We start from the raw sequence: 57,671 nt of genomic DNA, 5'->3' as shown, positions 1-57,671 counted from the left end.
TTTGCGTGAGTGGAACCGCCCGTAGAAAATCTTGCCCAGTCTCCGCCCCATAGACGAGCCGCGAGTGCCTCGGCTTCCAACAGAACTCCATGCGTGAGTTTCACGTCATCTAGTCCACCAAAAAGCGGAACATCCCTGTCGACCACTTGGCCCAGCCCCTCATCCAGGAGGTGTGCCCTTTGTTTATGACCAGGAGTTGTAAAAGGTTGTCGAGCACCTTCCTCGAAGGACTCTAAATAAGAGAGGTATGAATCCAACAGCGGCGCAACGTCGCGTAGTTCTTGTTTTTGCATGGCGCTACGTGGGTTCAAGGTCAAGAGCTTGGGTACTTTTCTAGAATCTGCCTCAGCGAATCAACGAACTTCAGTGACGCGTCATGCTCCCGCTGCCAGACATTGCGTCCAAATATGAGACCGGTTGCGCCTGCTTCCATGGACTCCCGCGCTTTTTCAAACATCGTTTCGTCACCCGATTTTTCGCCACCCGAAACCAGGACAAGTGTTTTATTCGCTGACCTGACCACGGCGTCAATAGCTTGTTGAGAGGTAAATTCTGAGTCATATTCCTTCTTCACGTTTGTCCGAAGATCGGGGTGCGGAAAGTTAACCTTCACAATGTCTGCACCAAGCTCACTGGCAACCCGTGCCGCATAGTCGGTTGCGTAGAAAGAGTTGTTGCCTCCCTTAGCGTCAACTGCTTCACCGCGTGGGTATGACCAGACAATCAGGGGCATACCAAATTTTTCGGCTTGAGATCGCACTTCACGATACTGAGCGAAATCTGCCTCTTGTGATGGTGAGCCGACGTAGAGCGTGTAACCAACCGCATCGGCGCCGAGTCGAACCGCATCCTCAACACTCGCATGCACCGGTGAGAGAGCACGCGCATCGGAAGGGATGTCTGTCTTTCCATTGAGTTTGAGAATGAGGGGCAACTCGCCCGCAAACTCCCAGTAAAATTTTTCGGCAAGACCAATTTGAATGGCAATCCCATTAAAACCACCTTCGAGTGCCAGTCGAATAATGTATTTAGGATCCGATGATTTTGGATTGGCAAAGAAGTCGCGGGGGCCGTGTTCTAAACCCTGGTCATAAGGAAGGAACAGAGCCGTTCCGTTTCGTAAACCAAATTGATGCAGGATTCGGTGAAGTCGTGCTTTCTTTCCAGTGTTTAGTCCTCGTTCAGTGAGAGGTGCTCGCGTGTTCATCGTCAATCTCCACGTCTTTTGCTCTTGATGGAACCTCAAGTGAGTCTACGCTGAAATTAGCATGCTGAATATATCTCACTCCGCCTATGATTTTTCCAGAGAACTGGGCTATTCTCAATGTGAGGAGTTTATAAAATGACTACACAGGACGCAGATCAAAAATCGGCGCTCGAGCAGTATGGCGTTGATTTAACACAGAGAGCTCGGGACGGAAAGTTAGACCCAGTCATTGGTCGCGATAACGAAGTTAGGCGCGTGATCCAAGTTCTTTCCAGACGAACCAAAAATAATCCGGTATTGATTGGCGAGCCGGGGACGGGTAAGACTGCGATCGTAGAAGGGCTAGCCCTTCGTATTGCGGCTAAAGATGTACCAATTGGTTTGAGAGATAAGAGAGTCATCTCTTTGGATTTAGGGGCGCTGATAGCTGGGGCAAAATATCGAGGTGAGTTTGAGGAGAGACTTAAGGCTGTACTTGACGAGATAGTCGAAAGTAGTGGTGAAATCATTACTTTTATTGATGAACTTCACACTGTTGTAGGTGCAGGCGGGATGGCCGGTTCAATGGATGCTGGAAATATGCTTAAGCCGCTTCTTGCTAGAGGTGAATTGCACATGATTGGTGCCACAACTCTCAACGAGTACCGACAATACATCGAGAAAGATGCCGCGCTCGAGAGAAGGTTTCAGCAGGTTTTGGTGGGAGAGCCAAGCGTTGAGGAAGCGATTGCAATTCTTAGAGGACTTCGGGAGAAATACGAAGCGCATCATAAGGTGACAATTAGCGATGGCGCTTTAATTGCGGCAGTAAAACTTTCTAATCGGTACATAACTCATCGGTACTTACCGGATAAGGCGATCGACCTCATGGATGAGGCTGCTTCGCGCCTTCGAATGGAAATTGATTCATCCCCTGAAGAAATTGACCAACTTCAACGCTCAGTGGACCGACTGCGGATGGAGGAGTTTGGACTGTCGAAGGAGAAAGATGCGGTTTCCAAAGAACGTCTTATTGTGTTGCGGGAAGAAATAAAGAATCAGGAGGAGAAACTTGGGGTGCTCTCGTCTCGTTGGGAAAAAGAGAAGAACCTGCTGGACCGAATTGGTGCCCTTACGGAAGAACTTGATTACGTTCGTGGGCAGGCCGAACGCGCACAGCGAGAAGGGGAGTTGGAGAAGGCCGCTCGATTGATGTACGGGAGAATGCGCGAAATCGAAAATGAATTGAATTCAGCGCGCACCGCTGTCAATGGTCACGCTGCCATGGTCAAAGAAGAGGTGACCGAAGATGACATTGCTGAGATCGTGGCGGCTTGGACCAAGATTCCAGTTGGAAGACTCTTGCAGGCCGATAGTGATCGATTACTGTCCCTGGAAGAGGAACTCTCCAATCGAGTCATTGGTCAGAATGACGCCATAGTGGCGGTTGCCAATGCAATTAGAAGATCAAGGGCCGGGATATCAGATCCAGACCGTCCAACGGGGACTTTCTTGTTTCTAGGTCCAACCGGCGTTGGTAAGACCGAACTTGCGAAGGCGCTGGCGAATTTTCTATTTGACGACGAGCACGCCATGGTGCGAATCGATATGAGTGAGTACGGCGAGAAATTTTCAGTCTCTCGACTGGTAGGTGCACCCCCTGGGTACGTCGGCTATGAAGAAGGTGGCCAACTCACTGAGGCAGTCCGGCGACGCCCGTATTCGGTTCTACTACTTGATGAGGTGGAGAAGGCACATGTCGAAGTCTTCGACCTTCTCCTCCAAGTCTTCGATGATGGGCGTCTCACAGATGGACAAGGTCGGACCGTTGATTTCAAGAACACCATCATCATCATGACCTCGAACCTGGGGTCACATTTCCTCATGGATACTTCACTCGATGAGAAGGCGAGGCGGGCGGGGGTGATGGAAGCGGTTCATGGTGCCTTTAAGCCAGAGTTCCTCAATCGAATTGATGACGTCTTGATCTTCAATCCGCTTGGTACCAGTGAAATTACCAAAATTATGACTTTGCTTGTACAGGATATGCAGTCCAGACTCGCTGACAGGCGGATAAAAGTGGAAGTCGATGCTAGTGCCCAGAAATGGCTCTCGCATCACGGGTACGATCCTGCTTTCGGCGCTAGACCGATGCGTAGACTTATCCAGAAAGCGATTGGCGATTCGATGGCAACCAAGTTGCTGAGCGGGGAGATTCCAGATGGTTCACGAGTTTTATTTTCGGCAGGGAGTGTCGAAGCGGCAGAACTGGATCTTGCTGTCGAGAAGTGAAGTATCGCCGTGAGACGGTACACCTACCTACTCTTAGGTCTTCTCAACATGATTATCTTTGTGGAGCTTGGGTACTTTGTAAAAAGTGAGCCGACAGCATTTGATTCCACGGTCGCGGAATGGTTTAAATCGCACCGCACTCCTGGCGAGGTTCATTTTGCGCAGATCTATAGTGCGCTGACGGCACCGGTGGTCATTCTTGTGGTGGTCTGCATCATTCTCCTATTTCGACAATATTGGACCCGTGCTTGGTATTTGATTGACTTCGTTCCCCTTTCTCTCATGCTGGGTGCTGCAGGCGTAGCTACATTGGCGAAACACTTTTTTGACCGCGTACGTCCGGGTCTTGACCTGGCAACTCAAATTGATTTGGAGCCGGGCTTTCCTTCCGGCCATGTGGCCTTTGTGGCCGTGTCGGGTGGCTGTCTTCTTCTCATCTATTCACGTAAAAGGGCGCTTACCGTTTTACTTGTCATGCTCGTTACAGTGTTCACGGCTTTTGATCGTCTGTTGCTAGGAGCACACTGGTTTACAGATGTAATTGGCTCAATGTTCATGGCAACTGGATGCTTCTTTTTGATGAAATTTATGGAAGAAATACTGGCGGAGAGAGAACGAGTTATGTGATGAAGGTACGCGTGGCGACGATTTGCTTGGTTCTTTTTCTCGCGCTTGGATCAAATCAAGCATTCGCTGCTACGCCGAAAGTCAGTGTGCCTTGCACAAAAGCAGGACTGAAGTCTGGATCGTTGATATGCGTCAAAGTTGCTGGAAAATTGAGATGGAAGATCCTCAAGAAATCACAGACTATTTCCTATGTAGCTCCAAACGTGGCGACCATCGCTGATACCTCCATAAAATTCAATTACTCGTCATCGTCAAAATTGAAGGTCGCTGTCAAGAACTTCACCCCGTCTATATGCACCTTGGGCGTTCGGGAACTCAAGCCAACGGGTACTCCGGGATTGTGCACCATATCGCTTAGCCAGAGAGGGAATGCATATTTCCGAGCCGCAAGATTTGCGCAATTCACGGTGACTTTCATGGGAACAAACCTGATTGATTTCACCCTCCCAGGAGCACTCTTGCTCAGTCAGGGAACTTATGCGTTCTCTGCGACAAGCAGTTCAGGTCTAACCGTTTCGCTTGCAAGTTCGACACCCGACACGTGCACAGTTTCGGACTCCGTCCTGATTTTTCTCAAACTCGGTCCATGCACGATTGTTGCGACTCAACTGGGGGAGGGCTTCATCCCCTCTGCCGTAGAAGTGAGCGCCACAACTGAAATCTCTGCGGATCGAGTAGTGGCAGATTTACCTGACACAATCTCTGGATTCCAACTCAAGGCAATTTACGTGGTCCCATCTGATGGAGTTGATAACTTTAAGGATACCAATGGCTACTTGACCAGTGTTCTTGACGGAGGGAGCACATACCTCAAGGGGCAATTGAATTTAACCGTCCCCATCGATCGAAGTCCCATTGGCTATGACATCCAGTATCTCAAGTCGTCATATTCAACTGAGTACCTGGCCACTCACGCTGATGCCAACCCAAAGCAGACGAGCGATGCATATGTGCTTCTCAACGAGATCAAGGCCATGGAAAATCCAGGGGAGAACCGGAAGGATTACATATTCTTTCTGGAGGTTCCAGGACTCGGTGGTAGTTATTGCGGTTTTGCCGACCGCCCGGGGATGGTTGCAGTCGTCGCAATCCAAAACATTGCGCCAGACAAGATCTGCACGGGGAAATCATCTCCATTTTTTGATGATTACGTTTCGAAGACGTGGGTGCATGAGTTGTTCCATAATTTTGGTGTCGGGCACACAGTCGATGATCCTTGCGACTTAATGGCGGGCACGCCGGAGACTCTGGGGACCTGCGCATCGACCATGAAATACACATTGGACAAGGAGCGCACGCGGTATGTGGGGAGTGCGGTCCAAGGCGTAGACATCTTGAAACTTCGCGTGTGGGATGGATATACGGCGAACATGGATCTCGCAGCCGATTGCTTGACCGATCTAGTTCCAAGAGCAGACGGATTCCCTTATGCATACTGCCCCACTGGTACCCGTGCTATTGGGGCGCTTACAATGTGCTGGAATAACGTCTCATCAATCTCCCTTGATGAGTTTGTTGACGGAGTGTGGAGATCGCTAGGCGCAGGTGGGCATTACACAGATTTTTGGGGCGGTGAACTCGCCAAGTGGAAATGCAACAACCCCGGGTACACCAATCCCTGGAAGACGGTCACGGTCGATACTCCTGGAGTTCGACATTACAGATGGCTGATCAATGACCAGGTGGTTCAGGAGATGAATATCATCTGGGTTAAATGAATTTGATGGAGAATTTATAGCCCGCCAGGTTCATCTTCACACGAACTGTGGCATTACCACTAGCAGATGTTCTTCCAGTAAATGTGTAGATCTTGCCCCCAGATTTCAGCGCGGTTATCACGAACTTCGTTTTGGAACCATTTGCCCGGACGGTGAGAAGATACTGCTTAGCGCTCTCCTTCTTGACGCGTACGCTTCCTTTGACAATTTTGACCACGGTGGCTGTTGTGTAGATATATCCGCTAGGGACCGCAATGACCATCTTGGATCCATCACTCGAACTTGCCACACCATAACCATCACGAACCGAATTAGTTGAGGACCAAGTGAGTCCGCCGTCTTGACTCACATATTCGTTACCCATGAAAGTCGAAGCCGCCATTTTGGATCCGTCACTCGACATTGCGATACCTTGCCAATATCTAACTGTGTCGGTTGCGCGCGCGGTCCATGTGACACCGTAATCCTGCGAGATGTAGATACTTCCTGGATAGAGGACGGCGGCCAACTTTGAGCCATCACTGGAAGAGTCGACCCCGTACCAGAGACGATTGGATTCACGAGCAGTCCATGTGACACCGGAATCGCTAGAGGTATAAATCTGTCCATCGCGAACCACGGCTACAAGTTTTGTGCCATCGCTGGAGGAGGCAACTGCGCGCCATTGGCGAGTGTTTTCCCGAGCAGTCCACGTTGCACCGGAATCGGCAGAGGTGTAGATCTGACCGGGATTAACGATTGCCACTAACTGTGTGCCATCTGATGAAGATGCAACACCAAACCATGGACGATCTGATTCGCGGGCCGTCCACGTGATGCCAGAGTCAGTAGAAGTGTAGATACGTCCTGCCTCAGCGGTGGCTACCAATTTTGTGCCATCGCTCGATGATGCGACATCGCTCCAACTTCGTACAGATTCCCTTGCAACCCATGTTGCCCCATAGTCGGTAGAGGTAAAAATTCTTCCGTTGGAGGACGCGGCGACGAGTTTCTGACCGTTGCCCGATGATGCAATAGATTGGCATTGACAACTTGGATCGAGTTTCGTCCACGTGAGCGTGGTGGGACTGGATGACGCTGTTGGAGTTGGAGTGGGCGTCGCGCTCGTGCCAGAGGTGTATATATAACTCTGGCTCGTGGCGACGAACTTTGAGCCATCAGCAGATGAGGCCACGCCGTACGAATTTTGAATTGAGTTGTCGGTTATCCAGGTCACGCCGAAATCTTGAGATGTGTAGACGGTGCCCATGTAGGCGCTGGCAACGAGCCGCGATCCGTCGCTAGACATTGCAATTCCCTGCCAATACTTATTCAGTTCGGGAGAGCGCACCGTCCACGTGGCACCCGAGTCGGATGAGGTATAAATATTTCCGGGGTTGCCATAAACAACTGCTGCCAACCGTGTTCCGTCTGCGGAGGATGCGACCCAGAACCAGAGTCGATTGCTATCGCGCGCGATCCATGTCGCACCGGAATCCGCTGAAGTGTAGATTTGCCCATCGCGAACGCCAGCCACCAACTTCGTTCCGTCCGAGGAGGACGCGATTGATCTCCACGCCCGTGGCGATTCATGAGCCGTCCATGTCGCACCGGAATCCGCTGAAGTGTAGATCTGGCCCGGATTCACGATCGCCGCGAGTTTGGTTCCATCGCTAGATGAGGTGACCCCAAACCAAGGCCGCACTGATTCTCGTGCAACCCATGTCGCACCGGAATCGGTCGATGTGTATATCTGTCCACCTTCAACAGTTGCGACAAGTTTCGTTCCATCACTTGAGGATGCGACTGCGCTCCAATTGCGAGCTGATTCACGAGCGACCCAGGTAGCACCAAAGTCTGAAGAAATCACAAGTCGTCCACCATTGACGGCGCCGAAAAGTTTAGAACCATCAGCAGAGGAGGAAATCGCCTGACATGAACAACTTGGATCTCTCTTGGTCCAATTCGATTCAGTTGCATCCGCATTCGCGCTCATTAGCGGCGTGAGAAGCGAAGTGAGAATTACTCCTGACAGTAAGACCTTAAATGCGTTCAACTTCTTGCTTTGCAACATCTCTTCCTCCTTCAGGAGTGATGGCGATACCCGTCATTCTATAATTAAGTAGCGAGGTGGATGAGTGTCACCACTAGAATTGCTCAATGTCCGCAGACTCGAATGATCGATTGCCTCCTCACGTGCGCCGTATGTTATTGGGGATCACATTAAGCGCACTTGGCAATGGGTTGGTTCTCCCTTTTGCATTTGTGTATTTTCATTCAATAAGAGATATCCCAACTTCGACTGCGGGGTTGATATTTAGTTATGGTGCTTTAATCTCTCTCATCGCCGCGCCAGGAATCGGCACTTTGATTGACAAGTGGGGCCCAAAACCGATTTTGATCATTTCACTTTTGATTTCCGCAGCCGGATATTCATCCCTTTCTCTTATTCGATCTGCGTCAGATGCCTTTCTTGTAATTACTATCTGTTCGATCGGGCAATCTGCGATGTGGCCAAGTCAAGGTGCGCTCAATACCGAACTCACTCCGGACCATTTACGCGAGAGAATATATGGTTCCCAGTTTGCGCTTCTAAATCTGGGTCTTGGAATAGGTGGCATTGTCTCCTCTCTTATTGTGTCCTTGGACAAGCCCATAACTTTTGAGTTGCTCTATATCGGGGACGGACTCTCATACATTGTTTACCTCTTTGTTGTACTCTCTTTGAAGAAGACGGGCAACCGTACAAAAGAGCAACGGGATTATCACGCATCACTTGAAGGCAGTTGGAGCGATGTCTTGCAGGACAAGACCTTCCGAAAAGTATGGGTCGTCGCCCTCTTTGCAATATTCTTGAGTTACAGCCAATTGGAGGTTGGATTCACTTCCTTTGCGACCACAGTGGCTGATGTCAAACCATCGCGTCTGGCATGGGCTTATGCGGTCAATACTGCGATGATCGCGATTTTCCAACTCTGGGTCATCAAGAAACTTGAGAAATTGCCACGGGCCAAGGGTCTGGCGATAGCAATGGCATTTTGGGCTTTGGCTTGGGCAGCGTTGGCAATGGCCGGAATTTCTCATGGATTTGCGGTTCCAGCGATAATTGTTTGTCAGTTTATATTTGCTATCGGCGAGATGGTCTGGTCCCCGATACTTCCGGCGGTCGTCAACCAACTTGCACCCGATCACCTACGCGGTCGTTACAACTCCGCATCCACGAATACGTGGCAGATAGGAATGATCATGGGGCCGGCGGCAGCTGGCGTCCTACTAGGTGCGGGACTCTGGGCACTTTGGATATCACTACTGTTTGGTGGATTGGTAGTGCTCAGTTTCTTCGCACTTCGTCTTAAATTGCCAGATCGACCAGTAACCGAAATCGTCGGTTAGTCAATCTCGACAAGATCGAGATAACTCTCATTCCATAGATCTTCATCGCCGTCTGGAAGTAACAGAACTCGGTCAGGTTTGAGAGCTCTTACTGCGCCTTCATCGTGCGAAACCAGAATCACGGCCCCTTGATAGCCGCCAAGTGCACCAAGGATTTCATGGCGGGAGGCAGGGTCCAGGTTGTTGGTTGGCTCATCGAGAAGAAGGACGTTTGCTGCGCTCACTACTAGCACCGCGAGTGCCAGACGAGTTTTTTCGCCGCCACTTAGTACTTTGACAGGTTTGTGAACATCATCGCCGGTAAACAAGAACGAGCCGAGAACATTTCGGGCCTCAGGCTCACGCAAATCAGAATGCGCGCTTGTCATGTTCTCCAAGATGGTTCGTTCGAAGTCCAACGACTCGTGCTCCTGGGTGTAGTACCCGATTTTCAGCCCATGACCTTTGACGACTTCCCCAGTATCGGGCTCGAGATCGCCCGCCAGCATTCTTAATAGAGTGGTCTTACCGGCGCCGTTAAGACCCAAGATGACCACTCTTGATCCCTTATCAATCGCAAGATCCACGTCAGTGAATACCTCAAGAGACCCATACGACTTACTGAGACCGGTAGCTGAGAGCGGAGTCTTTCCACACGGGGCAGGAGTGGGGAAGCGCAACTTCGCCACGCGGTCGACCTTGCGGACTTCTTCCAGGTCGGAGAGCAATTTCTCTGCCCGGCGAAACATTCCCTGCGCGGCCTTGGCCTTAGTTGCTTTGGCCCGCATTTTCTCAGCTTGTTTCTCCAGTATGGCGGCTTTCTTCTCGGCGTTTGCGCGCTCGATCTTGCGGCGATGCTCATCTTGTTCACGTTGGAGTAAGTACTTCTTCCACCCCATGTTGTAAACGTCGATGACGTTTCGATTGGCATCCAAATAGAAAACCTTATTGACGACAGTATCGATCAGATTGACGTCGTGGCTGATAATTACCAAACCACCCGAATATTTCAGCAGATAATCTCGCAGCCACACGACCGAGTCGGCATCCAGGTGGTTGGTGGGTTCGTCGAGAAGCAGGGTCTCTGCGCCGCTAAAGAGGATTCTCGCTAGTTCGATGCGGCGGCGCTGACCTCCGCTCAGAGAGTCCAAGGGTTGGTCGAAGAGTCGTTCGGGAATTCCCAGACTGGTTGCGATCGCCTCAGCCTCTGCGGTCGCGCTATACCCACCAGCCACATTGAACTCATTGTCGGCCCGGGTATACCTATTCATTACAGTCTCTAACTCTTCCCCGGTCGCGGTCGCCATCGCTTCTTCGGCTTGGCGCATGCGAGCCACGATCAGGTCCAGCCCACGCACCGAGAGGATGCGCTCTACAACCGTGCCCTCTTCATCACCCGTTCGGGGATCTTGGGGAAGATAGCCGATGGCACCACTACGTAAGACCTGCCCGCCCGCCGGCATGGTCTCCCCGGCCAGGGCTCTGGCAAGGGTGCTTTTGCCTGAACCGTTGCGACCGACAAATCCGATTCGGTCGCCGTGATTAATTCTCACGGTAACCCCGCTCACCAAAAGGCGCGCACCAGCACGAAGTTCGAGACTCTGGGTTGCAATCACGTGGGGCAGTTTCTCACAGTTTCAGAGTCGCAAAAACAACAGTTTAAAGGTAGATAAAAAAGGCGTGAGCCCCGATATCGCTATCAGGGCTCACGCCTACTACATATGAGTGTGTTACCTATTGCCGATCAATTTCCTTGATCTCATTCCCAATGCACCCAGGAGAATCATTCCTCCTGAAATAGCCAAGAGATTGAACCAAGGTGAACTGGTTTTAGGCAACTTGCCACCAGCAACTGTGGTTGGTCTGGGAGTTGGAGTGACACTAGCAACTGGTGTAGGCGTTGGGGTCGGCGTGACTGTAGCCGTTGGTGTAGGCGTTGGGGTCGGCGTTGGAGTCGGCGTTGGGGTCGGCGTGACTGTAGCCGTTGGTGTAGGCGTTGGTGTAGGCGTTGGAGTCGGAGTAGCAACAACGCAAGCATCATTGGTAATCACGTTGGCATTGAGATTGACCGCGCCCGTCCGCGCCAATAACTGTCCGCGAATGTTGGCGCCAGATTCTGCCGTAATTGTTGTCAGAGCATAGATCCGTCCAATGAATGTGGAATTAGTTCCGAGGGTTGCCGAACTTCCGACTTTCCAATAAACGTTACAGGCTTGCGCCCCATTGATGAGTGTCATCGTGCTTCCTGCGGATGTAATCAGAGTTGATGCTGCCTGAAAAATAAAGACAGCAGTTGCATCGCCTTGCGCATCAAGTGTGAGTGCGCCGGAGTTGGTAAGGCTCCCCTCTGTCGTTGAGTAGGTACCTGGCGTAATAACTTTGGATGCCAATTCGGGGGAGGCAAGAATTACGGGAGTTGGCGCGCTGATACTGTCATAAGCGGTCACCAAATCCGTTTGCGCAGTATTTGCGATGGTATCTGCAATGTGCTGCACTCCCGACGTTGTGACAGTTGTACTGCCGGTGAATGAAGAACCAGGAAAGAGTCCAATGTCTCCGCCGGCTGAGCCACTTATTGTGGTCGGACCGGTGTTTGTGATCGTTGTTCCACCTAGGACCGCAAAATTCGTAGTGCTACCTGGAGTTATGGTTGGGACGGCAGCCGAGACTGATGCTGGAATTGTGAAAATTGCCAACAGTGGCAGAGCTACAACTGCCGTAAGAATTCTTAATTTATTTACTTTTTTCATGCTATTTCGATTCTGTTATTTTCTCTTGTTCGACATCGAGGCTCGATGTCTCTCAATCTTTAGAGTAGACCTGCGTTATTGGCCCTCACTACTTTAAGAATAGACCTAAGTGGTGCCACTCTCATCTAGCACCTCCCTTTTTAAGGGTTTTGATCCTGTCAAAAGCCTGTCAATTTTTAGTGCGCAGCGCTCTCTGCGAGTGTGCGCAGTGCACCAGCTGTCGCCACTTCATTTTCACCCTCAACTTGCACCACGATTTCATCTCCGCATTTCACTCCGAGAGTCATAACCCGCAGAATGCTAGAGCCATCGACAAATTCAGAGATCACTCCATCTGTAACTTTGGCCAATCGGACGACACATCCGGATTCCTTCGCGCTGCGCGAGAAAAGGGAGGCGGGCCGAGCGTGCAATCCCACAGGGGATGCCACGGTGGTTCGAAATTCTTCCATGATTGACCAATCTTTTTTGAGTGGAGAGATCGTATAACGAGGGGTTGTGGTGTTTAATATACACATCCATCCAGACACTCGCACATATGTGAAAGTAGGAAAATGACTACTTTAGAACTTCTTACCGGCCATCCACTCGAATCAAGTGTGAATGCGCGATATGCACTTCTCACCATGTCGCGCATCAGAAAACTGGAAGAGGCGGTTGAGGATCTTTTCGGTCGTGGGATGATGCACGGCACGATGCATTTATCGATAGGCCAAGAAGCTTCGCCTACCGGCGTGTGTATGGCTCTTGATATTACTGATCAAATTACTTCAACTCACCGCGGTCACGGCCATTGCGTCGCGAAGGGCGCCGATTTGATGCGGATGGTCGCTGAACTTCTGGGAAAAGAAAATGGATATTGTGGTGGTCGCGGCGGGTCAATGCATATCGCCGATGTCGAAACTGGGAATCTTGGGGCAAATGGAATTGTGGGCGGTGGAATTCCCATTGCCATCGGTGCCGCACTTGCATCGAAGATGATGAAGAAAGGAACTATCGCAGTTTCATTCTTCGGAGATGGTGCAATGAATGAAGGAGCATTCCATGAAGCGGCCAATCTAGCCGCCATTTGGAAGTTGCCAGTAGTCCTGGTCTGCGAAAATAATAAATACGGAATGAGTTCGTCAACAGAGTTGGCTTTCGCAATTGATCATCTTTCAGAACGTGGACTTGGGTATGGAATTCCTGGTTACACCGTTGACGGCAATGATGTGGTCGCGGTTTACGAAGCGACTGAAGCGGCAGTTAAACGTGCCAAGGCGGGTGAAGGTCCGACGCTTCTTGAATTTGTTACCTATCGCTGGAAAGGCCACTCTCGCTCCGATAAGAATCTCTACAGAACGAAAGAGGAAATCGATGAGTGGAAAAAGAAGGATCCGATTCTCTTCTTCGAACATGTCGTAAGAGGTAAGGGACTCCTTACTGAGGACGAGATTGCAGAGGTTCACGCGCAAGCCACCTCGCAAGTTATTGCCGCGGTAAATGAAGCAACGAAGGGCAAACCTGCAGATCCTGCGACCTTACTTGATGCAGTGTTTAAGCAGGTGAACTCATGACCGATCGCATGCTGACAATGTCAGAGGCACTTCGTGAAGCGATGTCCATCGCCATGGAAGAGCGTCCTGAAGTCTTTATTCTCGGTGAGGACATTGGAATCTACGGTGGTGCTTTTGGCGTAACTGGCGATTTGTACCACCGTTTTGGCAGTGAGCGGGTCCGCGATACTCCGATTTCTGAACTTGGAATCGTTGGAGCGGCAGTTGGTGCGGCACTCTCCGGGATGCGGCCAATCGTGGAGATTCAATTCTCCGATTTCACGGCACAAGCGATGGATCAGATAGTCAATCAAGCAGCCAAGATTCACTTCATGGTCGGTGGAGGACTGCACGTTCCGCTCGTGCTTCGCGCCGCCGGAGGTTCGGGAACAGGTGCAGCGGCGCAACACTCACAGAGTCTTGAGGGATGGTTCGCAAATGTTCCCGGCTTGAAAGTTGTTATTCCATCTTCTCCATACGAGGCGAAGGGGCTTCTCCTATCTTCAATCGATGATCCAAACCCAGTCATCTTCTTAGAGCACAAGCTGCTCTACAAGATTCCAGGTCGTGAGCCTGTTCCAGAAGAGGCTTACAGAATTCCCCTGGGCGTTTCGCGGGTTCTGCGAGAAGGCAAAGATCTCACAGTTGTGGCAACGGGGATTATGGTTTCGCGCGCGATGGCAGCAGCAGAGGAACTAGATAAAGATGGAGTAACCCTTACCATCATCGACCCACGAACAATCTCTCCGTTGGACATGGATCCTGTTTATGCGTCCCTTGAAAAAACCGGCCGACTCATGGTTGTGCAGGAAGCACCGGAGCATGGAGGATTCTTGAATGAAGTTATCGCAAGAGTCGCGACTGGTCCTTCCCTTGGCCATCTCATTGCTCCAGTCTCGAGGTTGGCAGGAATGAACATTCCAATTCCGTATGCTCCCCAATTGGAAAAGGCCGCAGTACCGCAGATTCCAGACATCGTGAAAGCCGCCCGCGAAGTGGTGGCAAACTGGAGATGAGCAAATTTGAGTACGCAGTGATTATGCCGAAGATGAGCATGACAATGGAGGAGGGCGAACTCTTAGGTATTCGAGTCAATGTGGGTGATGCCGTGAAATCCGGCGACATTCTCTTTGATGTGGCCACTGACAAAATTGATATGGAAGTAGAGTCGCCCGCGGACGGGGTTGTGAAAGAGATTGTTGGTCAGGTCGGATCAACCATGTTGGTTGGGGCTCCGGTGCTCGTACTGCTTACCGATACTCAGGTGATGAGTTTCGATTTCAATACCCCTGCAGTACCTGAGGTGGCAGAAGCAGTGACGCCGCTAGAGGCGGTAGTTGTTCCAGAGCCGGAGGTTATTCCGGTTGTTGAAAAGACTGTGATGGCTGTGCCTAAAGCCCGGGCGGTCGCGGAAAGTCGGGGCATAAACCTCCAGAGCGTCCACCCAACCGGACCTTTTGGCACGATTACTTATGAAGATGTCAACAAGTCATCGGGGAGTGCTCCACATGCAGTGTCCGTGATTGAGACTCGTAAAGTCGCAAACCGCAAGAAGGTAGCCGAAGCCCTCTCAGTAACCCGCGGAGTTCCTCAAATAACTCTCTCGCGATTTAGCTCTCACACCACGTCTTCTTTGGATCAAGGCAGCGCCCATTTAGTTTCCACGTGGGCACGCATTATCAGAAATAATGCGCACGTTAATGTTTCGACACATGATGAATCCACTCACGACTTCATCGGAGTGGGATTGATTATGGAATCGAAGTACGGACTGGCGATTCCGGTTTTTAGGGACCCTGATCTTTCTCCAGGGCTCCACTTGCAAGAGTGGATTCAAACCACACGAGTGCAGGCAGCAGATGGCAAGGTCCCCGTGCAGATGTTGAGTGGTGCGACCACTTCGATTTTCGACATTTCCCACACAAAGATTGCTTCAGCAATTCCTATGCTACTTCCCACGCATACAACTGCCTTGTCTGTTGGAGCACCGCACGCATCTTTTGGTGAATCAGAAATCAATCTCACGGTTGACCTGCGTTACTGTGATGCTTTAGAGGCGGCCAGTTTGCTCGACCAACTCATCGACGCGCTGTAAATCCCCATCCATAACACTCAATATCTAGATATAACTAGACACATATAGAGGAGGGTACGTTGGACGCACTCCAAGGGATTTCCGCGAGTACGGGAGCGGCATTGGGTCCATTTCAGGTGATGGCTGCTGCACTACCAAAGCCCTCTTCAATTAAATCGACGCTGACTCCCGTGCAAGAGCGCGAGAATTTGCACCATGCAGTGAAGACAATTTCTGATGAATTAGCCAGTCGTGCGGCTAGAACGAGTGGCGAAGCGCAGGAAATCTTGGAGGCATCTAGCGAGATCGCCCAGGACAGCGCCCTGCTATCTACAGCTGAATCCTTGATCGACAAAGGGTATGGAGCCGCATATGCAATGTGGGAAGCGAGCGAGGTTTTCACGCAACTTCTTATTGAAGCCGGAGGCTACCTGGCCGAACGCGCAAGCGATGTGGGAAATATAAGGGATCGGATTATCTGCGTCATCTCCGGTGTGGGCTATCCGGAAATTCCTCACCTCGAGTATCCATTTGTACTTATTGCGCGTGATCTTTCGCCCGCCGATACCAGCGATTTGAAGCTCGGTCAGATTTTGGCCATTGTTACCGAAGAAGGCGGCCCGACAAGCCACACCGCGATTATTGCGCGGACGTTAGCGATCCCTGCAGTTGTTGCATGCAAAGGCGTGGTCGAGGCTGCGAAGAAAGATACGAGTGGAAAGGTTGGTGTTGATGCCCAAAGGGGACTGGTCACCTTCGATCCAACCGTCGAACTGGAAACCGAATTGGCAGCGCTGACTGCATCTATAACTGTGCGCCGCTCTAAAAGAGCGGTGCGCGGGCGCAATGGGTACGAAACCACTGACGGAATCTCAATCCCGATTTATGCAAATGTCGGACGTCTCTCCGATATTGAGGTAGCGATCAATGCTGGAGCAGACGGTGTGGGGCTTCTCCGCACTGAACTTCTGTATTTGGATCGACAGACACCGCCGACACTTGATGAGCAGCGTGATATCTATATAAAGGCATTTACGCCTTTTGCGGGTAAGAAGGTGGTCATCAGGACCCTGGATGCGGGCGCCGACAAACCAATGGCATTTATAACTTTTGCGGATGAACCAAATCCTGCGCTAGGAGTGCGGGGATACCGCACGATTGCAATAAACAAGGAATTATTGACGACGCAACTGCAGGCCATTGCCGACGCTATCAAAGTTACGGAAGCGGATGTATGGGTTATGGCTCCTATGATCACATTGCCTGAGGAGGCCGAAAGCTTCGTTGCGCTGGCAAAAAGTATGGGAATCAAAACGGCGGGCGTAATGATCGAGGTTCCATCTGCAGTTCTCTTGGCCGATGAAATAACCTCCGTCTCTAACTTCGTGTCCATTGGCACCAATGATCTTGGACAGTATCTGCATGCTGCAGATAGAGAATCTGCGGCATTGGCCCACTTCAATGACCCGTGGCAACCCGCGCTGCTGAACGCAGTACATCGGGTTGCAACTTCCGGCAGTGCCAACAATTGTCCGGTTGGAGTGTGCGGGGAAGCAGCATCGGATCCAACTCTGGCGGCCGTACTTGTCGGGTTGGGGGTGACTTCTTTGTCGTGCAATGTCAGCACCATTGAAGACGTTGCAATCGCCATGACCAATCTTTCCCATCTCGAAATGCGAGAGGCGGCCAGTGCAGCCTTACGCGCTCGCAATGCAAAAGATGCAAAAGATTTCGCAAGGAGACACCTTCCCACTCTGGTTTCTCTGGGCTTGTAGGTTAAAAATACTCAAAAAAGTTTCCGACATTTCGGCGCTAAATGCTTGCTTAATGCTGTGGCGGGCAGCACACTGACTCTATTGTTCAACTACTGAACGGATGTGACGATAGTGAAACCGCGGGACACGGAGTTAATTCTTCGTGTGGCACGCCTCTATTACGAGAAGGGGCAGTCACAGGATCAAGTTGCACGCGCCATGGGCACGTCTCGTTCCAATATTTCGCGGATGCTTTCCGATGCCAAACGAATGGGTTTTGTGCAGATAAAAATTGTCGCACCTATAACTCGCCATGACTCACTCTCTTACCAGTTGAAGAAAGCTCTAGGCGTTGGTGAAGTTCAGGTAGTAGGTACTGATCGTTCAGAAACCACATTGACATCCGTTGGACGGGCTGCCGCGATGGCACTCACACGTGCGCTACAACCCAATATGACAATTGCGATTTCTTGGGGACGAGGCGTTGAGGCCACCATAGTGGAGACCCAAAATGAGACTGTCCCTGGCTTGCGAGTCACTCAATTGATGGGAGGCCTTGCATCCATTTCTTCCTCGGTCAGTGCTGAAGAGTTGGGACGGACGTTGGCACAAAACTTACACGCGCAATTCGTCCCTCTCCTGTCACCAGCCGTAGTCAGTAACTCAAAGACGCGCAATACACTCCTGAACGAATCGTCTATAGCGCAAGTACTCGAGATTTCTCGTGAATCAAATATTGCATTGGTAGGCATTGGTTCACGCGGTTCACCGTCGAGCGAAGACGTGCTCAGACAATTTAATTTGAACAAGACTCTCTATAATTTGGTTGCCAGGAATTATGCAGGCGATATTTCGGCGCGTTTTTATGACAGCCAGGGCCGTGCGGTTAGCGCTGAGATGGACAATCGAGTCGTCGGTCTTACGCTGGAAGAGATCGCAGATATTCCTTTAGTTATTGGGGTCGCGGCTGGTGGCGAGAAAGCACTGGGAGTTTTGGGTGCAGCTCGCGCTGGTCTCATAGACAGTCTGGTCACTGATGTTGCTTGCGCAACTGAGATCCTCAAACTCATCACCCCAGCAAAGGCGGTCCGAAGCGCATGACCAACTTAACTCGAATTCTCTTGGTCATCGCCGCGATGTGGGCCGCACAGGTGGCTCTGGCCTTTATGCAGGCAAAGCGTTTTCAGGCAGACCTTTCGGCACTTCGGAAATTAGGAACAGTCGCGGTTGGTATGGGGGGCCGGCGATATCGCGGCGGTCGTGCCTTTGTAGCGCTCACGGTTGATGGAAATGAAATTGTGCAAGACGGGTTGGTACTCAAAGGCTTTACAGTTTTTGCTAATTCACGCAAGTTAAATAACTACATAGGTTTCTCACTGGACGACATTCTCTCGGGAAAGCGAGAGGGGGTAGATGATCCTAATAAGGTGCGTGAAGCAGCTGTTATGTCCGCGCAACACATTAAGGATTATTTATCGCGTTCGGACCAAGGGGAAAAAATGGGCCGGGAAAATTAATCCAACCGGACCTTTTCAATCGCCGCTCGTGCGGCCTTTATCCTTGAGGAGGGTGAAGTGGCATTAAGTGGATTGGTTGCATACGCAGCCGCGGTCACGGTTGATAAACCAACGGGCTTTCTGGGCACGTTGGCTACAGCCGCTGAAGACTTTATAAAAGTCTTCAATAAAGGCGGAGAGGTTCTCCTTGGCCTAATGGGGGGAATTCTTCCAACACTGATAGTCCTTCTGACTGCAGTGAATGCTCTCGTACGACTAATTGGTGTAGAGAAGATCGAAAATCTCGGAAGAGCCGCTGCACGTCCTGGATTCCAGTGGTACCCAGTGCGTTACATAATTCTTCCATTTGTTTCGGTCTTTATGCTCACCAACCCGATGGCTTACACGATGGGTCGTTTCTTACCCGAGCGCTTAAAGCCAGCGTTCTACGACTCAGCGGTTTCATTTGTACACCCAATTCTGGGAATCTTTCCGCACGCGAATCCGGGTGAACTCTTCGTTTACCTAGGAATCGCAACCGGTATTCAGCAATTGGGATACGGCCTAGGAGACCTTGCCGTTCGTTACCTACTAGTTGGTTTGGTCGTTATCTTCATCCGCGGAATTGTGACGGAAGCAATTACCGCGCGAATGATGACCAAAGCCGAAAGAGAGGCATAAGCCATGGCAAGTTTCACAAGCCTTATCGTCAAAATCGGCCGTGGAGTCGGTGGCGTAGTCGGCATTCTGTACCAAGCCGGACGTGACTCTGTCGACACAGTCATTAGAAACATCATCCCGTTCATGGCTTTCATTTCGTTCATTATTGGTTTGGTTCTTACCACCGGTATCGGCGACTGGATTGCCAAGGGCATCAAGGGGTCGGCTTCATCTCTTCCTGGCCTATTGCTCATCTCCATCGTTTGTGCGATCCCAATCCTGTCTCCGTTGCTTGGACCAGGCGCAGTTATCGCACAGATCGTGGGAACCCTTCTAGGAGTTGAAATTGGGAAGGGAAATATTCCTGCTCAGTACTCACTTCCAGCTCTCTTCGCCATCAATCCACAGGTTGGTTGCGACTTTATTCCGGTTGGTTTGGCCCTTGGGGAAGCCGAGCCGCAGACAGTAGAAATCGGTGTACCTGCCGTGCTCTTCTCTCGTCTTATCACCGGTCCACTGGCGGTTGTGATTGCGTACTTCGCATCCTTCGGCCTCTACAGCACAAGCAAATAAATCTTGTATACGTGTGCGGGGAGTGATCTCCCCGCACACGTATCAAGTACCTTTAGTTGAAAAATTCATATCATCATCGAATAAGGAGTCGGCGACAATGGCAGAATACAAGAGCGTACGGATCGAAGCAGGCAAAGGCGGCTGGGGTGGACCGCTCACCATTACACCGACTGATGAACGTCCCTACATCTATTCAGTGACTGGCGGTGGAATCCATGCGGTCGCTGCCAGGATCGCCGAACTAACGGGCGGAATACCTTTCGATGGCTTTAAGAGCAGTGTTCCATTCGACAAGATTGCAGTTGCCGTCATTGACTGTGGCGGAACCGCGCGTGTCGGCGTGTACCCAATGAAGAAGGTTCCAACAGTGGATATTCACGGTGCGAGCCCAGCGGGTCCTCTATCCATGTTTATTACTGCCGATCTATTTGTCTCGGGTGTAAAAGCCGACAACATCAAAGAAGTTTGAATTATCTTGTCTGAAGTTGTCTATTCATCCACGGTAACTGCCGTGGGTGCATTGGTTTCTGATTTTCGGGATCAGGGTCTTCTGGTGTGGTTTGGGGAGAACGCACCAGAAGAACTTCATGAATTTTCTATTTTGCACAAAGTTGATAATCACAAACGTGCTCCGATTGTTGGTGACACGATTGCGCTTAATGATGATTTGTTCACAGTGCTCGCAGTCGGATCCGTTGCAAGTGAAAATCTTATGAATCTGGGTCATCTAGATTTGAAAGCGAACGGACTTACGGAAGCCGAGTTGCCAGGTGACGTAAACGTCGAAGCAAGAGAATTGCCGATGGTAAAAGTCGGGGATAGACTTCAAGTCATAGCGCAAAACTAAAAAATGAATCGAGTGTTGGCAGCATGGCATACACAAAGCGACTTCAAGATCACGCAAAAACATTAGGAAGAGATGTCCGAGTTGCCCTTGTCGGCGCCGGGCAAATGGGGCACGGTTTTGGCTGCCAAATAGCGCGCATGCCTGGACTTTCACTCACACTCGTTGTTGATATTGACCCAGCGCGGATCCACGCATTATTTAAAGACATCGGAATTAATGACGTCATCATTAGCACCGACCCGAAGGTCGTTACTGATGCGCTTCTATCTGGCAAGGCTGCCGGAACCACGACTACAGAATTCATTTCCGAACTCCCATATGACATTGTTGTGGAAGCGACTGGAGTTCCAGACATTGGTGCACGGGTTACATACCAGAGTCTTCTCGCCAAGAAGGATGTCGCGGTTCTTAATGTTGAAATGGACGTAACAATTGGTCCACTTCTTCACAAGACCGCACTACTTGGCGGATCTGTTTACACGGTTTGCCATGGTGACGAACCAGTGGAGGCTAAAGTGCTTGTCGACTTTGCGCGTGACCTTCAATTAGAAGTTGTTGCTGCCGGAAAAGGCAAGAACAATCCTTTCGAACCGCTTAGTAACCCAGATACCGTCAAAGATCGTGCTAATGCCAAGCAGATGAATCCGAAGATGCTCTGTTCGTTTACGGACGGAACAAAAACCATGGTTGAAATGGCGGCATTAGCCAATACAACAGGTTTGGAATTATCCAAGCGGGGCATGTATGGACCGGCGGCCACAGTCAAGACTTTGCAGAATGTTTTTGCTCTGCAAACTGACGGCGGAGTACTTGATCGCCCTGGTGTAGTTGACTACTGCACCGGTGATGTTGCACCTGGCGTGTTCGTTATCGTTAGGTCTGACACACCTTATATAAATCACGAACTTACCTACTTAGGAATGGGTTCTGGCCCGTATTTCGCGCTTTATCGCCCGTTCCACCTGGCATCGGTAGAGGCTCCTCTCTCCGTTGCGCGAGCAGTTCTGGATCGGGAATCTTCACTCTTCGCGCCGCACCTGCAGGCGGAGGTCTGCACTATGGCTAAGAAGGATCTCAATCCTGGCGATAAAATTGATGGCATTGGTGGGTATACCGTCCGTGGATATTCTGATATCGCCTCCGATGCCCGTCGTGACAATCTGGTGCCCATCGGACTTGTACAAGGCGCGATTGTTCAAAAGCCGATCAAAGTGGGGGACCTTATTTCATACGATCAGGTCGAGCTCAATGAGTCGAGTTTGATTGTTCAGTTGCGCCGTATGCAGGACAACTTGGGTCTCACCTACGCGTAATACGCACCCTCGTCATAGATCGTGAGGGTTTGATTCGCGTATGACTGGAGAGTTGTTCACCGTGACAATGTTGACACGTCTGGACCGCCTCCGAGGACTTGTCACGGTCATGTAGTTGCAGTTCTCTCCGCAGATTTTGCTGGGCTTGAGTAAACAGGCCCGAATTGCGTCGCTCCTTTGCAGCAGCTGCCATCTTGAGTTGCTCGGCTTTGAGCATCACCTCATCGAAGGATTTTCGGGCAATCCAGCGAGAAAGGGACATATTTGAAGTCTGCCATATACGGCACTCCCGACATAGTGAGGCGACTCAGGTGAGAGGATGTGCGTATGGCCGCACCAATACTTGCACCTATGCGAATCGCGGTGATCGTCCTCGCAGCAGGAAGCGGATCTCGTTTTGGCAGTGCAACTAATAAGGTCTGGCTGCCGCTGGGTGGACGGCGCATAATTTCGCGCTCGCTGCTCAATGCCGTGAAGAGTTTCCCAGGTTGCCGAACAGTGCTCGTAATAAGCCCGCAGGACGCGGCACTAGCAAACCAAGTTCTCGAACGCGAAGCTCCTGACTTGGTGATCGAACTTGTTGAAGGCGGCCAGACTCGTCATGATTCCGAGTACAACGCACTGATGCACTTGGCTCCGTCAATTCTAGATGGCAGCATCAATGTCGTTCTGATTCACGATGGAGCGCGTCCACTTGCTACCGCTCTACTCTTTGATGAGGTCGCACGGATGGCGCATCATCACGGAGGCGCACTTCCTGCGATCACCGTGGACCCTTTTGAAATCGATTTTATGAGTGAAAACAAAATTGTCCGCGTTCAGACCCCACAGGGGTTTAGAGCGATGGAGCTTCTGTCTGCCTACCAGCAAGCACACCGCGATAATTTTGTGGGCACCGATACTGCAGCTTGCATGGAGGAATATTTCCCAGATATTGAAAATATTGCTGTGCTAGGAGAGACGCAGAATGTTAAAATTACCTATCCGCAAGATCTCGTGATCGCCGAACATGTGCTTGAAATGCGGGGGTATGCCGAATGAGCGATGAAGTGATGTATGCAGAATTGCATTGCGCGCATTGTGACCAAGAAACTCTGCACGCGCTTATTTATGCCGGTCGGCTGATTGTTTCCAGTACTTGTCAGACTTGCCACACCCAAGTCAAACACGAGCCAGGGGACCTTCGCCTTCATTACATCAAAGATCTCGAAAACAGGATTGCCACAAAACCGGCTCGACTTTGGAGAAGATTTTGGAAGTCACCGGCGGGAGTCATGTGGAGTACGCCGAAAAAAGTGTTGCAGCAACCAAAAAAGTTCTGGCGAGAGATCAAGTCGCTTTTCCGCTAACTCATAAAATTGGTTTTTAGACGCTGGTCTGGCGCCAATGTAGGAATGACTCAAGTAGATCCCGCTCTCCGACGGAGTTAATTCGCAGTGCCTCAGGAGTTCCTTCGACATGTGCAGTTCGAGCATCTTTTTTGAGGGGTAGGAACCATCCGCTGTCCCGACTGTTTGAATCAATGGCTGAAGTACGGATGAGTTCTGGAGTCGATATTCGTCTGACCGAAGTTCGATCCAAGGTTTCTTTAATTATGGAATCAGATTCAATAATTTTCAAAGTTTCGGTAAATGCAATTGCGGGTCTGACTGCATCGACTAAATCACTGAAACCCTCAACAATTCGTGAGAATTGGTCGGGACTTGTAAGTGGTCGAGAGGCATCATGGATTATGAAGGCTTCGCAGATTTTGCTCTCCGGCGCAAGTGCTGCTGCGAGTGCATGTGGATCGCATGGATTGCAGATAAGTAATTCGTGGGAAATCCGATTTTTCTCAAGTAGGTCCGTGATTAAAGGGGAGTGCTCCATATCCACGGCAATTGTGAGGGGGAGGGTGGGCCAGAATTCTTGGAGCCCATGGATGGCTCTGATCGCACTAGGAGTTTTGTTTACTTCCAGAAACGCGGTAGCCGAGGTAACAGCCAGAACAAGTCGAAATGAGGGCCTCATAAGAGCAAAACCATATCGCCTGGGCATCACAAATTCGAAACATCGTGGCTGGTCGGTTGGCTATCGTGGGGGTCGTGAACCATTGGACGCTTGAGCAATATGCCATTGAAACGCCTCGCCTCCTCCTTCACCACATTTGTGCCTACGATTTAATTACGCTTTTTGAAGAGCCAGAGAACTTGGTGATCTATGAAGGAAAGCCGTATACAAATCCTCATCGCCACTTGATGGACGAAAGTGGCCCTCTCGCATGGAGAGTTCCACAGGTGAGAGTGGATCCATCACTCAATAAGTGGTTTGTTCGTTGGATTGTTCTGAAAGAGAGTAAGGAAATAATCGGCAGTACGAGCTTTCACGGGGCGCCTGATTCAAGCGGAATGATCGAAGTTGGTCTTGGGATTCAAGAGAATTTTCGAAATCAAGGATTTGCGCGAGAAGCATTGCGAGGATTTTGGCTCTGGGCTCTTCAATTTCCGGAGGTCAAGATTCTGCGCTATACGGTTTCGCCGACAAATCTTCCATCAATTCGGGTAATAAATTCTTTTGGATTTGGATACAAAGGCGAGCAGATGGACGAGATTGATGGCCCCGAGAGCATTTACGAAATACCTCGCGATGAGTTTCTTGCGAATTTCTCGGACCCAGGTGTCAAGAAAATCGATAAGGAATGAACGGGAATCGAGAGATGAAGATTTCCTCGTCTGTAGACGAGTTGATCTCTTCAGTAAGTGATTTAGTTATAGCCCGGATTCTGGAAGCGCTTGCCGTAAAGGGTAAATTTCACTTGGCGCTCACCGGAGGTATCGCTGGCGGATTGGTGACCGAACAGTTGATAGATCGCTGGAATGCAGAACCCCAAAAGTTTCTTGGGCTACATATTTGGTGGTCGGATGAACGGTTTGTGGAAGTTGGGAATGGCGAAAGAAATGCACATGCGCTACTCACGCATTTACGATCGGATTCGGGAATTCATATACACCATGTTCTAGCCTCTGATTCTGGCGTAAGTCTAGAAGTGGCTGCGTCGAGATATGCATTCGACCTCGCTGGCATCGCCATGGATTTGACGTTGCTTGGAGTGGGAGCCGATGGTCATGTTGCTTCAATTTTTCCAGGTGCTTCATCTTTGAAAGAGGGCGGCGATGCTATTGCCGTGAGGAACGCTCCTAAATCGCCGCCTATGAGAGTTTCGTTCTCGATGGAGAAGATCAATGAATCTGCTTCGGTCTGGCTCCTTGCCTCCGGTTTTAACAAGCGGGATACGGTAGCCAAGATACTTCTCGACGATACCTCGATCCCTGCCACACTTGTTCACGGCCAAGAAGAGACACTTCTTTTTGTAGATCGTGATTCTTTTGCAAGTGAGTAAGATTCAAGAAAGCGAAATGGAGAATCACGGATGTCAGAGTCTCTAGAAATGAATTTTGGAATGGTGGGCCTCGGGAAGATGGGGGCCAATATTGTTCGTAGACTCGCCGGGCAGGGCATCTCATCGGTTGTCTATGATCTAAATCCGGCTTTCATTGCGGAGTTAGTTGAAGAAGGTTCAATCGGGGCCACCGATTATCATGATTTAGCCAATAAACTTTCGACCCCGCGCATTATCTGGGTGATGGTGCCTGCGAGCGTCACAGGTTCAACGATTAAATCTATCGCGGAGTATTTATCTCCTGGGGACACAATCATCGATGGGGGTAATAGTTTTTACAGGAACGATCTCGTAATCGCTGACCACCTTGCGCTTCAAGGGGTCAAATTCGTCGATGTTGGAACGAGTGGCGGTGTTTATGGTCTTGAGCGCGGATATAGCCTGATGATTGGTGGCGAAGACGCCGTTGTGCAGATGCTTGAACCGATTTTTAAAGCGCTTGCTCCTGGCGTTGAGACGGCGGCGCGGACTGCAGGGCGCTCCGGTCAGCCGAGTTCCAGCGAAATGGGGTATCTACATTGTGGTCCAGTAGGAGCGGGCCATTACGTGAAAATGATTCATAACGGAATCGAGTACGGGATGATGGCGGCCCTTGCTGAGGGTCTGGCGATTTTTGATGCGTCCAAGAGCGGGACACCTTCTTACGACCTGGATGTGGCAGAAATAGCGGAAGTTTGGCGTCGAGGTAGCGTGGTTGCTTCTTGGCTACTGGACTTAACCGCGCAGGCGCTGCACCAGGACCCTGCACTCACTGAGTATTCGACAAATGTAAGTGATAGTGGCGAAGGGCGGTGGACAGTAAACGCTGCAATTGAATTGGGCGTACCTGCGCCAGTTCTAGCAACGTCACTCTTCTCTAGGTTTGCCTCACGCGGTAATGACGACTTTTCTAACCGAGTATTGAGCGCGATGAGATATCAATTTGGCGGACACAATGAGTCACCACAAAAGGATTCATGAAATGCGTTCAGACGCACTCGTATTATTTGGCGGGACTGGTGATTTAGCTAGAAAAAAGATTTTCCCTGCTCTGTATGAGATGGAAGAAGCAAAAGAACTGGAAATGCCAGTCATTGGAGTGGCGTCTTCAAAGTGGACTCAAATTGAATTTCGGGCAAATGCAGAGCGTGCGATCCGCGATCGAATTAAAAATGTGGATGAAGAAATACTGAAAAGATTATTGGATGAGCTTTACCTAGTAGCGGGCGACTATAGAAGTCCAGAGACCTTTGAATTACTTCGAAAGCAACTGACAGATTTCAAGCTTCCGGTCATCTTATTAGCGATTGCGCCGGACATGTTCGAGACGGTATCCCAGGGCCTGGCAAAAGCAGGAATAACAAATTCAGCGAGGGTTGTCGTCGAAAAACCTTTTGGACGCGATTTACAAAGCGCCATAAATCTAGATGATTGCCTTAAGAAGATATTGCCGGAGGATCAAATTTATCGGATTGATCACTATTTGGGGAAAGAGGCGGTGGAAGATCTTCTCGTATTTCGGTTTGCAAATACTCTTTTCGAGCCGGTTTGGAACAGAAATTACATATCAAGTGTTCAGATAACTCTCTCTGAGAATTTTGGGGTAGAAGGGCGGGGTTCTTTCTACGATGGAGTTGGCGCAACGAGGGATGTGCTTCAAAACCATCTCCTCCAAGTGCTTTCCATGCTTGCCATGGAGCCGCCGATCGACCTCACCTCGAAATCGATGCAGGATGAAAAGATGAAAGTTCTTTCATCAGTGCGAGAACTGCTGCCTGAGGATGTCATACGCGGCCAGTACGTTGGATATCTCAATGAACAGGGCGTGGCAGATCATTCTGATACCGAGACCTTTGTCGCAATGCGCCTATTTATAGATAACTGGCGCTGGGCGGGAGTACCTTTCTATTTACGAACCGGCAAGAAAATGGCAGAGACGACGATGGAAGCCGTCATCGAATTTAATCAACCGCCCCGGCTCCTTTTTATGTCCCCGAATGCGCCGCATCCACTTCCGAATATTGTTCGTTTTCGACTTGGTGCAGGAGACGGAGTTGATATCTCTCTCCAAGCAAAGGCGCCCGGCTCACGGTTAATTACATACCCCGTCGAACTCACTGTTGAATTTTCAGCCGCACTTGGTGAGCGCAAAGAGGCGTACGAGCGACTCCTAGATGCGGCGTTGGATGGAGATCACTTTAGATTTACACGAATTGATTCGGTTCTTCAAGCATGGAAAATCCTGGATAAAGTTTTGAAGTCCCCGACAAAATTGCATCCATACTTCGCCAACACCTGGGGGCCCGAAGAATCTTTAGATCTGGCGGTTGGAGGCTGGAATCTCATAGGGAAAAAGTCGCACCCACCTCAATTCTTAATGTGAGGACTGGTTCCTTATTGCATATCGACCGAGGAATTCTTCCTTTAGGTCTGAGAAGGTCCCATCAATGAGCGCTAGCCTCATTTTCTCTACCAATCGGATGATGAAGCGTTCATTGTGAATGGTGGCGAGTGTTGCCGCGAGAATCTCTTTGCTACGGAATAGGTGATGTAAATACGCGCGTGTGTAATTTGCACAGGTGTAGCAGTCGCACTCTTCATCGATGGGAACAAACTGTTGGCGATAGGGGGCGTTGGAAACATTGAAACGCCCAGTCATTGTGTAGACCGCACTTGTTCGTGCGATTCGAGAAGGTAAGACACAGTCGAACATGTCGACTCCATTTTCAACGCCGACGAAAAGATCTTCCGGCGCACCGATCCCTAAGAGATGTTTTGGCTTATCTTCAGGAAGTTCTTGATTGACCCAGGAGACAATCGTTCCGAGCTCGTGTTTATCCAAGGCTCCGCCGATGCCAAAACCATCGAAGGAGATTCCCGAAGAGGTCATGGAACCTAAATCTTTAGCTGCCGATCGTCGCAGGTCCTCGTACTGAGCACCTTGAATGACACCGAATAGGGCCTGGTAAGGATGATCCTCGCGTAGGTCGGTGAGACGCTTGTGCTCATCGAGGCACCGAATTGCCCAAGCGGAGGTTCGCTCAACCGCTGCTTCTTGATACTTTCGTGTGTTGTGCAGGGTCGTGCATTCATCAAAAGCAAAGATGATGTCTGCCCCAATTTGATGTTGCACCTGCATCGAAACTTCAGGAGTAAACCGGTGCATTGAGCCGTCAATATGGGACTTAAAGGTCACCCCATCTTGGTCCACGTGGGCTAGGCGATCTTTCTTATGAGCGATCACGTCATCTGATCGAAAAGTCTTGGCGTCCATTGCCAGAATCTTTTTAAATCCAACACCAAGAGAGAGGACCTGAAACCCTCCGCTATCCGTAATCGTGGGGCCGGACCAGTTCATGAATTTCCCCAGTCCTCCGGCTTCGTCCAGGATCTCTGCGCCGGGTTGTAGATAGAGGTGGTAGGCATTGGCGAGAAGAACTTGTGCACCCAGATCCTTCATGGATTCAGGTAAAACAGATTTCACGGTTGCTTTGGTACCTACTGGGGTAAAGCAGGGAGTCTGAATAGGTCCATGGGGCGTCGCGATGGTTCCGGCACGCGCCAACCCCTGCGCGGAAGTCGTTATCTCGAAGGAGTATCCCGAACTGTTCACGTGGGTATTGAACCATCTATCGCAAAAGTAATTCCGCCGAGTTAGGGTTTGGTATGAGTCAATTTCTCTTGAAGGATGGCCGCACCCTCGATCTGTTAGATAACCACCACGATTCCACATTTGCGATTCTCTTTCATCACGGCACCCCTGGTGATGCCACGATGTGGCGCGACTGGCATGATGAATTGGCTTCGACATCTATCCGCACAATTTCCGTAAGCCGTCCAGGCTACTCACTTAGCGATCGAAACAGAGGGCGTCGAGTTGTAGACGCATACAAAGATCACAAGGAAATCCTGGATCAATTCGAAATCGAGAACTTCGTATCCATTGGATGGTCAGGGGGAGGCCCGCATGCACTTGCAACTTCTCTGGATCCGAGATGTCGTGGCGTGATTTCTCTGGCTGGGGTTGGGCAATTCGGGCAGAGTGATCTGGATTTTCTCGAGGGGATGGGACCTGAAAACCATGATGAGTTTGGAGTTGCACTCAAGGGAGAGGTAGCACTTGGCGAGTGGATGCAGGCAAATGCTGCCGCGATGCAACATGTTGATGGAGATGGTTTGCGGGAGGCTTTTGGAGGGCTCATAAGGGAGGCGGATAAGGAGGTATTGAACGGGAGTTTTGCTGACGATATGGCCGCTGCGATGCGTCGCGGTTTGAGCCATGGTTTCGATGGATGGATTGACGATGATTTAGCATTTGTGCAACCGTGGGGGTTTGATTTACATCACATATCTGTCCCTGTGCAACTCTGGCAAGGCGATGACGATTTCATGGTTCCACATTCACATTCGCGCTGGCTAGCCTCGAAAATTCCTGGTGCAGAAGTGAAATTCATGAAGAGAGAGGGCCATATTTCATTAGGTGTCAAGCATCGTTATGACATCGTTACGCAATTGAAAGTTTTTTTAGGCGTATAGAAAGGCCATGTTGGTGAAAAGGCTTAAAAGGTACGAATGGGGTTTTCATTTGGCTCTATCTTGGCTACCGTTCGGTACTAATCCAGGCTCTTCATTTTTTGATGGGCCTCATACGCGTGTGGAACGGAGGTAACGGCGATGTCAGAAGAAGCCCTCCTAGATGAAGCCATCATTGATGATCTGTTGATTGATGCGCCCATTATCCAACGCACGCCCCGCCAGATCGCATGGATGAGATTTAAGAAGAACAAAGTCGGCGTGGTCGCTGCAAGCGTCGCTTTATTTTTCATTCTCATCGCCTACCTTGCGCCTGTCATTACCCGCATTCTTAGTCTAAGTAACACAAAAACTTATCCAGAAACTCTTAACGAGTTTGCCATGCCAATCGGTGCTTCAGGTGGCATCTCACTGGCACACCCACTTGGTGTCGAGCCGGGAGCAGGACGCGACCTTCTTTCACTCATGCTCTATGGCTCTCGCATTTCATTTACCGTTGCGATTATCACGAGTGTGGCTTCCATCGGCTTGGGAATGTTGATTGGAATATCGACTGGATATTTCCGTGGCAAGGTCGATGCAATTGTTGGTCGCATTTCAGACTTCATGCTCTCTTTCCCTGCCACCTTCATGATTCTTGCGCTGATTCTTCCCATGACTCAACGGATTGAGGCACTAGGAATTGCTAAAGATAACGGCGCTCGAATCGTGGTTCTGATTCTCTTCTTTCTATTTTTTGGCTGGATGGGCTTTGCTCGCTTGATCCGGTCGCAAGCATTTAGCATGCGTGAGCGCGACTTCGTGATGGCGGCACAGGCACTAGGGGCTTCCAGTTTCCGAATTATCACCAAGGAATTACTTCCAAATTTATGGCCCACGGCCATTGTTTTCTTGTCGATCTCGTTGCCCGGATATCTAGCAGCCGAAGCGGTCTACTCATTTCTAGGGGTAGGCGTGCAGGCGCCGGCTTCGACCTTCGGTCTAGTTCTGGCTGATGCAGTGACTTACTGGCGCAGCGATCCTGCCTATCTCATCATTCCCTCGCTTTATCTCGTAACTATTGTGCTCTCGCTTAACTTATTTGGTGATGCGCTGCGTGATGCGCTTGACCCGAAAGCGGGTCCGTCATGATAAGAAAACCAGGTTTCCGTAGCGATACGGGAAGTAATGACCCATATCTACCTCTGCGCAGTAGTTCACCAACTTCGCAGTTATTGGGCAAAAGTCCAGTCCGCGGCCGCGAACTGGAATGAACTATCCACAAGGAGGACACATGTCCGGTTCAAAAATGGCAAAGCGCCATTTAAACCGTCGCCTCATAGCTACGACCGCAGCCACTGCATTAATCGCTGCCGTCGCGCTAGTAGGAACGACGACTAGTGCGAGCGCTGCTACATCCAAAAAAGGTGGCACTCTGTACTTCATTACCCACGCAGAACAGTTTGATCACGTAGATCCAGCCCGTATTTATACTGGTCGCGACATCGCGTTCTTCAACTCATACCTATATCGCAACCTGGTTTCATATAAGCCAGTTCCGGGTGCGGCAGGCTCATCACTTGTAGCCGACCTAGCGACCAATACTGGTGTGCCTAGCAATAACGCAAAGACCTGGAAGTTCACTTTGCGTGAGGGCAGCACCTGGGAAGATGGCTCTGCAGTTACTTGTGCCGATGTGAAATACGGCGTTTCGCGAGCCTTTGCTTCTGACGTCATCACAGATGGCCCGCAGTACTTGGTAGGCGCCTTGCGGATTCCTAAGGCAGCCGATGGAAGTTCTGTATACAAGGGTCCATACAAGAAGACCGGACAGGCTCTGTACAACAAGGCAGTTACCTGTAAGGGAAAGACTGTCACATTCAATTTGAACCGCTCATTTGCTGACTTCAACTACGCACTTACTTATCCAGCAGGTGCGCCAGTGAAGGCTTCAAAGGACACCGGTGACAAGTACGACCTGCGTCCATATTCAGACGGACCATACAAGATTGCCCGTTACAAGATCGGCGACACTATGGAATTGGTCCGTAACGCAAAGTGGAAGCAATCCAGCGACAAGGTACGTACTCCTTATCCAGATAATATTGTCGTCCGCTTTGGACTTTCACAGGACGTTGCTGACCAGATCATGTTGGACGACAGCATTCCAAACACTGTCGATCTAGATGCTCTACAGCCAACCAACTTGCGGGCATTCTTTGCTGACTCATCAAAGGCAAAACAGCGCTACAACGTATTTGATCCATATGTTCGCTATGCAGCGGCCAACGTCTCTGCTGGCAAGTTGGATTGCCTTGACATACGTAAAGCTGTCTTCTTTGCCTTCGACTCGCAGGCACTCATTGACCTCTCCGGTGGCACCGTTTTCTACGGCGTTCCAGGAGATAGTCCAGTCAAGCCAGTACTTGGTCTTGACTATGCCAAGACCAAGGGAAATATCCATGACCCAGCCTGGAACATCAACGGAGCTCCAGCCAAGGCAAAAGCACTTCTGGCCACAGCCAAGAGTTCTTGCCCGGCCGCTTATGACAGAGCAACAAATCCGGCCAAGGGACTAGTTTATGACCTTCCCAAAACAGCAACCAACGAGAAAGCTTCCGTTCTAATCAAGACTGCTATGGACGCGGCCGGAATTGTGATGAAGTTCAACTTCATCCCATCTGGTCAGTACTACTCCACAGTCATGGACATCACCAAGCAGAATGACCTTTCCTATGGTGGCTGGGGTGCTGACTGGGCAAATGCGTCAACGGTTATTCCTCCGCTCTTCGTCAAGGATGCAGGATTTAACTTGTCGCAGAACTGGGATGATCCTGCCTACGCAGCATTTAAGGCCAAGTCAGATAAGGCTTTGAATGAGACCAACCGCGCTAAGCAAGCTGCGATGTGGAAAGAGCTCGCGCAGTACGCAATGGACCAGTATTGGATTATCCGTCCAGTATTCGGTAAGGGCCAGGGTGTATGGGGCTCTGAAGTTGGCGGCGTCTTCTACTGGGAGCCACAGGGAACCTTCGGGTTCGGCTCTCTCTTCGTAAAGGCCTAAGTCGGATCGTTAGGAAAAGTTAGGTAACGTTGGTTGAGGGTGGCTCCATTAAGAGCCACCCTCAACTACGCCAAAGTATTATTGAGAAGTTCTACGGTTAAGCGAGAGGGTGAGAATGTTTAAATTCGTACTTAAGCGATTGACGGCAACCGTCGTCGTCATCACTCTCGTGAGTATGTCGGTATTCTTAATTTTCGCTTTTCTCCCGATGGACCCCGCCCGTTTAACCTGCGGAAAGGGTTGCTCCGTTCCCGTCGTTGAGGCCAATCGCCATCGCCTGGGCTTAGATGTTCCGGTGCAAGTTCAGTACGGTCGATTTGTCAAGGGCCTTTTTGTGGGGCGGGAATATGGAGATGGTGCGGCCAAGATTGAATGTTCGGCGCCAGCTTTTGGATATTCGTTTAACAAGCATGAGTGCGTCACGACATTAATTAGGTCGGCATTCCCAGTCACTTTCAGTCTTGCTATTGGGGCATTTGTTCTCTGGCTTTTACTTGGAATCTCGCTTGGTGTTCTGGCGGCGCGGCGGCAGGGAAAATGGCAGGACAAGGCAAGCACTGTTTTTGTTCTCGTCGGCATTTCACTGCCAACCTTTATCTCAGGTCTTTTGATTTACCTGCTAGCGCTACGACTGGGCATGATTAATCCAATTGAGTCTGGGCGTTGGGTATCGCCCTTCACCAACCCGATCGGCTGGGTCAAGAATTTCTATCTCCCGTGGATCGTTCTGGCTCTCGCATTTGCCGCCACTTATACGCGGTTTACTCGTTCTAATGTCATTGAAACCTCAAGTGAAGATTACATCCGCACCGCACGTGCCAAAGGATTGAGCGAGAAGGTGATCCTTCGTAAGCACACACTCCGTGCCGCACTGGCACCAATTGTGACAATCGCTGGGCTGGACTTCGCTGGACTTCTTGGCGGTGCGATCATTACCGAGCAGATCTTCAACCTTCCTGGCCTTGGTCGGCTCTCACTTCGTGCCGTGCTCATTGATTATGACCTGCCGGTGATCGTCTCGACCACAATTTTGGCGGCGACTTTCGTCGTCGTTATGAACTTAGTAGTTGATATTTTATACGCATACATCGACCCCAGGGTGCGTGTTGGATGAAGCCCTTTCTAGAGGTAAAGAATCTCTCCGTCTCCTTTCCGACCCAGGATGGCTTGGTCAAAGCCTCCAACGACATCTCGTTCACCGTGGCCCGCGGTGAGACACTGGCAGTTGTCGGTGAATCCGGATCCGGTAAGTCGGTGACTAGTTTGGCGGTCATGGGACTGCACAACCGCAATGCAACCAACATTTCAGGGCAGGCGATTTTGAATTTAGAGACCGGACCCATCGACACGATTTCTGCCAATCCGGAAGTTGTTCGTAAACTTCGTGGCAAGTCGATGGCAATGATTTTCCAAGATCCCATGTCGGCGCTTCACCCTTACTACTCCATTGGCGATCAGATTGCCGAGGCCTGGGGTCTTTATAATGAAGGCTCGAAAGCCGATGGAATCAAGCGAGCAGTAGAGATGCTTGATTTGGTCGGAATCCCGGGAGCCGCAAAGCGAGTCAAAGAATTCCCGCATCAATTCTCGGGAGGTATGCGTCAGAGGGTCATGATCGCAATGGCTCTGGTTAATAATCCGTCTTTGCTCATTGCGGATGAGCCAACAACCGCCCTTGATGTGACCGTTCAATCGCAGATCCTCAAACTTCTCAAGGATATGCAAGCAGAGTTCAATATGGCGGTCATTCTGATTACGCACGACTTAGGAGTGGTGGCAGAAGTCGCCGATCGCGCCTGTGTTATGTATGCAGGAAAGATTGTCGAGCAATCCGCCATTGACGATATTTATTACCTGCCTGATCACCCGTACACAATCGGACTGCTCAATTCGATTCCTCGTGTCGATCAGTTGGAGGGCAAGCGCTTACAAGCGATTCCCGGTCAACCGCCATCATTGATTTCCCTTCCACGCGGTTGTGCTTTCCGCACGCGCTGTACCTATTCAGAACTTGTCCCCAACAATAAGTGTGCGACGCAGGTGCCAGACCTAGATGAGAAGCTTTCGGGACATTTCTCCCGTTGCCACTTAACCGAAGCGCAATTAGTGAAGGCGCGTACTTCCGCGGGAGGCCAAGGGTGACCGAGCCAATTCTCAAACTAGAAGGTTTGAAAAAGCACTTCGACTCTACCTCTGGTGGATTTTTTAATAAGAAGAAAGGCACTGTCAAGGCGGTTGACGGCATTGATCTGGAGATTCTCCCCGGTGAGACTGTGGGCCTGGTTGGCGAGTCCGGCTGCGGCAAAACGACGGCAGGACGAACTGTTCTTAAATTGTACGAACCAACCGAAGGAAAGATCATTTTCCAGGGTCAGGACATCACCAATCTGAGCCGACGGCAGATGAAACCGCTGCGCGCGCAGATGCAGATGATTTTCCAGGACCCCTTTGCCTCCCTCAACCCGCGTCAAACAGTGGGCACTCTGATCGGTGCCACTTTTGATATTCAAGGAATTAAACCTGCAGGGGGTGTCAAAAAAGAAGTCGAGCGCCTCATGGAGCGAGTGGGTCTCAACCCAGAACACGTCAACCGCTATCCGCATGAGTTTTCGGGTGGACAACGCCAGCGCATTGGAGTCGCGCGCGCCATCGCCCTCAAGCCGAAATTAATCGTGGCTGACGAACCCGTTTCGGCCTTGGATGTTTCGATTCAGGCGCAAGTGGTAAATCTCCTTGATGACCTGCAGGAAGAATTTGGGTTGGCGTACCTCTTCGTTGCCCATGATCTATCGGTTGTGCAGCACATTTCAGATCGAGTAGTCGTTATGTATTTAGGCAAGGTGATGGAGCAAGCGGATAAGAAAGATCTCTTCTTAAGTCCGCGTCACCCGTATACAAAGGCATTGCTCTCTGCCGTTCCGGTGCCGGATCCGATTAAGGGTCGCTCGCGAGAGCGGATTATTCTTTCTGGCGATTTGCCCAGCCCGATGAATCCGCCCTCCGGGTGCGTCTTTAACACCCGCTGCTGGAAAGTTCAGGACAAGTGCCGCACAGAAGTCCCCGCCCTCATTCAGATCGCACCAAATCATCGCCTGGCCTGTCACTTTCCTGAACCCGCATAATAATTTCTAATTCAATATAAAAGCCGGCCCTGGATTTTCCAGGGCCGGCTTTTTACTACTTAGATTTAGGCGACTGTCCCATCTAGAGCAGCGGTGTTGGAGCCGATGGTGACATCAATATGCAGAGGTTGACCACTTTTTGCATCACAGCCGATGGCAAACTTGAAGCTAACCTCACTGGCAGTGGCGATCGGCTCAGTAGGCGCACCGCTAATGCCGTTATCTCCGTCGAGTACGTCAGTACAGGTATTTGCTCCTGAACTGGCAACGAGTGAGAAGGTTGATGGATCAATTTCTGACCCACTCTCGTTTTTCAAGGTCGCAGTGAAGACATTCGCGGCTTGGCCGGGGAGGTAATTTGAGGCGAACGTGCCCGGAACAAAAGTTGTTGGCTTAGAAATGGTTACCGTTATTCCCTCGCCTACTGTGATTGGGGACCCAAAGGCGTTGCTTACTGTGGGAGTAGCAGAGGGAGTGGCGCTCTCGGTCGGGGTGGCGACTGGTTCAGATGTATTGCCGCAACCGGTCAGGGCGAGGCCGGCGATCACAGTGACCGCGATCAGGGTCTTATTCATACAAACTCCTTTAGTTCTTCCGACCGTTTTTCGGTCTCGTCTGGCTTCTATTGTGGAATGGGTCGGGCATTGCGAATGTATAAATCTTAACAGCGAATAGCGGCAACTCCCTTTACCAGATTTGCACTCTTTCGTGTGGAGCTAAATAGAGAGCATCGCCTTCAACAACCCCAAATGCGGTGTAGAACTCGGCCATATTTCGCACGATCTGATTGGTCCGGAATTCATGGGGAGAGTGGGGATCTGTAGCGATCTCCCGCCGAACTGCCTCAGGTCGAGTTTTACCTCTCCATGCTTGTGCCCAGGCAAGAAAAAAGCGTTGATCACCTGTGAATCCGTCTAACACTGGGGCTGGTTCACCCTTTAAAGCCAATTTGTAGGCTTTATAGGCGATGCTGAGCCCTCCGAGGTCACCGATGTTCTCTCCTACCGTGAGAGCCCCATTTACGGTTATATCAGGGGCCTCTGCGGGCGCTAATGCGTTGTATTGAGCAATTAATACGTTTGCCCGCTTTTCGAATTCATCTCGATCAGCCTGCGTCCACCAGTCATTGAGATTCCCATCGCCGTCGTATTTAGAGCCCTGGTCATCGAAGCCATGTCCGATTTCGTGGCCAATCACTGCACCTATTCCGCCGTAATTGACTGCATCATCCGCATCCATATCGAAAAATGGCGGCTGCAAAATGGCGGCAGGGAAGACAATCTCATTCATTCCTGGGTTGTAATAGGCGTTGACCGTTTGAGGGGTCATGTACCACTCGGTCCGATCTACTGGTGCCCCGATTTTTGCCAACTCGTAATCGCGCGCGAACCTAGCAATCCGTGCCATATTCCCCATGAGATCAACGGGGGAGATAACCAACTTCGCGTAATCGCGCCATTTCTCCGGGTATCCGATTTTGGGAGTGAACTTGGCCAGCTTTTCCAGCGCCTTTTTCTTGGTGGGTTCACTCATCCAGGAAAGGTTGGTGATGCTTTCGCTATATGCGATCACTAAGTTGGCGACCAGGGCCTCCATTTCGGTTTTTGCTTGCGGTGGGAAGTGGCGTTCCACATAGATCCGACCAACGCCATCACCTAAAGCACTTTCGACGACAGAGACTGCCCGCTTCCATCGAGCACGGATCTGAACTGTTCCAGAGAGGGTGGTTCCGTAGAACGAGAAATTTTGTTGAACGAGGCAATCGTGCAAATAGGGAGCAGCTCCGCTGATCACTTGCCACTTGAGCCAGGAGCACCAGGATTCGCGGTCGAAAACGGAGAGCAGCTGACCGATTCCGGTAAAGAAATCTGGCTCTCGGACAATCGTGGTTTCAAATCCGGAGGTTGGCATTTCACAGCCATCCATCCAAACTTTCCAGTCGAACCCAGGGGAGAGGGAGTCCAGTTCGGAGCGAGTGAATTTGTTATAGGTAAGGGTGGCATCACGATCTCGCACCTGGTCCCAGTGGTGACGTGCGATTTCGGTTTCCAGGGCAAGGATTCGGTTCGCGTGCTCCTGTCCGTTCTCTATTCCGATCAGTCCAAACATCTTCGTTACGTGATCGAGGAAGGCGACTCGGATTGGTTCGTATTGATCCTCTCGGTAGTAGGCCTCATCCGGCAGACTGAGACCGCCTTGACTTAGATAGATAATGTTTGAAAGAGAGTCCATATGGTCAGTCGAAATTTCGGCGGCGAAGATACCCCCGAAACCATCCAGTTCTAACTCACCCAGAGTCCGTAGAAAATCCGAGCACGATTCGATTTGATCGACCTTTGCTAGGTAGGAAGCGATGGGGGATGCGCCTAGTGATTCGATACGTTCGGCATTTATGAAACTGGAATAAAGGTCGCTAATTTTCTGGCTATCAGTTCCGCTGGCAGGACCTTCAATAATTGCTCGAACGTGCGCTTCAGCCTCTTCGTAGAGTTTGTACCCGACTCCATCTGATGCACGATCATCTGGTATCTCATGCGTTTTGAGCCAGGTGCCGTTGAGATGACGGAAAAGATCATCTTGAACCCGGACGGTTGAATCTACAAAGGCGGTATCAATTCCACTTTTCATGAACACATCTCTTTCGTCAAACTTAAGTCACTAATAGGTCAGCAGGGCTCGCGCATATCTTGAAGAAAACTAGTTGAAATTTCAACTTATTTGCTACACTTGCCACATGGTACGTCAAAACGCTACGTCAACGCCTCCTCGCTGGCTCAATCCAGTCGAAATGAGAGCGTGGCGGAGTTACATCGTCGCTAGTCGACGACTTCTGGAAGCCCTAGATATCGATCTTGCCGGCCACGACCTATCTTTGCCCGACTATGAAATCCTCGCCCAACTCAGCGATGCGCCGGGGCGAAAAATGCGGATGAGTGAATTGGCCGATATCGCCATGCTCTCTCGCTCTCGCCTTTCTCATCGCATGAAGGTGATGGAGCAGGCCGGGTGGATAAGGCGCGAAGCTTGTCCCGCCGATAGACGAGGATATTTCGCAGTCATGACCCCGAAAGGATGGAAAGCCATAGTTGCGGCGGCTCCAGATCATGTCGAAAGTGTCCGTACTCGGTTCGTTGACCACCTAACCAAAGCCGATCAAATTGCCCTGGCCCAAATATTTGAAAAGGTTGGGATTGCCCTGCGGGCAAATCCAGAAGAGTAAAAATATTACGAGATAGACCGACAAAAAAGTAGACAAAAAAAGACCCGCCACAAGTGGCGGGTCTTTTTTAATGTCGTTACTTGGCAGCAACTGCCTTCTTGCGACGACGCTTCTTTGGTGCAGCTGCAGGAGCAGCAACAGCCTTCTTAGCGGCCTTCTTGCGCTTTGGTGCTGCCTTCTTGGCAACAGCCTTCTTGCGCTTTGGTGCTGCCTTCTTGGCAACAGCCTTCTTAGCGGCCTTCTTGCGCTTTGGTGCTGCCTTCTTGGCAACAACCTTCTTAGCGGCCTTCTTGCGCTTTGGTGCTGCCTTCTTGGCAACAACCTTCTTAGCAGCGGCCTTCTTGCGCTTTGGTGCTGCCTTCTTAACGGCGGCCTTCTTGCGCTTTGGTGCTGCTACTTTCTTAGCAGCGGCCTTCTTGCGACGCTTTGGCGCTGCTACTTTCACAGCGGCCTTCTTGCGCTTTGGAGCAGATTTCTTAGCTGCAGCCACGTACTTCTCCAATCGGAATGGTCCGATCCGTCACCGGACCTGTTCAGGGATAAGCGTGTCAGTAGTTGGTGCATATTGCCAGCATTGTGTGAGAAATATTTAAGTGCGTGTCGCGAATTACTTTTTTACTTTTTTGTGCTTTCACGGAAAATATTCGATTTCATTTTTGTAGATCCTACGGAAATCTTTTGTCGGATTAGTGCATTTATTTCTCGAATTTTCACTTCTCTATTTCTTGGATGGCATGCACAGCACAGCCAGGTAGGAGTGAGTCATCTCCTTTAAAGGAATGTCTGCTCGGGACCCGGGAAAGTTCCATGAATGACGTCATTAGCCCACTCCCGAGTTGCCGCCAGCATTTCTTCCCGCAAATTGAGGTATGCCTTTGCAAGGCGAGGTGGTTTCTTTGTGAGTCCCATCAGATCCGTCCACACGAGTACTTGCGCATCACAAGTATTTCCTGCTCCGATCCCAATCGTTGGAATCGAGAGAGCTTTTGTGATTCTGGTTGCAAGATCCGCCGGGATCAGTTCTAGGACGATGGCAAATGCACCCGCATTTTGGAGCGCAAGAGCTGCTTCAAGAATGGTTTCTCCATCATCGCGTCCCTGGACTCGGTATCCGCCAAGTTGATGGAGAGACTGTGGCGTTAGTCCCAAGTGGCCCATTACTGGAATCCCAGATTGGGTGAGTTTGGCAATTTGTTCTATTTGAGCGCCTTCCAATTTCACCGCATGTGCGCCGCCCTCTTTAAAAAATCGCACCGATGTTGCAAGCGCCTGCTCGGGAGATGCCTCATAGGATCCAAAGGGGAGATCGGCAATAACGAGGGCTCGACGTGAGGCTCGGACCACCGCCCGTACGAGGGGAATCATTTCATCAACGGTAACCGGGATGGTGTTCTCTTCACCCAGAAAGTTATTGCCTGCGCTATCTCCGACAAGGAGTACCGGAATTCCCGCCTCATCAAAGATATCGGCGCTCATCTGTTCGTAGGCGGTGAGCATTGGCCATTTTTTGCCGCATTTTTTTGCCTCTGCCAGATCTCGGATGGTGATGCGACGGGATCCATCTCCGAATACGCGGTTCTGATTAGACATATGAGACCTCCTACCTCAAGGCCTGCGAATCAGGTCCCTGGGAATTCAGGTTTACTCTATCGCCACCGTTACTCTTAAGTCATGTCCCAACTCAGATTGGCACTTGCGCAGATTAATCCCACTGTGGGGGACTTGAGTGGCAATTCCGATCTGGTACTGAATTACGTCGGCCGAGCCCACCAATCCGGAGCCGACGTTGTCGTTTTCCCTGAGATGACCGTGACTGGATACCCAGTGGAAGATCTAGCGTTGCGGCCAGCATTCCGAGCAGCGAGCAAGAGAGTTATTGATGAGATCGCTCAGAAATGCGCAGATGAGGGGTTCGAGGATTTAACTCTCATTCTTGGCTACCTAGATGAGGCGACGAATGCGGCGAATCGATTGGGGCAACCTGAGGGTGCGCCACAAAATGCGGTGGCAATCATTCAGGGTGGAAAAGTCCGCGCTCGATATGTAAAACACCATCTCCCTAACTACGGCGTTTTTGATGAGTTTCGGAATTTTGTTCCTGGCGATTCATCTCTTGTGGTTCGCGTGCACGGAATTGACGTTGGTATTGCGATCTGCGAGGACATCTGGCAAGAGGGTGGCCCAGTCGCGGAATTAGCTTCACGAACTCCTGGACTTCTAGTAGTTCCAAACGGAAGCCCATTCGAGCGGAATAAGGATGACGTCCGACTCGCTCTTGTGAAGCAGCGGGCGATTGAGGTCGGGGCTCCTCTGGCGTATGTGAATATGACTGGCGGCCAGGATGATCTGGTCTTTGATGGCGACAGTATTGTTGTAGACCACCACGGGAAGGTTCTGGCACGAGCACCACGTTTTGTAGATCATCTGCTCATCGTTGATCTGGGATTGGAGCCCCATACCTCAAAGCCTGATCTGGTTATTCACAATGAAGTTATCCAAGGTCGCAGTACATCTTTGAATGAGATCGCCCCTCGATTGGATGATCTCGCCGAAGTCTGGCAAGCACTGGTAGTTGGAGTTCGCGATTACGTGCATAAGAATAATTTCAAGACAGTGATCATCGCCCTCTCGGGCGGGATAGATTCAGCCCTGGTTGCAGCTATCGCAGTTGATGCGATTGGCGCGGAGAATGTTTATGGCGTCGGGCTCCCCAGTAAGTACTCTTCCGATCACTCCCTGAATGATGCTCATGCCATAGCCCAGAACACTGGGCTCCACTTTCGAGTTATTGAAATCGAACCTATGGTTAGTGCTTTTCTCGAGTCAGTCAAACTTGAGGGCATCGCGCAAGAGAATCTGCAGGCAAGAGTCCGCGGCGTTGTATTGATGGGTCTTTCCAACCAGGAAGGTCACCTCGTTCTTGCTACGGGAAATAAGAGCGAGCTAGCGGTTGGATATTCCACGCTCTATGGCGATGCAGTTGGTGCCTTCGCACCCATTAAGGATATTTACAAGACGGATGTATGGGCACTTTCAAAGTGGCGAAATGAGCAGGCTCTCGTGCGTGGAGAGATTGCTCCGATTCCCAGCAACTCCATCGCGAAGGAGCCGAGTGCGGAATTGCGACCCGGACAGAAGGACTCTGATTCGCTACCCGAATACCACCTACTTGATTCCATTTTGCTTCGCTATGTCGAGGGCGATGAAAGCGGATCCTCGTTGATTGCTGCTGGCTTTGATCCTGCACTAGTTTCGCGCGTTATTTCGCTGGTGGATCGTGCGGAGTACAAGCGCCGCCAGTATCCACCGGGCACAAAGGTCTCTACCAGGGCATTTGGTAAGGATCGTCGCTTGCCAATTACATCAAGATGGTTCGAGCAAGGTTATTAATCGGCCCTTGATGCGAGCCGTTCGCAAGTGGCGTATTCGTATTACATTGCTAACATTGTCCCATGCAAGAAATAAGCAATTGGCTCTTTACGCGTAGACGCGTAATTGATTTTGGGCGCGCAAGTACCTGCGCCTGCCGTTCTTAATTGCTTTCTTCGCCTTTTTAAATTTTAACTTTTAGCACAATCCTCTAACAAAAAATATTTAACTTGAATATGACATATCTATGGCATTGGAGAAATCATGAAGGTTTACAAGAACATCACTGAGGTCGTCGGTAACACACCTCTTGTCCGTCTCAACCGTATTACAGATGGCGCGGCGGCAGACGTCTACGCCAAACTTGAGTTCTATAACCCGACTGCTTCGGTCAAGGATCGTATTGGAATTTCGATGGTTGATGCGGCTGAGCAAAAAGGCGCACTAAAGCCTGGTGGAACGATTGTGGAAGCGACATCCGGAAATACTGGAATCGCACTTGCTATGGTCGGCGCCGCTCGCGGTTACAAAGTCATTTTGACTATGCCCGATTCAATGTCAAAGGAGCGACGCATGCTCCTGCGCGCTTTTGGGGCCGAACTCGTATTGACTCCTGCTGCCGAAGGCATGCGTGGTGCGATTGCGAAGGCTGAAGAATTGGGAGTTGGAGAAGATGCTGTCATCATGCGTCAATTCGACAACGACGCAAACCCAGAAATTCACCGTAAGACAACGGCTGAGGAAATTTGGCGTGATACCGATGGCACCGTGGCGGCGGTTGTTGCGGGAGTTGGCACTGGTGGAACGATTACGGGTATCGGCCAAGTTCTCAAAGAGAGAAATCCTGACATCAAAATTTTTGCGGTAGAGCCAGCGGCTTCGCCACTGCTTACCGGTGGAAGCGCGAGCGGCCACCCTATTCAAGGAATCGGTGCGAACTTCATCCCCAACAATCTGGACCGATCTATCTACGACGAAGTCTTCGATGTTTCTGCCGAAGACGCATTTGCCTATGCGCGCCGCGCAGGTGCCGAAGAGGGGATTCTCGCTGGAATATCTTCAGGTGCAGCACTGTGGGCGGCAGCGCAAGTTGCCAAACGTCCTGAGTTTGCCGGCAAGATCATTGTCGTCATTTTGCCCTCATTCGGCGAGCGATACCTTTCAACCCCTCTCTACCAAGATCTGGCAGAGTAATTCATGGGTCTAAACATTCGAGAAGATATTGCGACTGCTATGGCGCGCGATCCTGCTGCTCGCAATAAGTTTGAGGTTTTTGTTGCCTATCCGGGTCTGCATGCGATCTGGGGACACCGTATGGCTCACTGGCTCTGGACTCATGACCTCAAAACAATCGCGCGAATCTGGTCAAACCTGACCCGAAGTGCGACGGGAATTGAAATCCATCCTGGCGCAACAATCGGGCGTCGCTTCTTCATAGACCACGGCATGGGCGTTGTCATCGGCGAGACGACGATTATTGGCAATGATGTCATGCTTTATCACGATGTCACCCTGGGAGCGCGCTCCTATAGGAAAGGTAAGCGCCATCCCACACTCGGAGATAGCGTCACTATTGGGGCTGGCGCCCGTGTCCTAGGCGATGTGAGCATTGGTAGCGGGGCTGTGATTGGGGCAAATATGGTCATTACCAAGGATGTGCGGGATCGGACCAACATGGACACCTCGGAGTTTTTTGTTATTTAACACAGCCGTAACGCAGTATTGAAACTATGTGCTTATGAGTAGTGATGCCCAAGTCACCAAGCAAGAGGAATTTGTTCTTCGTACCCTTGAAGAACGTAATACCCGTTTCGTCCGTCTCTGGTTTACCGACGTGCTGGGATTTCTAAAATCTGTGGCCATCGCTCCAGCCGAAATTGAGAACGCATTTGAAGAGGGGATTGGATTCGACGGCTCTGCAATCGAAGGCTTTGCACGGGTAAGCGAGTCCGACATGCTCGCAAAGCCGGATCCGAGCACTTTTGCAATTCTTCCGTGGCGAACTGAAGTGCCCGGTGCCGCCCGAATGTTCTGTGACATTGTGATGCCGGATGGTTCTCCATCTCTTGCCGATCCGCGCCACGTCCTTCGTCGGACTCTCAACAAAGCAGCGTCGATGGGGTACACGTGTTACACCCACCCAGAAATTGAATTCTTCTTGTTCAAAGAACTCCCCGAACCTGGCAAGCGTCCAGTTCCAATTGATTCGGGGGGATATTTCGATCAGACCCCGGCAGTTATTGGCCATGATTTTCGACGGCAAGCGATCACGATGCTGGAGTCGATGGGAATCAGCGTCGAATTCAGCCATCATGAAGGGGCACCTGGCCAACAGGAAATTGATTTGCGCTATGCAGATGCCTTGAGCACCGCAGACAACATCATGACATTTCGTCACGTTGTTAAGGAAGTTGCGTTGGATCACGGATTCCATGCGTCTTTTATGCCAAAACCATTTACTGACCACCCAGGCTCTGGAATGCATACTCACGTTTCACTTTTCGAGGGAGAGAACAACGCATTTTATGATCCGCAGGACGAATACAATTTGTCCAAAGTCGGCCGATCATTTATAGCCGGCCTTCTCAAGCATGCATCTGAAATAACCGCGATCACTAATCAGTGGGTTAACTCTTATAAACGTCTGCATGGAGGTGGAGAAGCCCCGGCGCTCGCAAACTGGGGACGTAGTAGTCGAGGTGCTCTAGTCCGAGTTCCCATGTACAAACCCAAGAAAGAAAACTCGACAAGAATTGAATTTCGTTCCCCTGACTCTGCCTGTAATCCATATTTGGCCTACGCCGTCATGCTCTCGGCGGGGTTGAAAGGAGTTGCTGAAGGCTACGAGCTCTCTGAGTCTGATAATTCTCCGGCCCTTCCCAGCGATCTAAATGAGGCGATTATTGCCATGGAGCGGAGTGAATTAGTCCGTGAAACTCTGGGCGAGCATGTATTTGAATATGTGCTGCGAAATAAGCGGGCGGAGTGGGATGACTACCGACACCAGGTAAGCGCATACGAGTTAGACAGGTACCTTCCGATACTTTAAGGCATGGCCTCAGGCATTGGTCGAGCAGATTGGCACTTACGTGCGAACGCTTCCGTTGTTCTCTATCTTGTGGCAGCTCTAATTTCGGGAGCTGTCCAGCGCGGTGAACATAACGGTCAGCCTCCGTGGCTGACCGTGCACTTACTTTTGTTGGGTGCCGTGACAAACGCGATCATAACCTGGAGCGATCACTTCATTCGCGCGCTTCTTTGGACGCGATCGCAAAATCACAATCGCCAGATGGCAATCATTCTCTTACTCAACATTTCAATTGTGGGAGTTTTGATTTCAGTATCGGCTCATGCGAAGTGGCTCATTCTATTTTTTGCCTCACTAATGGTCTGCACAGTAATCTATTTCCTGCAGGGGATTTCGATCGCGATAAAGAGATCCCTCAATAAGCGATTCATTGACTTGCTTAGGTATTATCAATTTGCTGCCCTATTCCTTTTGGTTGGTATTACCCTGGGAGTCATCGACTCTTTCAAGTCTGATGAAGATTTGATGCAACCGAGATTGGCACTGGCTCACCTTCATGCCAATCTTCTTGGTTGGGTGGGAATCACTGTTATCGGAACTCTCGTCACACTCTGGCCAACCGTCTTGCGGACTCCGATGCATGAGCGGGCGATTCGAGCCGCAGTCATCGGTTTGAGATTTATTCTGATGGGCACCAGTCTGTCGATACTCGCAGCAATTGAAAATTGGCAGATCCTCTTTGGAATTTCGCTAGCGATTTACTTGATCGGTGCATCCATCACGCTTACGCCAGCAATTCTCACGATGCAGAAGAAGCAGCCTGATCGTCCTGGGTCATGGATGCTTTTGACGGGCGCAGTTGGATTAGGAGTTTTGCTACTTGTCGATATTGCGCTCCAATTCTCGTATAAATCTCCCGAGAAGGTACTCGTCGCGCTTGAAGGACACATACTCTTACTTTTCACCTTATTCCTATTCCCAACACTATTAGGCGCGCTTACCTACTTATTGCCCGTCGTGCTCGGACGCGGTCCAGCGCTCAACCGAGAGTTAGAAACGATTTTGAGCAGAGGATGGAAATGGAGGCTTTTACTTCTTCCTCCGGCATCCCTCCTCATGTTTTTCAATGATCTCTTCGTAAATATAGGTCGGGCGATGGTTGCGATCTCTCTAGGCGCCTTCCTGTTTCTTGTACTCACGGCCATGCTGAAATCTGTGCGTAATCGCGTTCCTTCTCAATAGCTGGGTTAGCCCTTAGGATTTGCTCCTCTCACGGGATGCACATAGAACAGAGGAACCTTGCGTGAAAAATATTTTGGATGCTATTGGTGATACACCGCTCATTCAGATTGAGGGCATATGGGTGAAGATGGAATACCTCAATCCTTCTGGCTCTATCAAGGCGCGTATAGCCAAGTACATTATTGAGCGAGCCGAAACCGAAGGTTTGCTTAAGCCAGGGGACACAATCATTGAGGCATCAAGTGGCAATACGGGAAACGCGATGAGCATGGTTGCTGCTGTAAAGGGTTACAAAATGATTGTCGTCATGCCTGATGGAATGAGTCCAGAGAGAACCGCCATCTCGCGTGCCTTCGGCGCGGAAGTTCACATGATGGGAGATTTCCACGTCAACGATGCACTCGCTGAGGCAAGACGCGTAGGTCAGCTCCCTGGTTTTTTTGCTCCACAGCAATTTGATAACGAGTGGAACGTTGACGAGAACCGTGAGTGGTTGGGCCAAGAGATACTCCGCCAGATGCCCGTAAAGCCTGACTTGGTCATTGGAGGCATTGGCACTGGCGGAACTATCATCGGAGTGGGGCAGGCACTCAAAGCAGCAAACCCCGCATGTAAAGTCATTGCGCTGGAACCTGCAGAGTCATGCACGATTCTTTGTGGAGAGATTGCCAAACATCTTATTGAAGGAATTGCAGATGGATTCGTGCCAGGAATCATCGAGCGCCATCGAGATGTGATCGATGGGTTTGTGGACGTTCATTCTGAAGAATCAATCGTTGAGATGCGTCGACTGGCCAACGAGCATGGAATCTTTGTCGGGCCATCCTCAGGTGCTCACCTCATCGCTGCGAAGCGACTTCAAGAGAAGTACGGAGTTGAGAACGTCGTTACTTTCTTCTGTGATGAAGGCGAGAAGTACATCACGGATTACTGGCTCTAGTTCTCTTCCGCATTACCTATCGCTCACGTAATATGAAGGTATGCCAGTATCGGCAATTTCTCTCAAGGGTTTAACCAAGTATTACGGTCGTGATCTTGGTGTCATGGACGTTACCTTTGAGGTATTTCCTGGTGAAGTTATGGGCTTCTTGGGACCCAATGGGGCAGGAAAAACGACAACGATGCGGGCGCTTGTCGGGCTCTTGAAGTTGTCATCCGGGCAAGCTCATATACGGGGTGAGGAAGTCAGCATCTACTCACACCAGATGCGAAAAGAGATTGGCTACCTTCCTGGTTCGCCGACTCTGTATGAGAATTTATCGGGTTGGGATCATTTGGATTTTCTGGCAAAAATGCGAGGACAAGATTGCACGCAAGAGATTAGGTCAATGGCGCAAAGGTTTGATCTTGACCTTGATCGGAAGATAAGGGAACTTTCGAAGGGGAATCAACAGAAGGTGGGCGTAATTCAAGCTTTCATGCACAAGCCATCGGTCTTGATTCTGGATGAGCCGACTGCTGGCCTTGACCCGATTGTGCAGAGGGAGTTCGGCACTCTCGTTGACGAAACTCAGTCTCGAGGCGCGGCCATCCTTCTGTCCTCGCACGTTTTGAGCGAAGTAGAACATCTGGCAGATCGTGTTGTGATTATCAATTCTGGTAAGCAGCTGCTGGTGGATGAGATTTCGAATTTGAAGAGACGGACCCTCAGAACAATAGATCTTTTCTTCAGTTCTCCGATTGCTGCCAATGTCTTTAGCGAAGTGCACGGGATTAAAGATGTACAGGCATCTGGCAATCGAGTCACATGCACGGTTATCGGCGCGGAGGCAGAACTCTTAAGAGTCGCTGTGGAGAACGGGTTGGATAGCGTTCAAACTCACGAATCCAACCTAGACGAAATCTTCTTCTCAATTGTCGAAGGAGGTGAAAATGATGGCAATGCCACTCTTTCTTAAGACGTTGAAGGATCAGCGCCGTGGATTCATCGGGTGGTGCATCGGTGCAATGGCAATTATTAGTATCCAGCTGTCCGTCTTTCCAACTGTCAGATCTTCAGCAGCAGGGCTAAACACCTTTATTGAGAATTATCCCGAAGCTCTTCAGAAGATATTCCGAATGGAAGATTACACATCCGGCACGGGTTATCTTTCGGCAGAACTATTTAGTTTCATGCTTCCTCTGGTGTTTATCGCTGTAGGTGCGGCTTGGGGCGCGAATGCCATCGCACAAGAGGAGGAGCGTCGCACTGCAGATGTTCTTCTCACTCTTCCAATATCGCGCACAGGAGTGCTATTCACGAAAATTCTCTCTGCGATTACCGCACAGACCACACTTGTATTCATTATCTTCCTCAATCTTTTCATTGGGATTCGTTTTGTTGACATCTCCATCGCCCCCGCAAAGATTCTGGCGGCTTCTTTCTCGTGTTCGTTACTTGGCATAATCTTTAATGCTGTTGCGACTCTCTTCGGTTCGATCTTCGGAAAAAAATCCATCGCTCTCGGAGGTGCGATCGCCCTAGCATTTGCTAGTTTTCTCTTTTACTCGCTGGCACCACTCGTGCACACTTTTGACAGAGTTCTGGGCTTGAATCCGTTTCAGTGGGCACTGGGCAAAAATGCACTACTTACTGGGCTCGATTTTGTTTATACAACCCGCTCGATTCTTGTCACGCTCGCTATATATGCTGCAAGCATCTTTGTTTTTCGCAGACGCGATATCTCTTTTTAGACCCTGCAAGTTGGGTTATCGAATCGATTCACCCGCAAGTCTACTTAATGGTTCACCTGTGATTCTGAAAATGGTCCATTCGTCCATAGCCACTGCCCCTATTGATTCATAGAATTTAATGGAAGGCGCATTCCAATCCAACACCCACCATTGAAAACGTTCATAATCATTTTCAACACAGATTTTTACTAACGTTTTAAGTAGAGCAATCCCATGGCCCTGTCCGCGTGCCTCCGGAATGACGAATAGGTCCTCCAAGTAGATACCATGCTTACCAAGCCAGGTTGAATAATTTAGGAACCAGATAGCAATTCCCACAACTTGCTCGTTGTGGGTGGCAACATGGCAGAAGACTTGCGGATTTTCACCAAAGAAGGATCTTTTGATGTCTTCCTCGGTGGCAACTACCTGTTCAGGTGCTTTTTCATACTCTGCCAATTGATGGATAAGTGCCAGGATCTCTGGTACATCGCTCATGACCGCTTTTCTAATACTCACGTCTATCCTCTGGTTTCGGGGGGGCAGAATCCAACGCATAATTTGCCGATTCTCTCACCTCACGGCTACCCTGTAGCCATGAAATTACGCAGCCTCCTCCTTCGCTGCCGTGGCGGGGCCCTTTAACCGGTCTCCTCGTTGCGGGGTTTTGTTGCACCGGTAAAAAACCAAATCCCGCGAATTATTAAGGAGTCAGACCAAATGAATTTCCCTCAGCAAAACCCAAGTTCGATGGCGTATATGCGGTATTCCTCATTTGTCCCGATTGACCTTCCGGATCGCACTTGGCCAACCAAGCAAATGACCAAGGCGCCGCAGTGGTGTTCTGTTGATTTGCGAGACGGTAACCAGGCGTTGATTGACCCTATGGACACTGCTCGCAAATTGGCCATGTTCAAATTGCTCGTCTCCATGGGTTACAAAGAAATTGAAGTGGGCTTTCCGAGCGCGAGCCAGACCGACTTTGACTTTGTGCGAAAGATTATTGAAGAAGACCTCATCCCTGACGACGTGGTTATCCAAGTGCTTACTCAGGCCCGCGAACAACTCATCGAGCGGACGTATGAGTCATTGAAGGGTGCTAAGAGAGCAATTGTCCATCTGTATAACTCAACGTCGACTCTGCAGCGCCGCGTCGTCTTCGGACAGGACAAAGAGGGAATTAAAAGGATCGCGACCGACGCTGCCGAATTTTGCCTTTCGATGATGGACACAGTTCCTGGTACTGAGATTTCCTTTGAGTACTCTCCAGAGTCGTACACAGGTACCGAACTTGAATATGCGCTGGAAGTCTGCGATGCGGTCAATGACATCTGGCGCCCAACTCCCAGTTGGAAGACGATTTTGAACTTGCCGGCAACTGTTGAAATGGCAACTCCAAATGTCTATGCGGACTCAATCGAGTGGATGCACCGAAATCTTGCCTATCGCGACAGTGTTGTACTGAGTTTGCACCCACATAACGATCGCGGAACTGGTGTTGCCGCTGCCGAGTTGGGTTATTTAGCGGGCGCCGACCGTATTGAGGGTACGTTATTCGGTAACGGCGAACGCACGGGCAACGTCTGTCTTGTGACTCTTGGGATCAATCTATTTAGCCACGGTATTGATCCAATGATCGACTTTTCAAACATAGATGAGATTCGCAGGACAGTCGAGTATTCAAATCAGTTGCGAGTTCCTGAACGCCATCCTTATGGCGGCGATCTAGTTTTTACTGCATTTTCTGGGTCGCACCAAGACGCAATCAAGAAGGGTTTGGATCATCTTGAGAAAGATGCCGCTGACGCTGGCGTGCCTATGAATGATTTCACTTGGGAGGTTCCATATTTGCCTATCGATCCCAAGGACATCGGCCGATCCTACGAGGCGGTTATTCGCGTGAATAGCCAGTCGGGCAAGGGTGGCGTTGCCTACATCATGAAGAATGAGCACCATCTTGATCTGCCACGTCGACTGCAGATTGAATTTAGCAAAGTAGTACAGGCCAAGACGGATAATGAAGGTGGCGAAATTCTACCAACACAGATGTGGCAAATCTTTGAAGACGAGTACTTGCCAACGGACTCGGCGCCGTGGGGTCGGTTCAGGCTCAAGGGTCTTTCTCAAACCTCTGTGCTCGATGAAGACGTGCAACTGAGTGTTTCAATTCTTGATCGTGGCGAGATGCACGAAATCAAGGGTCAAGGAAACGGACCAATCGCAGCGTTCTGTGCGATCTTGCAGGAGTATGGCGTGGACGTACGCGTTTTGGATTACTACGAGCACGCGCTTTCTGCCGGCGGAGATGCTAGCGCTGCCGCATATCTGGAGTGCGCAATCGATGGCAATGTCTTCTGGGGTGTAGGCATCGACCCAAATACGACCACGGCATCTTTGAAGGCAGTGGTGTCCGCTATTAATCGTGCCATCCGATAGGGGAATGCCATTACGGTAAGTCTATGAGTCTGTACCGAGATCAAGCGGTCGTGCTCCGCACCCAGAAATTAGGGGAAGCTGATCGGATCATCACGATGCTCACCCGTGAACACGGAAGAATTCGGGGCGTGGCAAAGGGCGTGCGCCGCACCAAGTCAAAATTTGGTGCACGCCTTGAGCCTGGTAGCCATGTCGATATCCAACTTTTTGTAGGAAAGACCTTCGACACCGTAACTCAAGTAGAGGCGATTGAAAATTATGGAGACTTTGTTTCGCGAGATTACCAACGCTGGACAATCGCATCTGCGATATTGGAGACGGCAGAAAGGTTCACTTCGCAGGAGCACGAGCCTGCGCTTCAAGAGTATCTACTCGTAGTTGGGGGATTGAAGGCGCTTACTGATAATGGCCATGACCCCTCTCTTGTCCTCGACGCTTTTCTCCTTCGATCATTGGCGATCGGAGGATATGCACCTTCAATGACCATTTGCTCGCGTTGCGAAAAACCTGGACCACACCGCTATTTCTCGCTGGTAGGAGGCGGTAGCGTTTGTGCGGATTGCCGTCCTTCTGCGTGTGCCACTCCCGCAGTTGAGACTTTAGAATTGATGTCAGCCCTGTTAGCAGGAAATTGGGAAATGGCTGATTCGAGCGAAGGAAGAAACCGAAGGGAGGCAAGCGGATTGATAGCTGCTTATCTCCAATGGCACCTAGAGCGGGGACTGCGCAGTTTGCCAATGGTCGAACGCGCATGACAAAGAGACCAAAGGCTCACAGATCAGGTGTGAGTGCGCCTACATTTTCGCCAGGAATGATTCCCGCGCATGTTGCTATTGTGATGGACGGGAATGGGAGGTGGGCAACTGATCGTGGCCTTCCGCGCACTGCAGGGCATGAGGCAGGTGAAGCCGCACTCTTTGATGTGATTGAAGGTGCGATAGAAATTGGAATAAAAGAAATAAGTGCCTTTGCATTCTCAACGGAGAATTGGCGACGATCTCCAGAGGAAGTGAAATTTCTGATGGGGTTCAACAGAGATGTCATCCGTCGACGACGAGATGAGATGAACGAACTCGGAGTCCGGGTTCGTTGGGTAGGGCGACCGAAGAAGCTCTGGAAGAGTGTCATTAAGGAACTAGAAATAGCAGAACAACTCACGGCTGACAATAAAGTCCTTACGCTAAATATGTGCGTGAACTATGGCGGTCGTGCCGAAATTGTGGATGCAGCGATTGCGATCGTTCGTGACGTTGCGGGCGGAAATATAGACCTCGATTCAATTAATGAGAAAGTTTTTAAGAGTTATTTGGATGAACCAGAAATGCGCGATGTCGATCTCTTCCTCCGTTTTTCCGGTGAAATGCGGACTAGCAATTTTCTCCCGTGGCAGTCCGTCTATGCCGAGATGATTTTCATGGACACTCTCTGGCCCGATGTGGATAGGCGAGCACTCTGGAGGGCGGTCGAGGAGTATGGCCGCCGAAATCGACGTTTTGGAAGCGCCTAGTGGCCTCGTCCACTTCAAATGAGGTTATCCTAAGCGCGGATCCAATTTCGAAAGGGCATGGATGAAAGTCGAAAAAACCGCACATAAGGTCGAGGCCGATGTCTTTTACGTCGAACAATCCGACAGTGACGCGCCGCGAATTTCACCTAACTTGAGAAGATATCGTCGGTTCGTGCCATATGTAATTACTGTGGTGCTGTCTTCCGCGCTCACCTTTGGACTTTTTAGTTATCTCGAGCCTCCGCGTTTAGATTTGAAATTTGCGCTACTGGCAACAAATGGAAAAGTTGCGTTAAGTGAAGCCCAACTTCGAGATGTTGTCGCAGGTGAAGGACTTGTTGTCTATTGGTTGGGCCCGCGGGAAGGCGCACTCTACGCACTCGATTCGGTGAGCACTGCGCAAAACTACGTGCGCTATCTTCCAAATGGCAACGGTCTAGATGACACCGCTGCCAATTATCGCGTCATCGGCACGTACCAGACAAAGGATGCATACTCGGTCACTTTGAGTAATGCCAAGAAAGCTAATTCTGTGGCCTTCACCAATGAGGATGGAAACGCTGTGTATTACGGCACGCTCAACCCAAATAGCGTTTATGTAGGCGTAAGCGGAACAGACTCTCAAGTTGAGATTTTTGATCCCAACTCCGGACTTGCCCTGATTGCAGCGCGAACGCCCAGACTCCTCCAAAGGATTTCTTAATATGTCATCTTAAACTTTACCATTTGTAAAGTTTCTATAACGCTTAGTCCTTGATCGGTCCCGAATGTGGTTTACTATCTAGTAATGATTTCATTCGCTTTGGTATGCTATGAGCACTATATGTGTTGGATCTGATAAGTCCATCACACGTTGGGGAGATGGCTTCTTCCGCTTGTCCACGAGCAAGGTGACGGAATCGGATTTCTCGCCAATCGCGTACGTCCCTTATCTTGGGTAGATGAGTATGCATGTTCGATTGCAGTGGAGAAACCGTGAGTTCCTACTAACTAAACCCGTCCGCGAAAAAGGGAAGGAGGGGGCGAAACATCAAGTTTAAGGTGGGGGAGGACCCAATGCTCGACAGCGGCATACGGGAAGTCACGGGTATTTACGAACCCGTGAAGAAGGCGAGATTTCGTCGCGTTGTACCTTACGTTGTTACTGCCCTGCTCTTTTCCACGGTTAGTTTTGGCGCGGAATATTATTTTAATTCCAAACGTAGTGCCTCTGAGGAGGTGCTCCTTATTCTGCATGGCGGCAAAGCAGTAGATGCGCAACAACTCCGGGAGGTTGTTCGCACCAACCATCTCAATGTCTATTGGGTTGGTCCAGAAAGTGGTGCTAAGTACGTTCTCAACGCAGCCGTTTTAACCAGTATTTCACTCCGATATGTGCCTGCAGGAGTATCTGCAAGCGATCTACAACTTTCCTACCGAGAGGTAGGGACATTTGTTTCAGCGAATGCATTCGCTGTGACACAGAAAGCGGGCTCGCTTCCAAATGGAGTTGGGTTCGTAAACGTGGATGGCAACGCGGTCTATTACGATGCGCGGGATCCAAAGAACGTCTATCTAGGAATTAAAGGTCAAGATATTCAAGTAGAAATTTTTGACCCTCGACCAGATCAGGCTCTCGCTGCAGCAATCATGCGAGGACAAGTTCAGAAGATTAAATAGTTATCCAAAATACTTAATTCCAGAAATTGACTATTCTGGATAGTCGGGAATTAACACGTTGAACAGATTCCAAAAAGTTCAGCGGTATGAGCCACGTCGCGAAACCCATGTTCGTCTGCAACTTTTGTTGCCCATTTTTCGATTGAGCTATCGGCTATTTCTACAGTGCGACCACAATTCTTACAGACCAAGTGGTGATGGTGCTCTTCACCGCAGAGTCGATAGATCGCTTCACCGCCTTCTCTGTGAAGGAGATCCACAGTCTTCTCATCGAGCAAATGCTGCAGTGCTCTATAAATTGTGGTCAGGCCGATCCGTTCACCTTCTCGGGTCATCAGTTGATGGACCTCCTGAGCGCTTGCAAAACCACCTGCACGTTTCAAGGTGGTGAGTACTCGGCCTGATGATTTGCTCATACTCGGCCTACAAGCCCAACAACCGCCCACATAATGAGGACTCCCAACACTGTGGCCAGCATGGTCAATCGAGAGGGATGTCGAGAGTGAGCCTCGGGCAGGATGTGGGATGTCGCCAGATAGATCACGAACCCTGCGAAAAGTGCCAGGTAGATACCGAGAAAGGGAAGGCTGATCGTGATGTAACTACCGAGGGCGGCACCGGCTATTCGCATGATCGCATCCACGCTCAGCAGATAGGTTGCTTTTCGACTCCAGCGACCACCTTTGATGAGAAATGAGACGGTATTTAATCCGTCGCTAAATGCATGTGCCAGGATCGCCACAAAGACTGCGAAACCCAACGGATTTCCAATGTGAAAGGCGAAGCCAAGGGCGATGCCGTCCAGGAAGACATGACCGCCCATCGCAAATGCGCCTAAGGTTCCGGCGACATTGGCGCTGTGCTGGTGCTCATGGCCGTACTCAGACTCAAGTGGTTCGTGAGAGCCAAAGAGTTGCTCAGTAAAGTGGAGTGCTAAGAATCCCGCTACAAAGGCAATGGAGACCACTGGAACATTGCCAAAAGTGTCGGTATTGATGGCAAAAACCTCGGGCATTAGGTCGAAGGCAACAAGGCCAAGGAGGAGGCCGGCAGCTAAGCCCAGCGTGAGATGAAGGCGATCCCGCGATCGAAGTGCAAGGGAGCCACCGAGGGCAGTTGCAAGGGCAGTCACAGCTGCCAGAGCAATCGAAAGATTCATGAGGTAAGGGTATCAGAAATGAAAATGATTGTCATTTCCAAAGAAGGGCGGGCCGAGCGGGTGCATTGTGAGAGCGCCGTGAGCAAGTAAAGTTTGGCTACAGGATGCAACTAAATCGGTTGCTTACCGCCGACAGCCAGCCGGAATGGAGATCGCCATGGCCGATCGCTTAGAAACAATAGTGAGCCTGGCCAAGCGCCGGGGTTTTGTCTACCCCTCCAGTGAGATCTATGGAGGCCTACGAGCGGCCTGGGATTATGGCCCTCTCGGAGTAGAGCTCAAGAACAACGTGAAACGACAATGGTGGAAGTCCATGGTGACTGGACGCGACGATGTCGTCGGTCTGGACTCATCCGTGATCTTGGCGAAAGAAGTCTGGGAAGCATCGGGACACGTCGCGACCTTCTCTGATCCGCTCACTGAATGTACTGCCTGTCATAAACGCTATCGAGCTGATCACCTTGAAGAGGCATTCGAAGCCAAGAACAAACGCGCCCCGCAATCCCTAGCCGAAATCAATTGCCCGGCGTGTGGCAACAAAGGCCAATTCACCGCGCCCAAACAATTCTCCGGACTTTTGAAAACTTACCTAGGTCCAGTTGAAGACGAGTCCGGGCTCGCGTACTTGCGACCAGAAACTGCGCAGGGCATTTTTATCAACTTTGACAATGTCGCAACGACTTCACGGAAGAAGCCGCCATTTGGTATCGGCCAGATTGGTAAATCTTTCCGCAACGAGATTACTCCAGGCAATTTCATTTTCCGTACCCGTGAGTTTGAGCAGATGGAAATGGAATTCTTTGTTGTACCAGGCACTGACGAGGATTGGTACCAATACTGGTTGGACACGCGTTATGCATGGCACACAGACCTTGGAATAAATCCTGATCGACTCAGGCTCTACGAACACCCGAAAGAAAAATTGTCACACTATTCCAAACGGACCGTTGACATCGAATACAAATTTGAATTTGCCGGTACCGAATGGGGCGAACTCGAGGGTATTGCCAACCGCACAGATTTTGACTTGAAAGCTCATTCTGCTAGTTCGGGGAAAGATCTCTCGTGGTTTGATCAAGAGAAGAATGAGCGATGGACTCCATTCGT

Annotated in this window: 57 protein-coding genes (2 of these 57 running past the window's edge); 42 read left to right on the top strand and 15 right to left on the bottom strand. The window is 50.4% G+C overall.

Translation table 11 applies throughout. The features are described 5' to 3' along the window. Positions 1-293: the beginning of an aminotransferase class V-fold PLP-dependent enzyme gene (locus tag VMW30_08265; GenBank protein HUW88350.1), read on the bottom strand. Its footprint begins 1,180 nt before the window's first position; only the first 293 of its 1,473 coding nucleotides appear in the window; its start codon is at positions 291-293; its stop codon lies off the left edge, out of view. Between the two features lie 20 nt (positions 294-313). Next, the gene (locus VMW30_08260; protein ID HUW88349.1) at positions 314-1,207 is read right to left on the bottom strand and encodes a fructose-bisphosphate aldolase; all 894 of its coding nucleotides are present in this window, start codon (positions 1,205-1,207) and stop codon (positions 314-316) included. 135 nt (positions 1,208-1,342) lie between these two features. On the opposite strand from VMW30_08260, the gene VMW30_08255 reads away from it, so the two are divergent. From VMW30_08255 to VMW30_08245, 3 genes are read left to right on the top strand one after another with little or no spacing between them, the layout of a single operon-like run. Further along, positions 1,343-3,478: an AAA family ATPase gene (locus tag VMW30_08255; GenBank protein ID HUW88348.1), complete on the top strand. Its 2,136-nt coding sequence runs from the start codon at positions 1,343-1,345 to the stop codon at positions 3,476-3,478. Between the two features lie 9 nt (positions 3,479-3,487). After that, positions 3,488-4,105, top strand: coding sequence for a phosphatase PAP2 family protein (locus tag VMW30_08250; protein HUW88347.1), 618 nt, complete (start codon positions 3,488-3,490; stop codon positions 4,103-4,105). Continuing rightward, a complete protein-coding gene (locus tag VMW30_08245; GenBank protein ID HUW88346.1) occupies positions 4,045-5,823 on the top strand; it encodes a hypothetical protein in 1,779 nt (592 codons plus the stop codon). The genes VMW30_08250 and VMW30_08245 overlap by 61 nt, the downstream gene beginning before the upstream one ends. Here VMW30_08245 and VMW30_08240 read toward each other — a convergent pair. Continuing rightward, positions 5,816-7,876 carry a hypothetical protein gene (locus tag VMW30_08240; protein HUW88345.1) on the bottom strand — a complete coding sequence of 687 codons (2,061 nt, stop codon included), beginning with the start codon at positions 7,874-7,876 and terminating at the stop codon, positions 5,816-5,818. The genes VMW30_08245 and VMW30_08240 overlap by 8 nt on opposite strands. 86 nt (positions 7,877-7,962) lie before the next feature. Here VMW30_08240 and VMW30_08235 point away from each other — a divergent pair, with 86 nt between their 5' ends. After that, positions 7,963-9,195, top strand: coding sequence for an MFS transporter (locus VMW30_08235; GenBank protein HUW88344.1), 1,233 nt, complete (start codon positions 7,963-7,965; stop codon positions 9,193-9,195). Here VMW30_08235 and VMW30_08230 read toward each other — a convergent pair. The 3 genes from VMW30_08230 to VMW30_08220 all read right to left on the bottom strand — a co-directional run bounded on the left by VMW30_08230 (position 9,192) and on the right by VMW30_08220 (position 12,376). Beyond that, entirely contained in the window at positions 9,192-10,790 is a 1,599-nt protein-coding gene (locus VMW30_08230) for an ABC-F family ATP-binding cassette domain-containing protein (protein ID HUW88343.1), read from the bottom strand. The genes VMW30_08235 and VMW30_08230 overlap by 4 nt on opposite strands. 114 nt (positions 10,791-10,904) lie before the next feature. Beyond that, positions 10,905-11,924 (bottom strand): ice-binding family protein, encoded by a 1,020-nt coding sequence (locus VMW30_08225; GenBank protein ID HUW88342.1) that lies wholly within the window; start codon positions 11,922-11,924, stop codon positions 10,905-10,907. Positions 11,925-12,100: 176 nt separating this feature from the next. Continuing rightward, positions 12,101-12,376, bottom strand: a complete 276-nt coding sequence (locus VMW30_08220; protein HUW88341.1) for an HPr family phosphocarrier protein — start codon at positions 12,374-12,376, stop codon at positions 12,101-12,103. A 174-nt stretch (positions 12,377-12,550) separates the two neighbouring features. On the opposite strand from VMW30_08220, the gene VMW30_08215 reads away from it, so the two are divergent. The 13 genes from VMW30_08215 (at position 12,551) to VMW30_08155 (ending at position 23,525) form a co-directional block, all read left to right on the top strand. Beyond that, positions 12,551-13,480 (top strand): thiamine pyrophosphate-dependent dehydrogenase E1 component subunit alpha, encoded by a 930-nt coding sequence (locus tag VMW30_08215; protein HUW88340.1) that lies wholly within the window; start codon positions 12,551-12,553, stop codon positions 13,478-13,480. Continuing rightward, positions 13,477-14,475: an alpha-ketoacid dehydrogenase subunit beta gene (locus VMW30_08210; protein HUW88339.1), complete on the top strand. Its 999-nt coding sequence runs from the start codon at positions 13,477-13,479 to the stop codon at positions 14,473-14,475. The genes VMW30_08215 and VMW30_08210 overlap by 4 nt, the downstream gene beginning before the upstream one ends. Further along, a complete protein-coding gene (locus tag VMW30_08205; protein ID HUW88338.1) occupies positions 14,472-15,554 on the top strand; it encodes a biotin/lipoyl-containing protein in 1,083 nt (360 codons plus the stop codon). Before VMW30_08210 ends, VMW30_08205 begins: the two co-directional genes overlap by 4 nt. A 59-nt stretch (positions 15,555-15,613) precedes the next feature. Further along, positions 15,614-17,308: a phosphoenolpyruvate--protein phosphotransferase gene (ptsP, locus tag VMW30_08200; protein ID HUW88337.1), complete on the top strand. Its 1,695-nt coding sequence runs from the start codon at positions 15,614-15,616 to the stop codon at positions 17,306-17,308. 102 nt (positions 17,309-17,410) lie between these two features. Next, positions 17,411-18,388, top strand: a complete 978-nt coding sequence (locus VMW30_08195) for a sugar-binding domain-containing protein (protein HUW88336.1) — start codon at positions 17,411-17,413, stop codon at positions 18,386-18,388. Beyond that, positions 18,385-18,804: a transcriptional regulator GutM gene (locus tag VMW30_08190; GenBank protein HUW88335.1), complete on the top strand. Its 420-nt coding sequence runs from the start codon at positions 18,385-18,387 to the stop codon at positions 18,802-18,804. Before VMW30_08195 ends, VMW30_08190 begins: the two co-directional genes overlap by 4 nt. 120 nt (positions 18,805-18,924) lie before the next feature. Continuing rightward, positions 18,925-19,464 (top strand): PTS glucitol/sorbitol transporter subunit IIC, encoded by a 540-nt coding sequence (locus tag VMW30_08185; protein HUW88334.1) that lies wholly within the window; start codon positions 18,925-18,927, stop codon positions 19,462-19,464. Between the two features lie 3 nt (positions 19,465-19,467). Next, positions 19,468-20,016 (top strand): hypothetical protein, encoded by a 549-nt coding sequence (locus tag VMW30_08180; GenBank protein HUW88333.1) that lies wholly within the window; start codon positions 19,468-19,470, stop codon positions 20,014-20,016. A gap of 97 nt (positions 20,017-20,113) precedes the next feature. Further along, positions 20,114-20,485, top strand: coding sequence for a PTS sorbitol transporter (locus VMW30_08175; GenBank protein ID HUW88332.1), 372 nt, complete (start codon positions 20,114-20,116; stop codon positions 20,483-20,485). Positions 20,486-20,491: 6 nt separating this feature from the next. Further along, positions 20,492-20,863 (top strand): PTS glucitol/sorbitol transporter subunit IIA, encoded by a 372-nt coding sequence (locus tag VMW30_08170; GenBank protein HUW88331.1) that lies wholly within the window; start codon positions 20,492-20,494, stop codon positions 20,861-20,863. A 23-nt stretch (positions 20,864-20,886) separates the two neighbouring features. Continuing rightward, positions 20,887-22,176 (top strand): SAF domain-containing protein, encoded by a 1,290-nt coding sequence (locus VMW30_08165; protein ID HUW88330.1) that lies wholly within the window; start codon positions 20,887-20,889, stop codon positions 22,174-22,176. 327 nt (positions 22,177-22,503) lie between these two features. Beyond that, positions 22,504-23,217 carry an IspD/TarI family cytidylyltransferase gene (locus tag VMW30_08160; protein ID HUW88329.1) on the top strand — a complete coding sequence of 238 codons (714 nt, stop codon included), beginning with the start codon at positions 22,504-22,506 and terminating at the stop codon, positions 23,215-23,217. Then, the gene (locus VMW30_08155) at positions 23,214-23,525 is read left to right on the top strand and encodes a hypothetical protein (protein HUW88328.1); all 312 of its coding nucleotides are present in this window, start codon (positions 23,214-23,216) and stop codon (positions 23,523-23,525) included. Before VMW30_08160 ends, VMW30_08155 begins: the two co-directional genes overlap by 4 nt. 16 nt (positions 23,526-23,541) lie before the next feature. Here the strand turns inward: VMW30_08155 and VMW30_08150 are convergent, their stop codons facing one another. Further along, on the bottom strand, positions 23,542-24,186 hold the full coding sequence (locus tag VMW30_08150; protein ID HUW88327.1) for a 2-C-methyl-D-erythritol 4-phosphate cytidylyltransferase: 645 nt from the start codon (positions 24,184-24,186) through the stop codon (positions 23,542-23,544). 74 nt (positions 24,187-24,260) lie between these two features. Between VMW30_08150 and VMW30_08145 the strand changes: the two genes are divergently transcribed. The 4 genes from VMW30_08145 to zwf are packed head-to-tail and all read left to right on the top strand — an operon-like array spanning position 24,261 to position 27,977. Further along, positions 24,261-24,857, top strand: coding sequence for a GNAT family N-acetyltransferase (locus VMW30_08145; GenBank protein HUW88326.1), 597 nt, complete (start codon positions 24,261-24,263; stop codon positions 24,855-24,857). Between the two features lie 14 nt (positions 24,858-24,871). Continuing rightward, a complete protein-coding gene (gene pgl / locus VMW30_08140) occupies positions 24,872-25,555 on the top strand; it encodes a 6-phosphogluconolactonase (GenBank protein ID HUW88325.1) in 684 nt (227 codons plus the stop codon). 48 nt (positions 25,556-25,603) lie between these two features. Beyond that, a complete protein-coding gene (gene gnd / locus VMW30_08135) occupies positions 25,604-26,575 on the top strand; it encodes a decarboxylating 6-phosphogluconate dehydrogenase (GenBank protein HUW88324.1) in 972 nt (323 codons plus the stop codon). Between the two features lies 1 nt (position 26,576). Continuing rightward, complete coding sequence (zwf, locus tag VMW30_08130; protein HUW88323.1) at positions 26,577-27,977, top strand: glucose-6-phosphate dehydrogenase; 1,401 nt, start codon at positions 26,577-26,579, stop codon at positions 27,975-27,977. On the opposite strand, the gene tgt is transcribed toward zwf, so the two are convergent. Further along, positions 27,969-29,207: a tRNA guanosine(34) transglycosylase Tgt gene (tgt, locus tag VMW30_08125; protein HUW88322.1), complete on the bottom strand. Its 1,239-nt coding sequence runs from the start codon at positions 29,205-29,207 to the stop codon at positions 27,969-27,971. The genes zwf and tgt overlap by 9 nt on opposite strands. A gap of 53 nt (positions 29,208-29,260) precedes the next feature. Here tgt and VMW30_08120 point away from each other — a divergent pair, with 53 nt between their 5' ends. The 6 genes from VMW30_08120 to VMW30_08095 all read left to right on the top strand — a co-directional run bounded on the left by VMW30_08120 (position 29,261) and on the right by VMW30_08095 (position 36,292). Beyond that, complete coding sequence (locus VMW30_08120; protein HUW88321.1) at positions 29,261-30,130, top strand: alpha/beta hydrolase; 870 nt, start codon at positions 29,261-29,263, stop codon at positions 30,128-30,130. 138 nt (positions 30,131-30,268) lie between these two features. Then, positions 30,269-31,258, top strand: coding sequence for an ABC transporter permease (locus tag VMW30_08115; GenBank protein HUW88320.1), 990 nt, complete (start codon positions 30,269-30,271; stop codon positions 31,256-31,258). Positions 31,259-31,400: 142 nt separating this feature from the next. After that, positions 31,401-33,170: an ABC transporter substrate-binding protein gene (locus VMW30_08110; protein HUW88319.1), complete on the top strand. Its 1,770-nt coding sequence runs from the start codon at positions 31,401-31,403 to the stop codon at positions 33,168-33,170. Between the two features lie 115 nt (positions 33,171-33,285). Continuing rightward, positions 33,286-34,284, top strand: coding sequence for an ABC transporter permease (locus tag VMW30_08105; protein HUW88318.1), 999 nt, complete (start codon positions 33,286-33,288; stop codon positions 34,282-34,284). After that, positions 34,281-35,312 carry an ABC transporter ATP-binding protein gene (locus VMW30_08100; protein HUW88317.1) on the top strand — a complete coding sequence of 344 codons (1,032 nt, stop codon included), beginning with the start codon at positions 34,281-34,283 and terminating at the stop codon, positions 35,310-35,312. The genes VMW30_08105 and VMW30_08100 overlap by 4 nt, the downstream gene beginning before the upstream one ends. After that, the gene (locus VMW30_08095; protein HUW88316.1) at positions 35,309-36,292 is read left to right on the top strand and encodes a dipeptide ABC transporter ATP-binding protein; all 984 of its coding nucleotides are present in this window, start codon (positions 35,309-35,311) and stop codon (positions 36,290-36,292) included. The genes VMW30_08100 and VMW30_08095 overlap by 4 nt, the downstream gene beginning before the upstream one ends. Before the next feature lie 65 nt (positions 36,293-36,357). On the opposite strand, the gene VMW30_08090 is transcribed toward VMW30_08095, so the two are convergent. Further along, positions 36,358-36,867 carry a hypothetical protein gene (locus tag VMW30_08090; protein HUW88315.1) on the bottom strand — a complete coding sequence of 170 codons (510 nt, stop codon included), beginning with the start codon at positions 36,865-36,867 and terminating at the stop codon, positions 36,358-36,360. A gap of 112 nt (positions 36,868-36,979) precedes the next feature. After that, entirely contained in the window at positions 36,980-38,920 is a 1,941-nt protein-coding gene (locus tag VMW30_08085) for a M13-type metalloendopeptidase (protein ID HUW88314.1), read from the bottom strand. A 106-nt stretch (positions 38,921-39,026) separates the two neighbouring features. On the opposite strand from VMW30_08085, the gene VMW30_08080 reads away from it, so the two are divergent. Further along, positions 39,027-39,512 carry a MarR family transcriptional regulator gene (locus VMW30_08080; protein ID HUW88313.1) on the top strand — a complete coding sequence of 162 codons (486 nt, stop codon included), beginning with the start codon at positions 39,027-39,029 and terminating at the stop codon, positions 39,510-39,512. A gap of 76 nt (positions 39,513-39,588) precedes the next feature. On the opposite strand, the gene VMW30_08075 is transcribed toward VMW30_08080, so the two are convergent. Both VMW30_08075 and panB read right to left on the bottom strand, forming a co-directional pair. Then, positions 39,589-40,002, bottom strand: a complete 414-nt coding sequence (locus tag VMW30_08075; protein ID HUW88312.1) for a hypothetical protein — start codon at positions 40,000-40,002, stop codon at positions 39,589-39,591. Positions 40,003-40,283: 281 nt separating this feature from the next. Beyond that, on the bottom strand, positions 40,284-41,102 hold the full coding sequence (panB, locus tag VMW30_08070; protein HUW88311.1) for a 3-methyl-2-oxobutanoate hydroxymethyltransferase: 819 nt from the start codon (positions 41,100-41,102) through the stop codon (positions 40,284-40,286). 81 nt (positions 41,103-41,183) lie between these two features. Here panB and VMW30_08065 point away from each other — a divergent pair, with 81 nt between their 5' ends. The 8 genes from VMW30_08065 (at position 41,184) to VMW30_08030 (ending at position 49,824) form a co-directional block, all read left to right on the top strand. Next, positions 41,184-42,902 carry an NAD+ synthase gene (locus VMW30_08065; protein HUW88310.1) on the top strand — a complete coding sequence of 573 codons (1,719 nt, stop codon included), beginning with the start codon at positions 41,184-41,186 and terminating at the stop codon, positions 42,900-42,902. Between the two features lie 243 nt (positions 42,903-43,145). Beyond that, a complete protein-coding gene (gene cysK, locus VMW30_08060) occupies positions 43,146-44,075 on the top strand; it encodes a cysteine synthase A (protein ID HUW88309.1) in 930 nt (309 codons plus the stop codon). Positions 44,076-44,078: 3 nt separating this feature from the next. Further along, the gene (cysE, locus tag VMW30_08055; protein HUW88308.1) at positions 44,079-44,585 is read left to right on the top strand and encodes a serine O-acetyltransferase; all 507 of its coding nucleotides are present in this window, start codon (positions 44,079-44,081) and stop codon (positions 44,583-44,585) included. Positions 44,586-44,619: 34 nt separating this feature from the next. Continuing rightward, positions 44,620-45,930, top strand: coding sequence for a glutamine synthetase family protein (locus tag VMW30_08050; GenBank protein ID HUW88307.1), 1,311 nt, complete (start codon positions 44,620-44,622; stop codon positions 45,928-45,930). Positions 45,931-45,933: 3 nt separating this feature from the next. Beyond that, positions 45,934-47,151, top strand: coding sequence for a hypothetical protein (locus VMW30_08045; protein ID HUW88306.1), 1,218 nt, complete (start codon positions 45,934-45,936; stop codon positions 47,149-47,151). A gap of 61 nt (positions 47,152-47,212) precedes the next feature. Then, positions 47,213-48,091: a cysteine synthase family protein gene (locus VMW30_08040; GenBank protein HUW88305.1), complete on the top strand. Its 879-nt coding sequence runs from the start codon at positions 47,213-47,215 to the stop codon at positions 48,089-48,091. Between the two features lie 40 nt (positions 48,092-48,131). After that, entirely contained in the window at positions 48,132-49,049 is a 918-nt protein-coding gene (locus tag VMW30_08035) for an ABC transporter ATP-binding protein (protein HUW88304.1), read from the top strand. Continuing rightward, positions 49,024-49,824 carry an ABC transporter permease subunit gene (locus tag VMW30_08030; protein HUW88303.1) on the top strand — a complete coding sequence of 267 codons (801 nt, stop codon included), beginning with the start codon at positions 49,024-49,026 and terminating at the stop codon, positions 49,822-49,824. Before VMW30_08035 ends, VMW30_08030 begins: the two co-directional genes overlap by 26 nt. Before the next feature lie 15 nt (positions 49,825-49,839). Here VMW30_08030 and VMW30_08025 read toward each other — a convergent pair whose 3' ends face one another. Continuing rightward, entirely contained in the window at positions 49,840-50,328 is a 489-nt protein-coding gene (locus VMW30_08025; protein HUW88302.1) for a GNAT family N-acetyltransferase, read from the bottom strand. Between the two features lie 195 nt (positions 50,329-50,523). Between VMW30_08025 and leuA the strand changes: the two genes are divergently transcribed. The 5 genes from leuA (at position 50,524) to VMW30_08000 (ending at position 55,405) form a co-directional block, all read left to right on the top strand. Continuing rightward, a complete protein-coding gene (gene leuA, locus VMW30_08020; GenBank protein HUW88301.1) occupies positions 50,524-52,239 on the top strand; it encodes a 2-isopropylmalate synthase in 1,716 nt (571 codons plus the stop codon). 23 nt (positions 52,240-52,262) lie between these two features. After that, on the top strand, positions 52,263-52,994 hold the full coding sequence (gene recO, locus VMW30_08015) for a DNA repair protein RecO (GenBank protein ID HUW88300.1): 732 nt from the start codon (positions 52,263-52,265) through the stop codon (positions 52,992-52,994). Further along, on the top strand, positions 52,991-53,746 hold the full coding sequence (locus VMW30_08010) for an isoprenyl transferase (protein ID HUW88299.1): 756 nt from the start codon (positions 52,991-52,993) through the stop codon (positions 53,744-53,746). The genes recO and VMW30_08010 overlap by 4 nt, the downstream gene beginning before the upstream one ends. A gap of 61 nt (positions 53,747-53,807) precedes the next feature. After that, positions 53,808-54,449, top strand: coding sequence for a hypothetical protein (locus VMW30_08005; protein ID HUW88298.1), 642 nt, complete (start codon positions 53,808-53,810; stop codon positions 54,447-54,449). A 353-nt stretch (positions 54,450-54,802) separates the two neighbouring features. Beyond that, complete coding sequence (locus VMW30_08000; GenBank protein ID HUW88297.1) at positions 54,803-55,405, top strand: hypothetical protein; 603 nt, start codon at positions 54,803-54,805, stop codon at positions 55,403-55,405. 50 nt (positions 55,406-55,455) lie between these two features. On the opposite strand, the gene VMW30_07995 is transcribed toward VMW30_08000, so the two are convergent. Both VMW30_07995 and VMW30_07990 read right to left on the bottom strand, forming a co-directional pair. Then, positions 55,456-55,821, bottom strand: a complete 366-nt coding sequence (locus tag VMW30_07995; GenBank protein HUW88296.1) for a transcriptional repressor — start codon at positions 55,819-55,821, stop codon at positions 55,456-55,458. Further along, positions 55,818-56,564 carry a ZIP family metal transporter gene (locus VMW30_07990; GenBank protein ID HUW88295.1) on the bottom strand — a complete coding sequence of 249 codons (747 nt, stop codon included), beginning with the start codon at positions 56,562-56,564 and terminating at the stop codon, positions 55,818-55,820. The genes VMW30_07995 and VMW30_07990 overlap by 4 nt, the downstream gene beginning before the upstream one ends. A gap of 157 nt (positions 56,565-56,721) precedes the next feature. Between VMW30_07990 and VMW30_07985 the strand changes: the two genes are divergently transcribed. Next, a protein-coding gene (locus tag VMW30_07985) for a glycine--tRNA ligase (GenBank protein ID HUW88294.1) crosses the window boundary here: on the top strand, positions 56,722-57,671 show its 5' portion. The gene runs 427 nt beyond the window's last position; only the first 950 of its 1,377 coding nucleotides appear in the window; its start codon is at positions 56,722-56,724; its stop codon lies off the right edge, out of view.

The sequence above is a fragment of the Candidatus Paceibacterota bacterium genome, assembly GCA_035530615.1.
In the GTDB taxonomy this organism is placed as follows: domain Bacteria; phylum Actinomycetota; class Actinomycetes; order Nanopelagicales; family Nanopelagicaceae; genus QYPT01.
The sequence above is the reverse complement of the archived record's forward strand: the minus strand, read 5'-3'. Positions and strand labels throughout refer to the sequence as shown.

Excerpts from the sequence above, each read along its gene's own strand:
- VMW30_08260 (HUW88349.1), bottom strand. The coding sequence starts at position 1,207 with ATGAACACGCGAGCACCTCTCACTGAACGAGGACTAAACACTGGAAAG.
- VMW30_08255 (HUW88348.1), top strand. The coding sequence starts at position 1,343 with ATGACTACACAGGACGCAGATCAAAAATCGGCGCTCGAGCAGTATGGC.
- VMW30_08245 (HUW88346.1), top strand. The coding sequence starts at position 4,045 with ATGCTTCTTTTTGATGAAATTTATGGAAGAAATACTGGCGGAGAGAGA.
- VMW30_08240 (HUW88345.1), bottom strand. The coding sequence starts at position 7,876 with ATGTTGCAAAGCAAGAAGTTGAACGCATTTAAGGTCTTACTGTCAGGA.
- VMW30_08235 (HUW88344.1), top strand. The coding sequence starts at position 7,963 with ATGTCCGCAGACTCGAATGATCGATTGCCTCCTCACGTGCGCCGTATG.
- VMW30_08225 (HUW88342.1), bottom strand. The coding sequence starts at position 11,924 with ATGAAAAAAGTAAATAAATTAAGAATTCTTACGGCAGTTGTAGCTCTG.
- VMW30_08220 (HUW88341.1), bottom strand. The coding sequence starts at position 12,376 with ATGGAAGAATTTCGAACCACCGTGGCATCCCCTGTGGGATTGCACGCT.
- VMW30_08215 (HUW88340.1), top strand. The coding sequence starts at position 12,551 with ATGTCGCGCATCAGAAAACTGGAAGAGGCGGTTGAGGATCTTTTCGGT.
- VMW30_08210 (HUW88339.1), top strand. The coding sequence starts at position 13,477 with ATGACCGATCGCATGCTGACAATGTCAGAGGCACTTCGTGAAGCGATG.
- VMW30_08205 (HUW88338.1), top strand. The coding sequence starts at position 14,472 with ATGAGCAAATTTGAGTACGCAGTGATTATGCCGAAGATGAGCATGACA.
- VMW30_08190 (HUW88335.1), top strand. The coding sequence starts at position 18,385 with ATGACCAACTTAACTCGAATTCTCTTGGTCATCGCCGCGATGTGGGCC.
- VMW30_08180 (HUW88333.1), top strand. The coding sequence starts at position 19,468 with ATGGCAAGTTTCACAAGCCTTATCGTCAAAATCGGCCGTGGAGTCGGT.
- VMW30_08175 (HUW88332.1), top strand. The coding sequence starts at position 20,114 with ATGGCAGAATACAAGAGCGTACGGATCGAAGCAGGCAAAGGCGGCTGG.
- VMW30_08165 (HUW88330.1), top strand. The coding sequence starts at position 20,887 with ATGGCATACACAAAGCGACTTCAAGATCACGCAAAAACATTAGGAAGA.
- VMW30_08160 (HUW88329.1), top strand. The coding sequence starts at position 22,504 with ATGGCCGCACCAATACTTGCACCTATGCGAATCGCGGTGATCGTCCTC.
- VMW30_08155 (HUW88328.1), top strand. The coding sequence starts at position 23,214 with ATGAGCGATGAAGTGATGTATGCAGAATTGCATTGCGCGCATTGTGAC.
- VMW30_08150 (HUW88327.1), bottom strand. The coding sequence starts at position 24,186 with ATGAGGCCCTCATTTCGACTTGTTCTGGCTGTTACCTCGGCTACCGCG.
- pgl (HUW88325.1), top strand. The coding sequence starts at position 24,872 with ATGAAGATTTCCTCGTCTGTAGACGAGTTGATCTCTTCAGTAAGTGAT.
- gnd (HUW88324.1), top strand. The coding sequence starts at position 25,604 with ATGAATTTTGGAATGGTGGGCCTCGGGAAGATGGGGGCCAATATTGTT.
- zwf (HUW88323.1), top strand. The coding sequence starts at position 26,577 with ATGCGTTCAGACGCACTCGTATTATTTGGCGGGACTGGTGATTTAGCT.
- VMW30_08120 (HUW88321.1), top strand. The coding sequence starts at position 29,261 with ATGAGTCAATTTCTCTTGAAGGATGGCCGCACCCTCGATCTGTTAGAT.
- VMW30_08115 (HUW88320.1), top strand. The coding sequence starts at position 30,269 with ATGTCAGAAGAAGCCCTCCTAGATGAAGCCATCATTGATGATCTGTTG.
- VMW30_08110 (HUW88319.1), top strand. The coding sequence starts at position 31,401 with ATGTCCGGTTCAAAAATGGCAAAGCGCCATTTAAACCGTCGCCTCATA.
- VMW30_08105 (HUW88318.1), top strand. The coding sequence starts at position 33,286 with ATGTTTAAATTCGTACTTAAGCGATTGACGGCAACCGTCGTCGTCATC.
- VMW30_08100 (HUW88317.1), top strand. The coding sequence starts at position 34,281 with ATGAAGCCCTTTCTAGAGGTAAAGAATCTCTCCGTCTCCTTTCCGACC.
- VMW30_08090 (HUW88315.1), bottom strand. The coding sequence starts at position 36,867 with ATGAATAAGACCCTGATCGCGGTCACTGTGATCGCCGGCCTCGCCCTG.
- VMW30_08085 (HUW88314.1), bottom strand. The coding sequence starts at position 38,920 with ATGAAAAGTGGAATTGATACCGCCTTTGTAGATTCAACCGTCCGGGTT.
- VMW30_08080 (HUW88313.1), top strand. The coding sequence starts at position 39,027 with ATGGTACGTCAAAACGCTACGTCAACGCCTCCTCGCTGGCTCAATCCA.
- panB (HUW88311.1), bottom strand. The coding sequence starts at position 41,102 with ATGTCTAATCAGAACCGCGTATTCGGAGATGGATCCCGTCGCATCACC.
- VMW30_08065 (HUW88310.1), top strand. The coding sequence starts at position 41,184 with ATGTCCCAACTCAGATTGGCACTTGCGCAGATTAATCCCACTGTGGGG.
- cysK (HUW88309.1), top strand. The coding sequence starts at position 43,146 with ATGAAGGTTTACAAGAACATCACTGAGGTCGTCGGTAACACACCTCTT.
- cysE (HUW88308.1), top strand. The coding sequence starts at position 44,079 with ATGGGTCTAAACATTCGAGAAGATATTGCGACTGCTATGGCGCGCGAT.
- VMW30_08050 (HUW88307.1), top strand. The coding sequence starts at position 44,620 with ATGAGTAGTGATGCCCAAGTCACCAAGCAAGAGGAATTTGTTCTTCGT.
- VMW30_08045 (HUW88306.1), top strand. The coding sequence starts at position 45,934 with ATGGCCTCAGGCATTGGTCGAGCAGATTGGCACTTACGTGCGAACGCT.
- VMW30_08035 (HUW88304.1), top strand. The coding sequence starts at position 48,132 with ATGCCAGTATCGGCAATTTCTCTCAAGGGTTTAACCAAGTATTACGGT.
- VMW30_08030 (HUW88303.1), top strand. The coding sequence starts at position 49,024 with ATGATGGCAATGCCACTCTTTCTTAAGACGTTGAAGGATCAGCGCCGT.
- leuA (HUW88301.1), top strand. The coding sequence starts at position 50,524 with ATGAATTTCCCTCAGCAAAACCCAAGTTCGATGGCGTATATGCGGTAT.
- recO (HUW88300.1), top strand. The coding sequence starts at position 52,263 with ATGAGTCTGTACCGAGATCAAGCGGTCGTGCTCCGCACCCAGAAATTA.
- VMW30_08010 (HUW88299.1), top strand. The coding sequence starts at position 52,991 with ATGACAAAGAGACCAAAGGCTCACAGATCAGGTGTGAGTGCGCCTACA.
- VMW30_08005 (HUW88298.1), top strand. The coding sequence starts at position 53,808 with ATGAAAGTCGAAAAAACCGCACATAAGGTCGAGGCCGATGTCTTTTAC.
- VMW30_08000 (HUW88297.1), top strand. The coding sequence starts at position 54,803 with ATGCTCGACAGCGGCATACGGGAAGTCACGGGTATTTACGAACCCGTG.
- VMW30_07995 (HUW88296.1), bottom strand. The coding sequence starts at position 55,821 with ATGAGCAAATCATCAGGCCGAGTACTCACCACCTTGAAACGTGCAGGT.
- VMW30_07990 (HUW88295.1), bottom strand. The coding sequence starts at position 56,564 with ATGAATCTTTCGATTGCTCTGGCAGCTGTGACTGCCCTTGCAACTGCC.